38 protein-coding genes (1 of these 38 running past the window's edge) are annotated in these 57,671 nt (G+C 60.0%); 9 read left to right on the top strand and 29 right to left on the bottom strand.

The features are described from left to right. From O1W68_RS20365 to O1W68_RS20335, 6 genes are all read right to left on the bottom strand, one after another. On the bottom strand, positions 1-2,533 hold the 5' portion of the coding sequence (locus O1W68_RS20365; RefSeq protein ID WP_269306679.1) for a PD-(D/E)XK nuclease family protein. The gene continues 281 nt to the left of window position 1, outside the view; 2,533 of the gene's 2,814 nt are visible here — the first part of the coding sequence; the start codon lies at positions 2,531-2,533; its stop codon lies off the left edge, out of view. Positions 2,534-3,095: 562 nt separating this feature from the next. Then, positions 3,096-3,734 carry a hypothetical protein gene (locus O1W68_RS20355; protein ID WP_269306677.1) on the bottom strand — a complete coding sequence of 213 codons (639 nt, stop codon included), beginning with the start codon at positions 3,732-3,734 and terminating at the stop codon, positions 3,096-3,098. Between the two features lie 392 nt (positions 3,735-4,126). Next, complete coding sequence (locus O1W68_RS20350) at positions 4,127-7,261, bottom strand: restriction endonuclease (RefSeq protein ID WP_269306676.1); 3,135 nt, start codon at positions 7,259-7,261, stop codon at positions 4,127-4,129. Position 7,262: 1 nt separating this feature from the next. Continuing rightward, positions 7,263-9,248, bottom strand: coding sequence for a site-specific DNA-methyltransferase (locus O1W68_RS20345; RefSeq protein WP_269306674.1), 1,986 nt, complete (start codon positions 9,246-9,248; stop codon positions 7,263-7,265). A gap of 38 nt (positions 9,249-9,286) precedes the next feature. After that, positions 9,287-10,048 carry a DUF4391 domain-containing protein gene (locus O1W68_RS20340; protein WP_269306672.1) on the bottom strand — a complete coding sequence of 254 codons (762 nt, stop codon included), beginning with the start codon at positions 10,046-10,048 and terminating at the stop codon, positions 9,287-9,289. Continuing rightward, positions 10,045-13,224: a helicase-related protein gene (locus O1W68_RS20335; protein ID WP_269306671.1), complete on the bottom strand. Its 3,180-nt coding sequence runs from the start codon at positions 13,222-13,224 to the stop codon at positions 10,045-10,047. Before O1W68_RS20335 ends, O1W68_RS20340 begins: the two co-directional genes overlap by 4 nt. 413 nt (positions 13,225-13,637) lie before the next feature. Between O1W68_RS20335 and O1W68_RS20330 the strand changes: the two genes are divergently transcribed. The 3 genes from O1W68_RS20330 to O1W68_RS20320 are packed head-to-tail and all read left to right on the top strand — an operon-like array spanning position 13,638 to position 19,751. After that, entirely contained in the window at positions 13,638-14,852 is a 1,215-nt protein-coding gene (locus O1W68_RS20330) for a DUF6361 family protein (RefSeq protein WP_269306669.1), read from the top strand. Continuing rightward, positions 14,839-16,623, top strand: a complete 1,785-nt coding sequence (locus O1W68_RS20325; RefSeq protein ID WP_269306667.1) for a phospholipase D family protein — start codon at positions 14,839-14,841, stop codon at positions 16,621-16,623. Before O1W68_RS20330 ends, O1W68_RS20325 begins: the two co-directional genes overlap by 14 nt. Further along, the gene (locus O1W68_RS20320) at positions 16,620-19,751 is read left to right on the top strand and encodes a DEAD/DEAH box helicase (RefSeq protein WP_269306666.1); all 3,132 of its coding nucleotides are present in this window, start codon (positions 16,620-16,622) and stop codon (positions 19,749-19,751) included. The genes O1W68_RS20325 and O1W68_RS20320 overlap by 4 nt, the downstream gene beginning before the upstream one ends. 210 nt (positions 19,752-19,961) lie before the next feature. Here the strand turns inward: O1W68_RS20320 and O1W68_RS20315 are convergent, their stop codons facing one another. From O1W68_RS20315 to O1W68_RS20305, 3 genes are all read right to left on the bottom strand, one after another. Next, positions 19,962-21,704, bottom strand: coding sequence for an AIPR family protein (locus O1W68_RS20315; RefSeq protein WP_269306664.1), 1,743 nt, complete (start codon positions 21,702-21,704; stop codon positions 19,962-19,964). A gap of 202 nt (positions 21,705-21,906) precedes the next feature. Next, the gene (locus tag O1W68_RS20310) at positions 21,907-23,595 is read right to left on the bottom strand and encodes a DEAD/DEAH box helicase family protein (protein ID WP_269306662.1); all 1,689 of its coding nucleotides are present in this window, start codon (positions 23,593-23,595) and stop codon (positions 21,907-21,909) included. Further along, on the bottom strand, positions 23,592-28,520 hold the full coding sequence (locus O1W68_RS20305) for an AAA domain-containing protein (protein ID WP_269306660.1): 4,929 nt from the start codon (positions 28,518-28,520) through the stop codon (positions 23,592-23,594). The genes O1W68_RS20310 and O1W68_RS20305 overlap by 4 nt, the downstream gene beginning before the upstream one ends. A gap of 726 nt (positions 28,521-29,246) precedes the next feature. On the opposite strand from O1W68_RS20305, the gene O1W68_RS20300 reads away from it, so the two are divergent. Then, positions 29,247-29,846 carry an HNH endonuclease signature motif containing protein gene (locus O1W68_RS20300; protein ID WP_269306658.1) on the top strand — a complete coding sequence of 200 codons (600 nt, stop codon included), beginning with the start codon at positions 29,247-29,249 and terminating at the stop codon, positions 29,844-29,846. A 221-nt stretch (positions 29,847-30,067) separates the two neighbouring features. Beyond that, the gene (locus O1W68_RS20295) at positions 30,068-30,520 is read left to right on the top strand and encodes an SHOCT domain-containing protein (RefSeq protein ID WP_269306657.1); all 453 of its coding nucleotides are present in this window, start codon (positions 30,068-30,070) and stop codon (positions 30,518-30,520) included. 275 nt (positions 30,521-30,795) lie between these two features. Here O1W68_RS20295 and O1W68_RS20290 read toward each other — a convergent pair whose 3' ends face one another. The 6 genes from O1W68_RS20290 to O1W68_RS20265 all read right to left on the bottom strand — a co-directional run bounded on the left by O1W68_RS20290 (position 30,796) and on the right by O1W68_RS20265 (position 40,644). After that, positions 30,796-31,287 carry a hypothetical protein gene (locus tag O1W68_RS20290; protein WP_088943617.1) on the bottom strand — a complete coding sequence of 164 codons (492 nt, stop codon included), beginning with the start codon at positions 31,285-31,287 and terminating at the stop codon, positions 30,796-30,798. Then, on the bottom strand, positions 31,284-32,138 hold the full coding sequence (locus O1W68_RS20285) for a ParA family protein (RefSeq protein ID WP_088943758.1): 855 nt from the start codon (positions 32,136-32,138) through the stop codon (positions 31,284-31,286). Before O1W68_RS20285 ends, O1W68_RS20290 begins: the two co-directional genes overlap by 4 nt. A 33-nt stretch (positions 32,139-32,171) precedes the next feature. After that, entirely contained in the window at positions 32,172-35,090 is a 2,919-nt protein-coding gene (locus O1W68_RS20280; RefSeq protein WP_269306653.1) for a Z1 domain-containing protein, read from the bottom strand. Further along, entirely contained in the window at positions 35,087-36,580 is a 1,494-nt protein-coding gene (locus tag O1W68_RS20275; RefSeq protein WP_088943616.1) for an ATP-binding protein, read from the bottom strand. Before O1W68_RS20275 ends, O1W68_RS20280 begins: the two co-directional genes overlap by 4 nt. Next, positions 36,577-38,634: a sigma factor-like helix-turn-helix DNA-binding protein gene (locus tag O1W68_RS20270; protein ID WP_269306652.1), complete on the bottom strand. Its 2,058-nt coding sequence runs from the start codon at positions 38,632-38,634 to the stop codon at positions 36,577-36,579. The genes O1W68_RS20275 and O1W68_RS20270 overlap by 4 nt, the downstream gene beginning before the upstream one ends. A 705-nt stretch (positions 38,635-39,339) precedes the next feature. Beyond that, positions 39,340-40,644: a hypothetical protein gene (locus O1W68_RS20265; RefSeq protein WP_269306650.1), complete on the bottom strand. Its 1,305-nt coding sequence runs from the start codon at positions 40,642-40,644 to the stop codon at positions 39,340-39,342. A gap of 469 nt (positions 40,645-41,113) precedes the next feature. Between O1W68_RS20265 and O1W68_RS20260 the strand changes: the two genes are divergently transcribed. After that, positions 41,114-41,896: a colicin immunity domain-containing protein gene (locus O1W68_RS20260; protein WP_176224787.1), complete on the top strand. Its 783-nt coding sequence runs from the start codon at positions 41,114-41,116 to the stop codon at positions 41,894-41,896. A gap of 62 nt (positions 41,897-41,958) precedes the next feature. Here O1W68_RS20260 and O1W68_RS20255 read toward each other — a convergent pair whose 3' ends face one another. The 14 genes from O1W68_RS20255 to O1W68_RS20195 all read right to left on the bottom strand — a co-directional run bounded on the left by O1W68_RS20255 (position 41,959) and on the right by O1W68_RS20195 (position 55,768). Further along, positions 41,959-42,780, bottom strand: a complete 822-nt coding sequence (locus O1W68_RS20255) for a hypothetical protein (protein ID WP_269306647.1) — start codon at positions 42,778-42,780, stop codon at positions 41,959-41,961. Between the two features lie 250 nt (positions 42,781-43,030). Continuing rightward, the gene (locus O1W68_RS20250; RefSeq protein WP_269306646.1) at positions 43,031-43,855 is read right to left on the bottom strand and encodes a hypothetical protein; all 825 of its coding nucleotides are present in this window, start codon (positions 43,853-43,855) and stop codon (positions 43,031-43,033) included. A 379-nt stretch (positions 43,856-44,234) separates the two neighbouring features. Next, a complete protein-coding gene (locus tag O1W68_RS20245; RefSeq protein WP_269306644.1) occupies positions 44,235-44,615 on the bottom strand; it encodes a hypothetical protein in 381 nt (126 codons plus the stop codon). A 42-nt stretch (positions 44,616-44,657) separates the two neighbouring features. After that, positions 44,658-45,059 (bottom strand): hypothetical protein, encoded by a 402-nt coding sequence (locus O1W68_RS20240; RefSeq protein ID WP_269306642.1) that lies wholly within the window; start codon positions 45,057-45,059, stop codon positions 44,658-44,660. A gap of 317 nt (positions 45,060-45,376) precedes the next feature. Next, positions 45,377-46,800 (bottom strand): IS3 family transposase gene (locus O1W68_RS20235; RefSeq protein ID WP_442972423.1). Its coding sequence is split into 2 segments (ribosomal slippage): positions 45,377-46,434 and positions 46,434-46,800, totalling 1,425 coding nucleotides; the frame shifts between segments, so codons are not numbered across the junction. 191 nt (positions 46,801-46,991) lie between these two features. Continuing rightward, positions 46,992-47,807, bottom strand: coding sequence for a hypothetical protein (locus O1W68_RS20230; RefSeq protein WP_269306641.1), 816 nt, complete (start codon positions 47,805-47,807; stop codon positions 46,992-46,994). A gap of 461 nt (positions 47,808-48,268) precedes the next feature. Further along, positions 48,269-49,093, bottom strand: a complete 825-nt coding sequence (locus O1W68_RS20225; RefSeq protein ID WP_269306639.1) for a hypothetical protein — start codon at positions 49,091-49,093, stop codon at positions 48,269-48,271. After that, a complete protein-coding gene (locus tag O1W68_RS20220; RefSeq protein ID WP_269306637.1) occupies positions 49,090-49,335 on the bottom strand; it encodes a hypothetical protein in 246 nt (81 codons plus the stop codon). Before O1W68_RS20220 ends, O1W68_RS20225 begins: the two co-directional genes overlap by 4 nt. A 900-nt stretch (positions 49,336-50,235) precedes the next feature. After that, entirely contained in the window at positions 50,236-51,054 is an 819-nt protein-coding gene (locus tag O1W68_RS20215; protein ID WP_269306635.1) for a hypothetical protein, read from the bottom strand. Beyond that, entirely contained in the window at positions 51,051-51,611 is a 561-nt protein-coding gene (locus O1W68_RS20210; RefSeq protein WP_269306633.1) for a hypothetical protein, read from the bottom strand. Before O1W68_RS20210 ends, O1W68_RS20215 begins: the two co-directional genes overlap by 4 nt. Further along, a complete protein-coding gene (locus tag O1W68_RS21645) occupies positions 51,559-52,038 on the bottom strand; it encodes a YbaB/EbfC family nucleoid-associated protein (protein ID WP_442972421.1) in 480 nt (159 codons plus the stop codon). Before O1W68_RS21645 ends, O1W68_RS20210 begins: the two co-directional genes overlap by 53 nt. A 42-nt stretch (positions 52,039-52,080) precedes the next feature. Continuing rightward, the gene (locus O1W68_RS20205; protein WP_269306632.1) at positions 52,081-52,905 is read right to left on the bottom strand and encodes a hypothetical protein; all 825 of its coding nucleotides are present in this window, start codon (positions 52,903-52,905) and stop codon (positions 52,081-52,083) included. Next, positions 52,902-55,460, bottom strand: coding sequence for a TPR repeat region-containing protein (locus O1W68_RS20200; RefSeq protein WP_269306630.1), 2,559 nt, complete (start codon positions 55,458-55,460; stop codon positions 52,902-52,904). Before O1W68_RS20200 ends, O1W68_RS20205 begins: the two co-directional genes overlap by 4 nt. Next, positions 55,457-55,768: a hypothetical protein gene (locus O1W68_RS20195; RefSeq protein WP_269306628.1), complete on the bottom strand. Its 312-nt coding sequence runs from the start codon at positions 55,766-55,768 to the stop codon at positions 55,457-55,459. Before O1W68_RS20195 ends, O1W68_RS20200 begins: the two co-directional genes overlap by 4 nt. A gap of 787 nt (positions 55,769-56,555) precedes the next feature. Here O1W68_RS20195 and O1W68_RS20190 point away from each other — a divergent pair. From O1W68_RS20190 to O1W68_RS20180, 3 genes are read left to right on the top strand one after another with little or no spacing between them, the layout of a single operon-like run. Next, on the top strand, positions 56,556-56,867 hold the full coding sequence (locus O1W68_RS20190) for a WXG100 family type VII secretion target (RefSeq protein ID WP_269306625.1): 312 nt from the start codon (positions 56,556-56,558) through the stop codon (positions 56,865-56,867). Then, positions 56,864-57,166, top strand: coding sequence for a WXG100 family type VII secretion target (locus O1W68_RS20185; protein WP_269306623.1), 303 nt, complete (start codon positions 56,864-56,866; stop codon positions 57,164-57,166). Before O1W68_RS20190 ends, O1W68_RS20185 begins: the two co-directional genes overlap by 4 nt. Further along, a complete protein-coding gene (locus tag O1W68_RS20180) occupies positions 57,163-57,606 on the top strand; it encodes a hypothetical protein (RefSeq protein WP_269306621.1) in 444 nt (147 codons plus the stop codon). Before O1W68_RS20185 ends, O1W68_RS20180 begins: the two co-directional genes overlap by 4 nt. The last annotated feature ends 65 nt before the right edge of the window (positions 57,607-57,671 follow it).

The raw sequence follows: 57,671 nt of genomic DNA, 5'->3' as shown, positions 1-57,671 counted from the left end.
TCGTCAGGGCCAGCAGCCCGTACACGGGGAGCTGGAACTTCGTTCCGCCGTCGGTCGGTTCGGATTCCGAGAGCTTTTTGTACGACGTCGCCTGGCCGGACTTGTAGTCGGTAACCCGAATTCGTCCATCGGTGTGCCGATCGATGCGGTCGATCTTGCCTGCGAACGCAACTTGCTCGCCCATCACATCGAGCAAAACCACGTCAGGCTCGACACCGAAATCCCGTTCGACGTGCACCGGTGTCCACCCGTCGGCACGATCGGCCCGGTCGAGTTCGAACCACTCCACGAGTTCGCGACGAATGATGCTGCTGTCCTTCTCCCACAGTTGCGGCAGCCATCCCGGCGCGTCGATGCGGGCGTCGGCAAGCACTTCTTCGGAAATCACGATGAGGCGATCGAGTGTGGCATCGACGCCGTCGATCGTTCCCTGCACGTAACGTTCGAGGGAAAGGTGAATCAGATTTCCACGGGTCAGCGGATCGAGCTGCGCAGCGTCGTCAGGGTCATCGAGCGTGTCGACACCAAGAACGGTCTTGACGAAGAAGCGGTAAGGACTGGCCACCCACTCTTCGAGCCTGCTCGTCGACACCGGAGCATCGAAGAACTTCACAGCGTTCTCGATGTGAGAGACGTTGCCGTTGAAGCGAGTGAATCGGCCGTGCAGTCTGTCGCTGCGAAGTTCCATTCCTGCAGCGACAATGGGGTCTTCGAGTGCGCCCCGCCGATGACATGCTGAAACCTCGGCCAATGCACGAAGTCGCCATTCAGTTTCCGTTGCGGCACTGACGCCGATGCGACGATCGACAGTCTGCGTCGAGACATCGAACGATTCGACCGTGACGATGGCCTCGACGTCTGCGGTCTGCTTCTGCCAGTCGACGACGCCGATCTTGCTTCCGGACAAGGCATCGAGTGTCGGCATGAGCCAGCGCGATGGCACCTTCTCCGCTCCCCCACGCATACTCCCGCGTGGGAAGGACACGATGCGGTGCTGCTGCCCTGACGCCAGCGTGGCCAGGAATTGCGCCTTCTGGTGCTGGATCTCTTCTGCGAGCGTGCGACCCACCAGTTCACTCGGCAGCAGCGGATCTTCGCGTCGCGTGGCCGGGAGAATGCCCTCGGCCGCTCCGACGACGACGCAGACGTCGAAGTCGCGTCCCGCTCCGGCTGCGAGAAGGCCTACGGTGACGGCCGCCGTCATGGTTCCGACAGTCTCTGGCAAGGCATCGACCCGTACCGAGATCGCATTGACGATTCCCGACGCGGTCGGCGTCGGTGCGATGCAATCCATTGCACCGATTTCGCGACAAATCATGGTCAGGGTGTTGATGTCTGCGGACGTGGGATCGTCGCTACGAGTCGATGTTGCAGTGAAGTAGCGCTCGAGCAGTGCGATCAGGTTGTCGGATGCTGCAGACCACGAGTCGGATTCGGCGATCGCGGTGAGGTCGGCGCGTAGATCAGTCACCAGTGCGTACAGCGATCCTGCTACTTCCGCGTCGCGGTGCTCCGGCTCGATGGCGGCGAGCCGTTCCCAGTCGAGGCCGCCGACGATCTTGATGCTGGACCGTGTCAGGCGTTCCGCGCGCCGCAACGACAAGGGTAATCCTGCGTTGTCGAACCAACGTACGGCACGTTCGGACAGGATCGACAGAAGCTCACGTCGGGGCAGCGTGTCGGTGTCGATGCTGAGAAGTCGGCGTAGCGATCGCGCGGCCGGACGATGCTTGAGGGTGTGGCACTGTTCGCTGGCGAACTCGATTCGGCTGCCGGTGAAATGCTCGTGGATCAAGCGCAGGTAGGGGTCGCCGTTGGCGTAGAAGACACCGATGCGATGGCCGGGCGTTCCGCTGGCTAGGTGCTTTCGTACGAGTCTGGCGACCGATCGGATCTCGTCGTCGGCGTCGGACGCGTGGAGAACCGTGGTGCCGAGCGGTTGCGCCTCGGTCTCGATCACCTGACTGCGGTTCGCGAGAGCGTCGAGAAACTGCGATGCGCCCGCGTCCGCAGCCGTTGGGAGAAACATCACCACCTCACCCAACTTATCTATGCGAGATGTGGCGGCGGCGTAGGCCTCGTGCGGAAGATAGTGCGTGTCGGTGTGCCCGGCGGAAGCGGCAGTGTGTACGCGCAGCATGTCGCGCACCAGAGGAGTCGCGTCCGTGGGTGATGGGTCCGCCACCGCACCGAGCGTGCGTGAGGCAGCGGCCAACGCTTCGGCAGTGATGGGTTGATCTACGACGTCGGCAAAAACGCCGGGCTCGTCGGCGAGCACCTTCTGCACGGACGCGTCGAGATACGGGAACGGCAAAGGCACGCGGGGTGCCAGTGCCGGGGCAGCCAGTGTGGCGACGGCCAGATCGAGCGTCAGGATTTGGGTGTTGGCGACCCCGCCGTGCCGGGCGAGGTACTGCAGAACGTCTCGGATAGCACCTCTGCTGGGCACGATCACCGTGACGAGCCGAAGTGCTCGGTCCCCTTTCGCACGAGTGACGGCGTCGACGAGGCGTTGATACAGGTCATTTCCCACGCTTACATCATGGCCGACAGTCACCTTCCGCGACGGCAGCTTGGCCGACGCAGGCTGCGAGCAGTAACTATTCGCGCCAGATCCGCTGCTCGGAAACACCTCCCATGATCGAGGGTGTGCATTGACGGGCTCGCAAACTTGGTGTTGGCCTGCCCATCGTGCAAAACGAGCAAGTCTCAGCTGCTGCCCGCGCGGTCAAACGTCGTACGAGCCCTAGACCGCGGCCGTGAATCCATCACCGACTTGGCGACATGGATCGACTGGCCGGCGCAGTTCGATCGAGTGGTCACGTCAGCCCGGGGACTGTATGCCAGCCAGCCTGTGGGCTCCCCAATTATGGTTGGGCCGAAACGAAATCACAGCTTTACAAGTCGATTTCGCTTGGCTGCAAGGGTACCGCATCGACCTGTCAGACATGGCCGAGCACCTGTCGTCGACGAACACGACAAGTTGATTCTGAAGTCGTGCGCGGCACTTCATTCGACTATGTCCATTCTCGACCGCTACCGGCACTCGATGCGCCGACGACCATGCGAGCGAACTGCTAGTTACGCCACAATTCTCACAAGGCGGACGTCAACAGTTGAATCGTTCCTTCGAACTGGCTACCAGGCTGTGCGTCGGCCGGAGCGTAGTTGTACCGATACCGCGCGGGCTCTGCAAGACGATCCTGCGCTGCCCGCGCCGTCAAAGGTCCAATCGGAAAGGCTGTCACGATCTGGATGTCGTCACCCGAAAACGAGCCATACAGTAGCGCAGTCGAATTGGTCATGGGGTCGCGTATGCACACAGTGCGCATTCGCCGTCGACGATCGATAACTTCGTCGAAAGCCAGAATCGTCCGACTGTCTGCTGCCGGATCGGTCAATGTCGGTAACGCAACTGACGCAACACGTTCCATCAGTGGCACCGTCGAAGCAGTCGGAAAGAAGAACGACGACTCGAGCCGGAACGCTTTCGCCAAATCATTGGTCAACCACCTCTGCCGCTTGAGGCCGTACGGAGTTGCGACCGCGGACAGCAAGTAGCCGTAAACGTGTATTAGCCCCGCATGCCCGATGGGAGAATCGAATGCACCTGGCACGCCGCGATGAAGCCACGAGAACATGGGCTCGTCGAACATTGGCGCTTGCGCGTTGTCATCGATAACGGTGGAAGAGCGCCACTTCGCCATCTCGGCCAGATCAATCCGCGACGCCACGATTTGTTCGCCAAACCACCGTGCGGTTAAGTCGGCGGGGTCGGGACCGCCATCGATTGAACTGCTGACGGCACGCTCGATGCCCGACAACACGGACGAAATGTCCTTCACGGGTCACTCCCATCCCAAGGTCCGATGCCAAATAGCGCAAGCGCCGACGCAGTATCGCGACATGATCAAACCGAACTTCGATGAGGGTTCCATGAACCGAGAGCGACCGACCACCTTCACGTGTTTGACCGCTCACATATTCGTGGTTGGCATTTAGTATCAACTCAGGACCGTTTTCAATTCAGTCCCCGCGGAGCTCGTCAACCACGCGCGCTATGCCATTCTGGGCATAGCGCGTAGGCATAGGCCCCCGGAGGCCCCTCAGACGGATCGCCAGCGGCTTACTGACCGTGCGCGGAGTCCTTGGTGGAGACATCATCGAAAACAGCGTCTGCGGCCTCCATCGTATTTACCACGGCGAACTTCAGATCGGCGAAACCCACATCGGCTCTTACCCGATCGAAATGACGAATGGCTGCAAGAATCTTGCCGCGCTCCACTGGGCGGAGGAGCTCAAGGTCTGTTGTGCTCTTGGTTTCGAAGACGATGTACTGGCTCCCGTTAGGGCGCTCCGCCATCACCGCCCAGTCCGGGTTGTAGTCGCCGAGCGGCGTGGGAATGACGAATGCGTCGGGCAGCTTGACGAAGATCTTGACGTCCTCGCGCTGCTGAAGCCGCAGAGCGAACTCCCGCTCCACGCCGGAGTCGACCACCAAGAATTTGTATGGTGACTTCGCGCCGAAGGAGATGGGCTCGTTGGTGGCATCAGCGACAACATTTCCACCGCTTCCGGTGTAGCCGGAGAGATCGGCTTCTGCGAGCAACGATAATGGATAGCGCTGCTCACGGTCCGGTCGGCTCTCATCCACGAGCTCGTATCTGAGACCGCTGATCAGGAACCGGGACTTGGTCGAGTTCAGCACCGCTGTTACCTGATCCACGTAGACCTGCGGGTTCAGCCTGAACTGGGGAAGGGTTCCCGAATCCGTCAGCACGTGAGCAATGGTTGCCCGGGTGAGCTGAGTGCGATCAGCTAGCACAGAGAGGATGTCGGGAAGATTCTGACTGTCCTCGTAGTTGACATCGGCGCGACGCACGTTGCTGGTCTCTGCACTCAACCCACTCTGGTCGATGCGATCGACAACGTGAGTTAGCCACTCCCCCTTCCGCTTCGGCACTGGCGCCATCTCGCGCAAAGCCTTCACAATCTCGTCGCGCAGGGCGGCCTCGTCGACTACGACTCGGAACTCGGTGCGGTGTTGGATCCGATTCCAGAGAGCGCGGAACTCGGGGCTATCCAGTCGCTCCTGTACCACTGGCACGGAGATTCTTGAACCGGCCTTCTTGACGTCGATGGGCTTGGCGATCCTCTTGATCAGCCGACGAATTTCGGCCCGACCACGCTCGTCCGCAATGGCACCCTCGACCAGCTGACGCAGTTCCTCGGTGTCTTGTTGAATGGCTTCGCGGAGCCTGTCCTGAACTTTCCCGCGCGAGTCGATGTATCCGGCCTCCAAGAGGGCAGCGAAGAGCTCGCGGCCAGTCTCGTTCCCGATGGGCTTGGACTCAGAAGCGCCGAACGGCTTGTACGTGAGCCGGGCAAAACCGTCGATCGTGACGACGCCGAACTCTATACCGAGGTCCTCAGCCAGCTCACGCTGCAGTTGTTCGGCAAACTCTTCGTACGACTCATTTGCTATGACAGTCAGGCGGTTGACGTCGAAACCGCGAACCCGGTTGCCGTCGCCGTCGACGCACAGCCGCAGACCTCGCCCGATGCTCTGCCGCCGCCAACGCTCGGAGCCCATGTTTCGCAGCACGCAGATCTGGAAGACATTGGGGTTGTCCCACCCTTCCTGAAGCGCGGAGTGGCTGAAGATGAATCGGATCGGGCTGCCCGGCGTCGTCAGACCGATTTTGTCCGTCATGATCTGCTCATAGGCAAGCCCCGCTTGCTGGCGGCCCTTATCGGTCGTCTCTTTGGTGTCGACGAGGCGCTCAACGCTTCCGCGACCCCGGTCGACCGAGAAGTAGCCCTGGTGGGCTTCGGCCGCGACGGCGTCGGCGGGCCTGTTACCCAGGAGCTTGTTGAACTCCGGTTCGGACGCGATCTTGGCGTACTCCTCCTCAAAGATCGATGCATACTCTCCTGGCTGGGCTTCGCCGTTCTCGTCGTAGACGCGGTATTTCGCCACCGTGTCGACGAATAACAGACTGAGGACTTTGATCTCGAGGCCGTGGAGCGCGAACTCATCTTCTTTGCGCAGATGCTGTCGGATGGTCTGCGCGATCATCTGTCGGGCGCGTTCGCCCAGGCCTATCTCGGCGCCGATCGCTTCGCCAATTTTCACTTCACTGTAGTCGGTGAACCGAACGTGCTCCTCTCCTGGAACCACGCTGATGCTGTTGACCTCCAGTTCACGGTAGAGGTCGCGACCCGTGTAATCACCCAAGTTATCCCCGACGCTGACGGTGAACGCCTTCCGCTTGGTGCCCGTCGCGGTCTCAGCGTCAAGCTCCACACGTGCTCTGAACTTCGTGCCGGTGCGCTTGGTGCTCAGCAGGCGCACATACTTCGCGGCGCCGCTGCCTTCGGTGACGAGGTCGTCGACCTCGATCTGCTTCACCAGCTGCTTCTCGTAAGCGCTGATTGCGTCGAGGCGGTAGATCAGGTTGCCCTTGTCGAACTTCGGGTGCGTGGCCGAGTATCGGATCGTCGCAGCCGGGTTCATACCTTCCACGGCAAGCCGACCAGCGCCCTTCTTCTTTCGCGGATTGCCGTCGTCGCCGTACACGCTCTGCGGCTCATCGACGATGACGATGGGATTCGTTGCGCGCACGAGGTCCATCGGCACCTCGAAATCGAGAACCTCCGACGGCTTGTTGATCTTGGTGGTCGCTTTGTTCATCGCCGCGACCGTGATGATCATGACCTCGATCCCCGACGACGTCGCGAACGACCGTAGACGGGAGACGTTGTCGCCGGAATACTTGAACCACAGCATCGGCGGGTTCCCGTACAGGGCACCGAAGTGCTCTCGAAGCATTTCTATCGACGTCGCGACACCCTCGTTAATCGCGACGGATGGTACGACGATGACGAACTTCGTAAAGCCGTACAGAGAGTTCAGCTCATAGATTGAGCGAAGGTAGACGTAGGTCTTTCCCGTTCCGGTCTCCATCTCGACGGTGAAGTTCATCGAGTCGAGCTTGGGCTCAGGAGCTAGACCGATACGATCCTGCGCCGCACGTAGATTTTGTAGGACGGTCTCTGGCACCAGGCGGAGTCGGTTGCCGTATCCCTGGGTCGAAATCCCCAGCTCGTCGCCCGACGCCTCGTAGAGCCCCTCGCTTAGAGCGGCATGGGCTTGAACCGTGAAGTACGACGTCAGCGACTCCTGCCCCTTGAAGAGTCCTGTGAGGGCATCGATCGCATCGCGCTGGTAGTCGAGGTCCGCCTCGAAGGTGAACTTCACGTCAGATGCTCCGCATCGTCTTGATGCCCGCTTGCTGGAGCGCAGCCGCAAGATTTAGCTTAGCGGAGGAGTCCCTGAATCCAGTGTCTCGAACCACAACCGTAATGTCAGAATCAACTGGCTCTTCGTCCCTCCAATCAACGATCGCCTTGGCGATCTCGTCTGCCATGTCAATTGTCACATCCATCCCGAAGAAGGCGTACAGAGTCCCCGCCAGGCTGTAGAGCGTGTTGTTCGCCACTTCGCGGGCCGATACGGGCGTGACAAGGTCAATCCCCAGTCGCAGCATTACCTCTACAAGCAGGTCTTCGCTCGTTCGCCCAGCGGCGAGGTTATCCACGTCCCCAATGAGGTCGAGTTCACCCGTGCCGTCCCACGGCTTAACGTTGCTCTCCGCAAGACGATACGACCGGAACCCAGTATCGATTACTGGCTGATCCGGATCGCGACGCCCAATGGTCTGCTTGCCAGCGCGACGGAGACGCTCTCGCGTGATGTCCGCGATCGTTACGTAATCTGAATGTTCGACGGCCTCATCGAGTTGAACAAGGATGTACCGCCTAGAACCATCGTCCGAAGAATTCAGGTTCATCAACGCGTTGCCCGTTGTACCTGAGCCAGCAAAAAAATCGAGGACAAGAGAGTCGGGGGTGGCCCGCGTGGCAAGATTGATCCACCGAGCGAGCACATCGACGTCTTTCGGGTACGGGAAGACGTCACTGTCGAGCAGGTTCGCGAGACTCTTCGACGCACTCGTTCGCTTACGCTCAAAGACTGACGTGGGAACGACGCCCTCGTCGGAGTCAAGAAAAGTTTTACGGTTAATAAACTCAGTGTGGTCCTTACCCCAAACAATAAGTCCAGCATCGATGTCGTGCTGCATGCGTTCCTGCTTCGAATAGATCCATCCTCTACTGGGTACCTTCACTGGCAGCTTCGTCACTGGATGCGGTACGTCGTAACGCGGTCCGCCGCCCCCTGGCCACGAGACATCCCGCTTTCGATAGACCCTTCCGTCAGGCTCAAACTCATAAAAACGGTTGTTGTCCTTCGCCGGATGTCCTTCCGGCAAGGACGCGATCCACTTCTTCATCGAGACTGTCGCGCGCGCTGGATCCTGCCCTGAGTCATCCCACGCCCTCTGAGCTGCCTCGCGGGTGGTCTCGTCCGCGGCCCGAGGCTCACGCCAGCGAACTTCTTGACGTCGCATCGTGGCTTCATTCTTTGCGTACACGAGCATATAGTCGTGGCCGACCGATACGTAGCGAGAGTCATTCTTCCGACCGCCTTGCCAGATGAGATTGGCAACGAAGTTTTCTGCGCCAAAAATCCGGTCGACGAGCAACTTTAACCGTGCGTGCTCAGTGTCGTCGATGGCGACAATGATGACGCCGGTCTCTTTGAGCAGGTGGTGTGCGACCAAAAGACGCGGATACATCATTGAAAGCCACTTCGAATGAAGCGAAGCCCCGGTCTTTCGTTCCTCGGCGCGGTCTGAGCCGCTACCAGCCTGCAGCGCACCATCTTCGTCGCGCAGCCCCACCTCAGCCTCGTGCTCGGCATGGGTAGCGACACGCTTGTCGTCATACACAAAATCGTTCCCAGTGTTATACGGCGGATCAATGTAGATCACGTCGACCGAGTTCGTGTACGCGCGACGAAGAAGCCGTAGCACTTCGAGGTTGTCCCCCTCGATAACGATGTTCCGCGTGCCCTCCCAGTCGACCGACTCGTCAGGCTTGGGAAGCAGAGTCATGGTCGCCGGAAGCGTCGACAACCGACGGGCTGCGGCCATACCGGGCCAGCGCAGACCGAAACCCTCGGTGGCCGTTGAGGCTGCATCCTCGCCTAGTAGGTCTCGCAGCACTTCCAGGTCGACTGTTCCATCAACGACAGCATCGGGGAACAACCGTGCCAGCTCGGCGACGTTACGATTTGCCTCGCCCGGTCCGTCGAGTTCGTTGAGCGGGGCAAAGTCGTCAGTCACAGGATCTGCTTTCTAATGATTGTCGGTCAGGGCAGTGATCATTGGGGCGAAGCCGGACTATAAAGAGAGCCTGCGACAGTTTCAATTTTCTGCCTCAGCTCTCTTGCCTCGGTGTTGAGCCGGATCCGACCGGCGTGGCTCTTCTCTTTCTTGGCGTCGCGGGCAACGACCGTCAACTCAGCGTTGAGGACAGTGAGTCGCCCGCGCAAATCGAGCGCCTCGTCGGTGCTGAGTGACGGGGATGCGGGGTGGCCATTGGCAGCAGCGACGCGGACCAGATCGCGATAAAGGGACCACAGATCAGTGCGATTCAGGTTGTCGATTCTCAACCCGCCCGGCGCGATGCTCGTCAGCGGAACGACGACACTCTGGTCGATCACCGACGTAGCGCGTTCGGGATCGCCGAGATTAGTGTGTGTCAGTGCGAGCGAGACCGATTCGCCGTCGCGAGGCGAACTGAGGAAGAGAATCAATGGGCGGGGCATGCTGCGGTGGAGCAGCTCTAAAAGCCTGGTCGTGTCTGCCGATGAGGCTGAGTCTGAGAGCTCCACATGAAACACAGCAATGTCGTCGATGCGTCGTTGCTCGTCAACATACGCAGGAATTTTCAAGTTGTCAGCGCGCAAAACTGCCTGGACCGTCGCACGGGCGACGGCTCGGGTAATCAACGCTGCATCGACTGGCTGCGAGGCAGCCTGCTCCACCAACATCTTCTTGGGGACTCGTCCTGGCTGGTGCACCGACGGCGAGAGGCCCAGGACGATCTGCGGCGCGAAAGCGGTTACTTCGCCGGCGTTCATGGTACGAGTGCCATCCACGCGACAAGATCGACCGTGGCCAATCCACTTGTCTGTGCCTCATCGCCGTATGTCGATGCGCCGGCGGAGAACAGGGACGTAACGGCACTTTCCTTGGCCTTACCGTTGACCGCTCGCACGGCAACGTCGAGCAGCTCGCGGTAATGACTCAAGTCCAGGCCTTCACGAGTCGCCGTGTTGAAGTCGGCAAGCGCGTCAGCATCCGGATCGGTTTGGGCGAGCGAGTGGCGGCGCAGGACATCAAGTGCGAGCTTCGGCTGTTCGATGGAATGTGCAATGACTCCGTCGTCGGTGATATAGGCGAGCAAGTTGGGCGCGAGCGGGTAGTCCGCAGGCACGCCAGATGACTCCTCGCGGGCCCTGAGAAGGAAGATCGCGCCAGGCGCGAGTCCGTCGTTGGCCAATGCGCTGTCGAACCGGCTGACTGCGAACAGGGCAAGCGGCCAGCGCTCGACCTCCGCCAACTCGGTTGCGGGCCTTGCGGCAGCGTCCATGCGGAAGTCGGACAGGGTGAGGTCGGTGATGCTCAACCCGCCCGCGAGATCTTCCATAGTGGGTGCGGCGACGCGCATCTGCTCGAGCTGCCGGCGTCGGTAATCGAGATCGTTCATCGCGCCGGTGTCACCCGAGTCCAGCACGTTCTCCTCCCCAGTCGCGGACACGTCGAGCAATGACATACGGCTGGAGACTCGCTTCTCCAGGTTGATGTACGACTCAAGGTCGATGTTCGGCCAGAAATTCACCAGATGAACAGTGGCGTTCGTCGTTCCCAGTCGATCGACACGTCCGAACCGTTGCACTATTCGAACCGGGTTCCAATGGATGTCGTAGTTGACGACTGTGTCGCAATCTTGAAGGTTCTGCCCCTCTGAGATGGTGTCGGTCGCGATTACAACGTCGATCCGGGGACCGTCGAGATCTCCATTCTTCGCACGGGGGGCGAAGGCCGCCAGCACCTCGTGCATACCGTTTCGGGCTAGCGGCGCTGTGGTCCTGGTCGAGCCACCCGTAATCAGGGCTACATGAAGCCCCAGATCAGCAACCGACCACTCGGCAACATTGGCGTACAAGTACTCAGCCGTGTCTGAGTATGCGGTAAAAATCAGTGACTTGCGGTTGTCGCCGTTCGTCGGGTTCTTGGCCTTTTCAAGCAGAAGCCCTTTGAGCTCGGCGAGCTTCGCATCGCGGCTCACATCTACCGCCGAGACCTCGTCGAGAACCTCACGAAGGGTGTCTCGGTCCTCCGCAAGGTCCTGCCGCCACCTGACCTGGTCGACGTCAGCAAGGAACACCCGGACTTTCCCTCCTACAACGTCTTCCAGCTCCTGGTCGTCCATATCGACCTCCGACAGTTCACTGAAGCTGTTGATCGAAAGACCCGCTTCGCCGCGAGCGTCGAACTCATCGATGCGCGCGATCGCCGCCTCTACCTTGCCGAGGATCTTCGCTACCGTCATCGACAGCGAATGGACGGATGATTCCAATCGCTTCAGCAGTCCTATCCGCATCAGGTGAACGATGTTGTCCTCGCGGTCGGTCTGCCGCCAGACCCGTGAACCACCACCGCGCAAATTCTGGTCGTACAAGTCGGCGTACTTCTTCTTCGCCTTCTCGAGTACGTACGAGGTTGGTTTGTAAGCGCTGAGATTGAGCATCAGGATAGCTGCGTTGAGGTCGGCCAGTGGCATCAGCCGACCGGTAGAGTCGATCGGAGGTGACAGATTGATTGGTGCCATGCGTTCGGGGAAGCGGCCAACATCAGCGGTGCCGTAGTACTTTTCGATGTGCTTTCGAGACCGAGCAATCGTGATGAGGTCGAGAAGTCGGATGTAATCCATGCCGAGCGCACCGAGCAGCCCATCGGTCGTGCGCTGCTCCACGGGCTGGTTTTGCCACATGGTGAATCGGCCTTGAGCTTTACGGAGCGTGCTATCGATGCTTTTAATCCCACTACCCGCCAGGGCGCTGTCGTCGCCCTCGGTTGCGAAGAGCACCTGGTTCTTCAGGTCAGCAAGGCGCGTATTGACGGGCGTCGCGCTCAACATAAGGACCTTTGTCTTTACCCCCGCCACGAACACTGCGCTCATGAGGCGCTCGTACCTGGTGGTGCGGTCCTTCACCTGGGGGTTGTTTCGGAAGTTGTGGGATTCGTCGATCACGACGAGGTCGTAGTTGCCCCAGTTGACATGGGCCAGATCGATATCCCCTGAGGTGCCGGTCTCACGGCTGAGGTCTGTGTGGTTCAGGACGTCGTAGTTCAGCCGATCTGCAACAAGCGGGTTGCGAGCACTGTTCGCGCGGTACAGCGTCCAGTTCTCCCTAAGCCTCTTCGGTGCAAGAACGAGGACCCGGTCGTTGCGCAGTTCGTAGTACTTGATGACTGCGAGCGCTTCGAACGTCTTGCCGAGACCGACGCTGTCGGCAATGATGCAGCCGTTGTGACGGTCCAGCTTGTCGATCGCACCTAAAACCCCATCACGCTGAAACTTGTACAGCTTCGACCACACCGCTGTGTCGAAGAAGCCTGTTCGGCCTCGATCCTCAGCGGTCTTTCCTGCTTCATCGACAAAATCCGAGAACAGCGACGTCAGGATCCGCAGATAAACAGACTCAGGCGCATTGTCGCGCGCGAGTACGCGCGCGGCATCCAGGAAGTCTTCCTGCGAGGGCCTTGAGGCGGCAGGGTCGTTCCAGACCCGTTCGAAGTTGACAGCCAGCTCTGAAGTTTGGTCGGCATCGTGGACCTCGCGAGGGAAGAGGAGCGATGAGGACGCAACAAGACCGAGACTTTCCGCTTCAAATCCTGCGCCATGGACGGCGTAAGTTTCCGGCCCGTCCACCAATGTCCAAGAGTCCCGGCTACGGCGTTTGAGTGACCGGACCTGAAGCTTGTCTTCGGCCCAGGTCAAGAACTCGCGGGCGATACGTTGTTGCTCCAAGCGGGCGCGGAGCACGTGCTCCTCCTCCAACCCATTGAGCGCGAACTCGTCGAGCGACCCGCTGCGGAGAAGCAGCCGTGTCGGTACGTCCTCCATCTCTTTCCGGAGCGCGTCGAAGACAAAGATGGAGAACGAGTCCGAAAGCACGTCAAGAGACTTGGCGTCGACCAGGTGCTCTTTGAAGCGTTCAAGAATTGAGCGGGAATCACCTGAAGACATTCGACTCAAGCCCCTCCGGATTGGGCAACGTCCGACAACTCGGCATGCCCAGACTCAACTTGTGCCTCCAGGCTCCGTGCAGAACCGATAGTGCCATCTCGGCAGGTGCCGGGGTGAGGTTCTGACCATGGTGCGCGGTTTGTACTCGATCAGTTTGACTGGTCCGGTCTCGACTCCGATCGCCGAAATTCGAGCGGGCCGATACACGAAAACAGTTCGCTCCGCGCAGCGTACAGTTCCTCCGCCCACGCAGCGTTTTGGCGTACGTCCTTGGCGCTACCACGACTCCCATTCTCGCTATACCGAACGCAACCACCAATTTCGGGGCGACCTCTGACCGGGTGGGTACGAGATTATTCGAGTCCGATAGCACGACCTTTACTCTAGTGTTCCTATCGTTAGGGGGAGCAACCATGCCATCAACCCTGTCCTGGCTCGACACGTCTGCCGAGGAGCAGCGGCGCGTCCGTGAGCTCATCGCGCTATACACCCAGTCGGAGAGCCGCGACGAGCTCGGCATCGGCCAAATCCGCGATGCTTTCGCCGACGGGCTCTTCCCCGGCACCTCGACCATTCACACCCGGGCGCGTTACTTCCTTTTCATCCCCTGGCTCTTCACCCAGGGCGCCAAGACCCGCGGCGGCACCAAACTCACCACCTGGACCGACACCAAGGAGCGCAAGCTCATCGGCGCGCTCAAGGACGAGGGCATCGGCGCCGGACAGGGCCTGATCGGGCGCGTCGCTGGCCCCAGCGTGAAGACGTTGCCGTCCGCAATCTACTGGTCCGCGCTAGGCCGCTATGGCATCCTCAACCGCGACATCTCGCCGGATATGATGGGGGCCCTCAGGCTCGCCAACAGTGATGACGACGAGCTGGCCGTCCGCAACATCCAGGATTGGCACCCCACGTTGCCCGCCCCACCGGCGGGCTTTCCCGCGAAGGTCGAAGGCGGCATGGCGCTGCTGCCCGCGGAGGCGGGGTGGCTGCAGGAGCGCATCCTCGAGGCCGTCCCGGGCACCATGCTGGCTCACCTGCTCACCGATGACACCCCGTCTGCCGACGACATCATGCCGCCGTGGTTCGATCCGGCCTGCCTCTCGGCCGACGGCCCGCCGGCTACGCTCCTGAGGCACGGCCGCCTCTTCAGCCTGGTGATGCAGGGTTCTGCGCTTCTCTATAATCTGCTCGTCGCCGAGCGATACGAGGCTGCCGGCTTGACTACCCACCCACAGCCCGTCGACGGCTACCGGGAAGCCATACGCACCTGGGCCGAGAGCGTCCAGGACGACGGCGAGCTACTTCGCGCGTGGGACCGCCACGAGATGTGGGACCTGTTGCGCATCACCAACCCCCGCATCGGGCCGCAGACTCGTGCGTTCGTCGACGAGTGGATCGATGCAGTCCTTGCCGGGCGGGGAACCACCGTCGCCGACGACAAGGACGTCCGCTCGCTGGTCGACCTACGGGAGCGTCGACAGAAGGGTGCTCAGTCTCGGTTGGTCAATGATCGGTTGCTGCGCACCTGGTCTGGGGCGTCGGGCACGTCAATGCTGGTCTACCGCTGGCCACAGGTCCGCCGCATCGTTGCCGACATCAGAGAGGGGATCGCCGATGCTGGCGCCTGACAGCCGCAGAACCCTGATCGACCAGCTTCGCCCGCCCGTGGGCTATCGCCTGGATGCGGCAGTGGGCACCACCTTCACCCTCGACCTGACCGCCGCGCTGGTGCCTCCACTGGCGTTCGCGAGCTTCGCGGTCCGCAGCACGACGGACCCAGTGAGCGTGCTGGAGGCGGTCCGCTCATGCGCAGATCGGGTGGATGTCTTTGCCCAGGAGGGATACGTGCGGGCTCCATCGCGCTACACCGCGCTGACGGCGTTCCTGGAGCCGATGCTTCACGAGGTGCAGGCTCCTCCCGGCGGCCTTTTCCACCCCAAACTGTGGCTCATGCGGTTCACCGCTGATGACGAGGCGGATGCGTACCGCCTGGTCGTTCTCAGCCGCAACCTCACCGAGGACCACGCCTGGGACGTCTCGCTAACCCTCGACGGGTTGCGGGGAACGCGGCCGACGGTGGCCAACCGACCGTTGAGCGCCCTCGTCAGGTCGTTGCCCGGCAGGACCCGGCAGCCGGTGCCCGTAGACAGACGAGGCCGCATCGACAAGCTGGCCGAGGATGTCCGTTACATGGAATGGGAGCGACCTGAAGGCGTAACCGAGCTTGCCTTCCACGTGTTCGGTGTCGCCAATGAGAGGGCCGCCCCGGACTTCACCGGGTATGGCCACCTCGTGGTCTCACCATTCCTCAACGACGCTGGCCTCGCTCAGCTGACGGCGGGCACGAAGAGCGCGACCGTGGTCTCGCGCGCAGCCTCGCTGGACAGCTTGGCGCCAGAGACCGTGCAGGGCCTGGACGCTACCTACGTAGTGAGCACCGTCGCCGGTCTGGACGACGGGGACGCCACCGAGGACGACAAGCCTGCTGGGCTTCTCAACGATCTGCACGCCAAACTCGTCGTCGTCGAGCGCGGCCAACAGGCCCACCTGTTCCTCGGCTCGGCCAACGCGACCGATGCCGCGCTTAACCGCAACATCGAGATTCTCGTTCAGCTCTCCGGGGGCAAGAAGAACCTCGGGGTTGGGACAATGCTCGATCCGGGCTCGCCGTTCCTCGGGATGCTCGAGCAGTACGACACCGTGGGCGGTGCCCTTCCGGATCCCGACGCCGAGGCCCAGTGGCAGCTGGAGAACGCACTGCGCGTGCTGGCGTCCCGGAGATGGGTCGTCTCGGTCGGCCGGTCCGATGGTGCCTACTCGCTTCGCTTCGAGACGCGTGACGGCGCGACGGTGCCCGCGGGAATGACTGCTCGCGTGGAGCCGCTGGCACACCCCGGTGTGGCCTGCACCGTCGACGACGGCCGTACCAGCCATGGCACCGTCGAGGGTGTCCCGCTGATCGAGGTCAGCCCGTTCCTGCGGCTGAGCCTCACCGATGGCGCAGGCCGTGAGGCCGCGTGTGTGGTGCGGGCCGAGCTACGGGGCGACCCGGAAGGCAGACTCGACGAGGTCCTCGCCTCGCAGATCAACACGCCGGAGAAGTTCCTGCGCTTCCTGGCTCTGTTGCTCGGGCTCGGGCAGGCACACCCGTTGGCAATGGTGGGCCTCGGCGGGGCGAGCGCCGGGACAAGCGGTGAACTTGCGCCGGCACCTCAGGTCTTCGAGATCGTCATCCGCGCCCTCGCCCGCTCGCCTGAGTCGATTGGCGACCTCAACCGTCTCGTGCAACGAATGCTGGCCACCGAAAACGGGGTGGCTAATCTTCCGGAGGGCTTTGCCTCGTTCTGGGATGTCGTCACTGCCAGCCGAATCAAACTCAATCCGGAGGCCACTCGATGACCACTTTCGACGCTGCCCCGGTTATTGCACGGCTCAAGGGGTTTCAGCAGCGCACCGTCGAACACGTAATGGCGCAGCTCGACCGACCGGCCTCGCGCCGGCGGTTCCTCGTCTCCGACGAGACCGGGTTGGGCAAGAGCCTCGTAGCCCGTGGCGTGATCGCCCGAACCATCGAGAAGCTCCAGGACGAGCCAGATCGCGGACAGATCAACGTGGTCTACGTCTGCTCCAACAGCGACCTCGCCGCGCAGAACCTTTCCCGCCTTGACGTCACCGGTGGCCGTCACCAGGGCATACCCAGCCGGCTAAGCCTCCTGGCCAAATACACCCGGGAGCTGCAGCCTGACCTCGACGCCAACGGCGTGAAGGTCAACCTGGTGTCGTTCACCCCGGGGACGTCGTTCCGAACCGGCCACCAATCCGGCCAGGTGGAGGAAAGGGCACTGCTCTTCCTGCTGCTCCGCACCGTCGCCAACCTCACCGGTTGGAACCGCCACGCTGCGCTGGTTCTGCTGCAGGGTGGAATTGCGTCCCGCGAGCGCTTTGAGTATCACGTCGATGAGTTGGAGTCCTCCCTCGACGGCCCGCCCGACCCGGTCATCTCGGACCGGTTCCTTGCCGCATGTCAGAACAATGGCCTCACAGCGACCTTCACCGACCAGCTCGAGCGTCTCGGCCACAAGCGCGATGTTCCCAGCGAGATGGCCTACGAAGTACGTCAACTCATCAGCGATATGCGCGGTGAGCTCGCTCGCGCCGGGCTCAGCGTGCTGAACCCAGACCTCGTCATCCTCGACGAGTTCCAGCGCTTCCCCGAGCTGCTCGATGCCAGCACCCCAGAAGGAGAGCTGGCCGACCAGCTGTTCTCCTACCCCAACACGCGAGTGCTGTTGCTCTCCGCGACGCCGTATAAGCCTTTCACTTACGCCGAGGAGTCGGGCGACGACCACCACCGCGACTTCCTCCGCACCATCGCCTTTCTAGACACCGACATCGCCGACCATGTCGCAAAAGACCTCGCTGAGTACCGTACCGCGGTGACCCAGGGACGCCCCGTCGCCGAGCTCTCCACCCGGCTGCGGGCGACGCTGCTGCAGGTGATGAGCCGCAGCGAGCGGCCGATCGGCGTCGCCGGCGGGATGCTGTCTGAGCATGTCGACATCGTGGATGACCTGTCGGCTACTGACCTTCTCGACTACGTTGCCCTGCACCGTATCTCAGGCCTCATTGACGGCGATGTAAGCCTGGAGTACTGGAAGTCGACACCGTACTTCGCGAACTTCTGCGACGGGTACAAGCTCTCCGAACAGCTTAAGAAGCGGCTCAAGGGTGACGACGCAGAGACTCTAGGTCCCGCTGTCCATGCCCTCGCCCGGCTCGACCCCGCCGCGGCCTCGGGTACCGGCGAGGTCGACCTGGGCAACGGCAAGCTACGCGCTCTTGCTCGGCAAACTGTCGATGCCGGTTGGTGGCAACTACTGTGGATGCCGCCGTCGCTGCGCTACCTCGAGCCGAGCGGACCGTACGCCGAAGCGTGGGCGCAAGGGATCACAAAGCGGCTGGTGTTCTCGTCGTGGTCGGCGACACCAACGGCGATCGCAAGCCTGCTAAGCCAGCGCGCTGGCCGGGCCGCGTGGTTGGGATCCCAGCGCGAGGATAAGGGCCCAGCCGGGCGCCGCGGCACACGCAGCCTCTTGAACTACAGCGTCGCGGGCGGGCGGGCGGAATCCATGACCACCCTGGCGATGTTCTGGCCGATGCCGGGACTTGCGAAACGTGCCGACCCGCTGGCCGCAGCGCAGCGCGACCGGGTACCACTGTCGCGCGCGGTATTCGAGGCAGACCTCACCCGCGGGTTGCGCTCGGGGACGTCGAAATACAGCGTATCCGCGGTGGCGGAGGCGGCGCGCGCAGCAATCGCGTTCGAAGACTCACTCCCACAGGCTCTGCTTGACGATGACGGGCTCAACAGTCGCAAGCTCATTATCGAAGCCCTCGGTACAGGCTCGGTCGGTGATGCTGACGACCCAGCTGGCCAGCACGGCCTAGCCACACACGTCGACGAGGCCCTCGAACTCATTCGCGGCGGTTCCGACGTCGAGATGGCGTCCGTAGCGCCGACCGTCGCCATGCTGGCGGCCCACAGTCCGGGCAACATCGCTTGGAGGGCGCTGCACCGGATTGCGGCCAATCACCCCGCCGTGACGGACGTCGGGCTCTGGCGCGCCGCGGCCACCATGGCCGCTGGTTTCCGAACACTGTTCAACCGGCCTGACACCATCGTGCTGCTGGAGCAACTCGACCAAAACGGCGCCTACTGGCAGAAAGTGCTCCGCTACTGCGCGGCAGGCAACCTGCAGGCTGTCATGGATGAGTATCTCCACCACATTGCCAACGAGAACCAAGACGAGATCGACAACGACTCTTTGATGAAGGCTGCAAAAACCGTCTCTTCCGCGCTGACATTATTGCCGTCGACCTACCGGGCATTCGACCCGGGTAATCCGGACGACGCCATTCGCATGACGAGCCGCTTCGCGCTGCGCTACGGGGGCGGCAACACCGACGAGAATGTCCGCCAGCCCGATATACGTAGGTCGTTCAACAGCCCGTTCTGGCCGTTCGTGCTGGCAAGTACAAGCGTCGGGCAGGAAGGGATTGATTTTCACTGGTGGTGCTCGGCTATCACCCACTGGAACACCCCCGCAAATCCCGTCGACTTCGAGCAGCGCGAAGGGCGCATCGACCGCTTCGGTGGGCACGCCGTCCGCCGCAACCTCGCCCACCGCCACGGAGCCGCCATGCTGGCGACGAACAACCCCTGGCGTGCGGCCTACACGCTGGGCACAGACGAACAAGCCGATCTTGGGGATTTTGCGCCACATTGGGTGTACCCGGGACCGGCGAAAATCGAGCGACACCTCTCGCCGTACCCGCTCAGCGTCGACATCGCCCGGCTCGAGAGGATGAAGAGCGACCTGGCGCTGTACCGATTGACGTTCGGCCAGCCGCGCCAGGAAGACATGCTGGCGCTGCTGCGCAAGCGGGGTCTCGAAGCTCAGCCGGAAGTGCTGGCCGAGATGCGTATCGACCTCTCGCCACCGTCTACGAACAGAGCCACACGATGATGGACCTCAGCACTTTCTCCGTAACCACCGGCCTCCCGCGATACGCCGACCCCGCCGACCCCGCCGACCCCGCCGATCGTGCGCTCGACGTCTTGCGCCAAACCCTTTGGCGTCGCTCCGACGCGGCCGCGAAGTCGCTGGGTTCCAGACACTACGGTCGCCGGCGTCAGGAATCGGTATACACCGACACGCACGGACCTCCAAGGTAAATCACTTCTGTTTAGCCAGGACTGGATCCTCCATACGTATCCTCCGGCTCGCGGCGATCGAATACTTCGTCGCAGATTCTTGGGTCCGACAAAAGTCACGATCGAACAAAGCCGTAGCGGAATGGCGCACCGCTACATCTGCGCATATGGAAATTGCTTTTATGAGCCGCTCATCACTCGCAAGTAATGAACGTAAATCAGCAATATATTTCTCGACGGCTACACTATTCTTAGAGTGCGGCACATTACCCTTTAAAGTTGATCTTGAAATTGCGGACATCATGTGAAATTTTACGGGCTTTAGCTTTGCGTCGATCTTGTCGTTCCGAAACAAAAATTCAATTCTGCAAAACAACAAAGCTGACACCCAGAAAAGCGCCGGCGCATTACCAGCGATGAAAATTCGACTACCCGCTTGGTCACGCAAATCATTGTAGTACCGCGTCGCTGTGTGGGGTTGATTTAGATACACCGAGCCAAAAGAACGAATCATTTGCCGAATTGTCACAAGCCTCCAAGCTCCGACAACAACAGAACTTCCAGCCCACTGTTTTAAGCGCCGCTCGTAATATAGCTTGTAATCGTCCGTGTCATCAATGACAGTGAAATATTCTTCGATTCTTTTCTGCACTTCCGAATTTGCCAGGAGGCTTTCGGCAGTGACTTGCGTTTGCTGATTTGTGGCCTGCGCAATACTTCGTGCAACCTCCACATCGCTGGTCGCGATCATTTTCACAGGGACAAAAACATCGGTTAGCGAATCAATGCCGCCAAGCTCCATCGCAGCTTCATGTAGAACATGAACAGTTTGACAACCATTCACAACTTGATAATCCAGCAACCTAAAGGTATCGCCTGTATTATTGATCTCCTGTGCAACGATCGTTACACCATTATTGAAAACTGCAAACCGCGCTCGATCGACACCAGTTAACGTTTCGCTAATCTTGGAGTTTACGTCTACATTTCCTTGAAAATCACGGACGTTGTCGTAAAATACAGATTTCAAGATTCGTGTCGGCGATCCTTCTACTGTAACCAATTTCAGCAGCTCTTCAGCTGGAAGCATACCTATATAAGCTTGAACAACTCCGTCAATTTGAGGCATCGATGCCTTCTTCTCAAATCGAATAGTCCTCGTCGTACCTTGATCAAGCTGCCGCCATCGCGCCTGCAGAGCTGGCGCACCAAAAAATCGAATATCAACTGCCGAGGTCAAAGAAAGTTGCGCGATGTCAGACTTCGAGCTATCTGCTTTTCGCCTTACAGGCAATTCCGGGCCAACACCGCTAGTCGTTACATAAAATAGAGAAAGTTTAGGATTGAACTTAAACATCTCAGCCTTGTCGTATACAGCCGATACAAGCTCGATGGAGGGAAACTCACGACGATCCAACACACTCGAATCTTTTATTATCATTTTGCAAGTGTCGACGAAATTTGAAAAGTCACTAGTTTTGAACGACGGAGAAGTTTTAAACTGAGCAAAAACAAACTCCACGCGCAGAGTTCGAGCGCGTACACATATCTCTTGCAACGCAATTACGTCGGTCACTAATTCGTCGTTTATTACAGTAGCAAACAAGTCGTAGCCCTGAATTCCATCGCCCGCTAAGAAATCGTCAATTGACGTCTCCGGATCATGGCCGACTTCCGCCCGCAGCAAGACAGAGCCTGCAAAAGCTTCGAATTGCTGATGCTCTGGGCGCTCACTAATGCCCGCTTCCTTCGCATAGCGCTTCATTATAGATTCAGTAATGCGATCCATCAATCCCCCTGATTGCTTGGAACAATTTATTTGAAGTACAGTTTACGCAGAAGCTCGAGTTTTAATCAACCCGCTAACAATTATAAATCCCGACTTGACCCCAGACGATGCAAACATAGTCGAGCTTGATCGCCCCGAACTTTGTATATCTTACGTTTTGGCAAACCCAGCACATTCATTATAAGCGTGTCACTATATTCAGTAGCCTTCCCGCCTCCCTCTCCAGCGACTTCAACCCCCGCTTTTCGAGGCTCTCGATGACCATCCGCTTGAGATTCATCTCCGCCGCCACCTGTGACAACGTCCGAGGCTTCGCACCGTCGATGCCGTAGCGCCGGATCAACACCGCCGCCTCCCGCACATCGATGGCAGCCATACACCGTAAGATCCCGTCGAGCTGATCCGGCGTCCCGTACTGAGCCTCCGACAGAATCTCCTTCACCGTCCGAGTCCGCGCCACAGACACCGCCGTCGGCATCATCTTCGACTGTGGAATCACAATCGGCTCGATTGGCTGCTCACTGAACACCGGCTTCGGCATGATCGGGGCCGACTGGTCCAACCAACTCGCCAACACCGCACCCGCAGCAGCGAGATCGACGTCCACGACCTCCTCGGCCACACCTGTCAACTCATCGAGAAACGCCTCATGCGCACCCAACGAAGGATCCTCATTCGTCCCCGCCACATACATGATCACGAACGCCGCTGGCCGACCATCAGGCTTCAGACGCAGAATCCGACCCATCCGCTGAATCATCTGCCGCTTCGACGAACTACTCGCAATGATCACCCCGACATCCACCGCCGGCACATCGATGCCCTCGTCAAGCACCCGCGGCGCCACCAAACTCCTCAACTCACCACTCCGGAACTGCTTCAGAATCCGCGTACGTCCCACGCGATCAAGCTGACTCGAATACTGATGCGCCGCAATACCAGCCGCCTGGAGCACATCCGCACCCCTGGTCGCGGACTCCTTCGTCTCCGAAAACACGATCGAGCGCTCGGACTTCGCCAACCCCGGCGTGATCGCCTCGAGCGCCTGCAACTTGCCCTCACAGTCGGCCAACAACGCGCGCCGCTTGCTGAACGCCGACAGGTACCTACTCGCAACCTTGCTCGCCGGTAGATACCTTTCCTTACTCAGGTCCACCGCATTCTTCATGAACTCACCGAACGGCTCAGCAGCACAGCCGTAGTCGAAGATCAGGGTGTTGCGGAGCGACTTCGCCTTCTCGTCCAGGTCCGCGAACTTCGCCGCCTCCTCCGCCGAGAACGGCACCGCCACCGTCATGACCCGAACCGGCGCCAGGATCCCGTCGCGTCTCCCCCGCGCCGCATCGCAACCCTTCACCAGGTTCTCGAAATACGGCATCAGATGCGTATCGACACCGTCATCCTGACGCTCCAATGTCGCCGTCAACCCGAGCCGTTCCTCGAATCGGTTGACCAGCACCTTCGCGAACGAACCTGCGCCGTAACGATGAACCTCGTCGGCGACGAGCAACGCGCCGGTCCGCGGCATCGGCGCACCCGGCCGGATAGCCGATTGAATCGTCGTGATCAGCACGTCGTACTGCCGGAACGTATCGTTGTGCCCGTTCCCGCGACGCCCGATCCGCACACTCGGCAACGCCTTCACCATCGCCGTGTACCACTGCTCGAGTAGATCGATACTCGGTACCACCACCAGGACCTGACGGCCACGGCTGACCGAATCCAGCGTCGCCGCCAACCCGACATGCGTCTTCCCGGTCCCGGTCACCGCCTCTACAATCGCGCGATAGCCGGACGCCACCCACTTCTCGAATGCTTCCTTCTGCCAGTCCCGCAACCCCTCGGACCGGTTCACTACTTGCGTCATAGCGTCAACCCCTGTGGCCGAACCCATTCCTCGACACCCTCACGTTTACGTGTGACCAACTTCTTCAACAACACCAGATCCGACAACAACAGATCCGCCTTCGTCCGCGACAACCCTGTCACCCGTTGGCAACGCTCCAACGTCAGCGGCGCATTCGGCCTCGCCGCGGCGACCGCAATCTCACGCGCCCCCGCCCACGACGCCACCGGCAGAGCATCCAATTCGGCTTGCAAAGAACGGCTTCCGGACACCGCAACGGGATCGCTCGCGACTTCAGAGGGACGTTGCCGTCGTGGCATCGCATCCGGGGTCGGAGGAGGCGGTCTCCTCTTCGACGCTTTCAGCGCGTCGTCCCGGGACTTGATCTCCTTCACCGCGTGCTGAACCGCCTCGGGCGTGACCTCGCAATCCTGCACGGTCTGCGCGATCGAAAACTTGTTGCGCCGCAGCGAATACCGAATGGCCGCAATGAGATCCTCGAGCGGCATCGTCCGAACCGGCTTCGGTACCGGATCAACAGCGTCGATGTCCTCGAACTCGACCTCGGAGTCTTCGTGGTCACCGGCCTCGTGCGGATCCTCGGATTCGTCGACCGTCTCGATGACCTCCGGCAAGGGCGCGAGATCGACATCGACGGTGCGAGACGGCGCCGGCGCCTCGTCGGTGACGAGTTCGACTGCTTCCTCGTCGGCTTCTGCGTCATCGGGGTCACGTTCCAGCGCGATCGGCATCCAGGTGGAGCTGCCCGATCCCTCGATGACTACGGCAACCTCGTCGGGGAGGATGCCGACCGAATCGAGTAGTTCGGTGATGGTGTCGAGGGCTCGTTCACGATCAAGGACGAAGTCCGACGCCCGAATCCGCTGGAACAGCCAGCCACAGCGCCGCAGTTCGAACTCGCGCTCCATACGGTTCAACAGCTCGTAGGCGTCGACTTCAGTGTCGTCGTCGCATTCGATCGCCACCCGCACAGCCGCACCCGTGACCACCAGATCGATCGTCATCTCGTTGACGTCGACCCGCGGGTTGACGTGATAGCCGCGCTCCCGCAGCGCCAGAAACACCTGCTGCTCGAACAGTGATCCGAAGTCAGGGTGCGGGTTAATCGGCGACACTGCGTCGGGCATGGCAGGAACGGGAACTGTCGGCGCAGCCTCGACATAGGACAGCAGTGACCGTCGTAGATCAATGGCCGACAGGCTGTCAGCTGTCACGGAATGGAACAGCCACAACTGATCTCGCGCACGCGTGGCAGCGACGTTGAAGCGGCGTTTGAACATGTCGTTCGTCAATGCCTTCGACGACGAGCCGGGTGCGATGACCATCGACAGGAACATCACGTCACGCTCGTCGCCCTGGAAGTCCGGTGGCGTGCCGACACGGATGCGTCGTTCATCGATTTGCTCCGACGCCACCCGCTCGAAGATCAGCGACCTGATCAGATCCGCCTGGGCTGCGCCCTGAAGGACAACGACACCGAAGGTTTTGTCTTCGTAGTCTGGCTCGGCAAGGCAGAGGGCGAGCTGGTCGACGAGTGCGTTCGCTTCGGCAGCATTGGACAGGCGTGTACTCGAACCGGACGTGAGTGCATCCTCGACGAACGTACTGCGCAGCGGTGCAAGCCGATCCGCCCCGAACTGACGCACCGGCACCAACGGCTGATCGCCATAGAATTGAGTCGAGGACCATTGAATGATCTCCGGCATCGATCGGTAGTGCTCACGCAACCTCACCGAATCACCGAACCGGGTGCGCAGCATCGAAAACAAGCTCGACCGCGGCGTCAGCGTCAAGCGTGTGCTGACCGGAACCTCCGGAAGGTAGTGATCGAGACGATTCATGACGGACTCGACGGTGTAATTCTGAATCGAGGCCGGCGCGCACTGCCTGTCGTCACCAACCACGATGACACGCGGCGCCAACCACATCAGGAACATGCTGGTGATCTCGGCCTGACTGGCCTCGTCGACAATGACGACGTCGAAAGCGTTCTGCTGCGGCGGAATCGACGACAACACCTGCGCAATCGGCATGACCCACGCCGGCACGACCGTCTGCGCATCCTGCATCGCCGCACGGGCCGCGACACGGTAGCGCTGCGCGAGACTGCTGGTGCCGAGACCGGCGTTGGACATGTTCTCCTGGTATGCCCGCAGCGCCGTGACCTCGCGACTGGTCATGCGCTGCAAGCATTCTTGCCACGCCTGCTCCGCCGCGAGTTGCGCAGTCAAGGACGATATCTCCTCATCGAGGGCGTCGAGTTCCGCGTCGAGATTGTCGTTCTGGTCGGGCTGCTGCATGGCCACGATCGACTGCATGGTCCAGCGCCACGCCCAAGCACGAGTGAACGTGCCGGCGTGAGCAGCCCAATCGGTACCCTCGGACAGGCTGCGGGCCAGGGTGGGCGCGTGCTCGGCCAAGGCGTCGAGCGCGGTGGTATCGGTGCTGCCCGGCTGAACGTACGAGGCGAGCCGCTCGTAGCTCTCGACATCGCCGGTTCTGACTGCGTCCGCGAGCCCATCGGGCAGCGTCGGATCGGACAACAATCGCTCGGCCACTCGCTCGAGCTCGTCACGTGCGGTGGACGCGTCGGAGCGGTCGGTGAGGGCGGAGACCTCGCCTGCGAGGGCCACTGCCTCGGCAAGCGTCGTCACCGACGGCACGGATGGAACGACTGCACCCAGAGCGCCGACGAGTTCGTCGCGAGCAGTCGCGATGCTGCCCGTCGCCAGCACCTGGTTCCACACGAGGTGGAGGGTGTTGACCTGCTGCTCCCGACTGTCCGACGGTTCGATCGGCAGTTCGATTCCGATACCGCGCAACAGGTGTGCGGCATCGTCGACGGCAATGAGGGCCCGGATGTGATTGGTGACGAGCCGCAGTTCGGTGGCCTGCGTCGCGGCTGTACCGTCGACGGTGGCGTGTGCATCGAGCTTGTCGACGACGCCGTGTTCGTGGGGCGTGCGGAGCCAGCGCATCGTGTCGAACGGGCCACTCTCGTAGAGCTTGGCGAGGGCATCGAACGCGTTGAGTGCCTGCCTCGTGGCAACCTGCGTCGTCACCTGATGTGAGCCAACTGCGGTATCGGCGCTCACGGCGACCGACAGCATCGCCGTGACCGTCTGAGCACGCGACCACAACGTACCGAGCGCACCGGACAGGATCCCGTCGGCCAGAACCGCATAGGCCGGGCCGAAGGAGTCGATGGCCCGTGCGCGGTCGATCAGGGCCTGCGCAGACGGCAGGATGTACTGCAGTTGAACCGGATCGATGTCATCGAAAATCGAGTCGGACGCGTTCCCGGAGGCTCGGGCACACAAGCTACGGACCTCGTCGGCCGTCGGGAGGCTGACCTCGTCGGACTGCTCCGTGAACAGCGAAGCGAAGGCTGCGTCGTCGAACGGCACGGTCTCGGTGTGGAGCGGACCTGGTATCCACCCGAGGTCGCTCTCCTGCGCGTTGAGCTTGGTGACGATCGAGGCAAGAGTTCCCGAATACTGCGGTGAGAAGGTGTGGATCTCTGCTTCGGAGGAGCGCGCAAGGCCGATCTGCTTGGTGAGTTTGTAGCGGCGCTCTTTGGTGCCCATCCGCTTGGCAGCGAGGGAACGGATCTTGCGCGCGGACTCGGTCGCGTCGAACGCGGCTTTACGAGCGGCGATGGTCGAGACGCTCTCGTCGAGTTCGGCCGATCCCCCGCGTGCCATGTCGGTGACGGAGACGCACAGATCTTGCAGTTCGGCAGGAAGCTTGTCCTTGAGGACGCGCAGCGCCTGAGCTTTCTCGCTGGTGACGAGGATGCGCTGGCCCTGAGCCATCAACGCGGACATCAAATTTGCGATCGTGTGGGTCTTGCCGGTGCCGGGAGGGCCTTCGACGACGACGCCGGTGTCGTTCATGACGCGGTTGTAGATACCGGCCTGGGCGCGGTTGGCCGGCAGTGGGAAGAGCGGCTCGGCGCTGGGGGTGTCACTGACGTGAGAGTCGAGCCAGTCACGACGGGTGTTGTCGTCGTACGTCTCCACGAGCTGCGAAAGCCCCACCGGAACGGGTGCGCCGTCATCGAGCGCAGCGAGCATTGCTTCGTAGTACGACGCGAGGGCATAGGCGCCACGTGTGCGTAGAACCAGCGCCGGTGACATCCGCAGAGTGTCCGCGGTGGAATCGACGGGCTTGTCGTGATCGGCGATGACGGTCAGCGGTTGCGCCAGGGCCGACGTGGCCCACTGGCCGAGCAACCGAGGGATATCCGCGGACAGCGACGACGACACCAGTTCGGACAAGCTGCGGTGCAGCACCTTCGAGCCGGCGCGGTCGAAACCCTGCAAGTCGAGCAGGACTTGGACGTCTTCCAGCCGCGGGGAGCTGGCGGGCGCAACGGTGACGAGCAAGTCGCCGGTGGAGTCCTCGCGACTGATACTGGCCTGCTGAGTGATCAGATGTGTCGAGATCCGCTGGTCCCCGACAGTGGCGTCGAGATACCCAGAGGCGATGACAAGTTCGAGCGACTCGGGCTGAGTGCCGAGGTCGTGGAGCATGAGGTCGACCGAACGGAACAGCTCGGCGAACGGCCTACGTTCACGGTCATCCAGAGACCACGAGGTCCAGTCTTGAAGCCACTCATGGGCCTCGGTCGGTGCGTCGGCTCTGACGGTCGGCGGCGTGGTGGTGTCGTCGACCCACTGCTCGAGCTCCGCAGGGAGACCGGGAGGCTGCTCGATGCTGGTGCGCGGGATACGAACCGCCACGTCACCGGGCGCGACGTCGGTATTGACGTCGAGAGGTCGGGAATCGTCGAACAACCACTCGACACGGGCATCAACGCCGTACCGGCGAATCGGCTTCGACTGAGCACCCACAGTCTCGCGAAGAAACTCGAGCAGACGACGAACCCGCCCCCGGAGCTCGGGGTCATCAGTAACCGACATCGGATCCTCACATTTCGGCCAAACTTGAACAGGACCCAACCTATAGGGGGTGGGTGACAAAGTTGGACGATGCTCAGTGGTCGGATTGACCAGCCACCACCCTAGAAGAGCTCGAAAATAGCCCTATCTGCGGCGTTTCGAGACATCGGCAATTTTGAACTCTGCGAACGAATCCGGTCCGGGATCGAAATTCATTCAGATGAATGAACCGGGTCAACCGCGAAGTGGCAGATACCCCGCTGCAGTAGCGGGGCAGCCATCAACGAGTAGAAGCTGAAGCGTCGCTGGCTTGCGCAGGCCACGCTACAACCGATACAAATGGCCAATGAATTTCGTGCTGCGTACGAACCGCTTCAGCTAGTGGATATCGTCTGGCCGTCCGCCACCGGGGCAATTTCTCGAGCCTGGTTGGTACTGGCGAAGAGCGATCAGAGTGGCGGTCGCGGCGGTCACGCCTACGACGACGACCCTTCGTCGCAGTACGTCAGTGACAGTCAAGTTCCCAACAGTCGGAACATCGGTGTCGGTGACGCGCTTGTCGTGTGGGACCAGAAGCGACTGCTAGGGGCGTCCGTCGTCGAACGTGTAGAAACAGGTTTCGCGAGGAAAGAACTAAAGAAGTGCCCATACTGCGGTCCCGGGCGCTCTCTCGACGAACGAATAAAATTGAAGCCACGATATAAGTGTGGCCAGTGCAAAAACGAATTCGAAGAACCTGCCACAGAAATGATCGACGTAAAGACCTATCGAACACATCACGGTGAAGCGTGGATCGATCTGGCAGGTGAGCTCAGTGGCGAGATGCTTCGATCGGTTTGTAGAAGTCCTAAGTCTCAGCTGAGCATTCGCGAGTTGGATTGGCCGGCGTTCAACGCTGCATTGACCACAGACCTGGGACAGCGGGGTATGCGCGTGCTCCGATCGGTATCGGTTCAGTTGAGCGGGGGTTTCACCGAGCGCATCACCCGAGTTCGGCTCGGACAACCCGCTTTTCGTGCGCATCTGATGGACCGGTATGCGTCGAACTGCGCGTTCTCCGGAGACATGCCACACGAGGTACTCGAAGCCGCCCACCTCTACAGCTACGCGAAGGTCGGAGATCACCACGACGAGGGCGGTATCCTGCTACGTCGCGATCTCCATCGATTGTTCGACCTGGGAAAGATCGCCGTGCTGGATAATTCGCGGATCTCTGTGCACAACTCGCTTCGCCCCTATCCCCTCTACAACGAACTCGATGGACAGCGGTTGAAAATCGAATCCACCGTCAAGCAGCGCAGCTGGTTTGGTGCGCATCGAGATATGTGGCACGTCGACGTCGCTTAGCCGTATTGGGCGCGGAACTGCACGGTGCCCACCCTGCAGCCACTGATCGCACCGTGGAAATCTGATGGAGAAACCGCCTTCTCAGCAACGATCTTCGTTCCAGGGTCCGCAGCGAGCTGAGTCGACCTGAAATCACTGATGCAGTAACGAGCTACATCCCCTGACCGATCAATGATCGACCGAACGCACTGAGTGTACGAGCATCCATCATAGGAGAAACAATGCCCACCAAGCATGCATTGGGATTCGGCAACGGAAAAATTATCGAGCATGAGGACGGCACTGCTGCCTACGTCAAGAGCGCAGAGTTCACTCAGGCTTTCCGCGTTCATATCGCCGATGTGCGTGGATTTTCCGTGACGAAAAGCGGCAAGATGTTGACAAGGAACTTCCATGTGCTTGGCAACGGTACAACTTTGGCGTCAGTAGAGGTCAACCATGGAACATCGGAGCTGATCGAGGCCTGGTTTCGCAAGCACCCGCTGTTCGGCTCGCGGTACAGTGTCGCGGCCCCGGTTCTTTCGCCAGCTTTGACTCCGGCTGCGGTCATGGATGCCGCCATGCCGGCATCCATGATCGCCGACGAACTCAGGAAACTCGCAGAACTTCGCAACGAAGGTATCCTTACGCCCGCAGAGTTCGATGCGCAGAAAGCGCGCCTGCTGCAGCGTTGAGCAACGAGCAGGGAGCAGCTGCGCGCCGCGGTTCGACGCAGCCCGGCAGGTGTCCACTCAACCATTACATTTCGTCACTGTGAATGCGTGAGCCGAAAACGTCCATCGCCGATTCACGCCTCGCCGAGAGTGGTGGTTTCGGCAAGTACCCGCAGCTCTCGACACGTCCGGCTGCGAACCTCGGGGTCGACCTGCCAACGTCAACCCTGTAACCAGGCGCGACTCTTACGCGGGTCCAGCGGACGCGCACCGAAGTGTTGCTCAGATTCACTCCGCTATCTGAACGCACTTCCCTTCGAGGCAAGGGCTTTCACCCGGTCGAAAGTCCATGCCACGAGCACCTCCGCTTTGCGCTTGCGGCCGCTCTCCTTGTGCGTGTCGATCTCTTGCTCTGCAATGATGTCCCGCAGCTGATCGATCGTGAGTGTCGAAAGCTTCTCCGTCAACGCTTGCTCGCCGGAGTGGCGCAACACATCGAACGGGTCGAAGACCCCGGGCTGACGGGCAACTTTCGCCTTCGACGGCAACCTTCGGGCCGGTTTGGGCGGCGCAGGTACTGCAGCCGAATCGGGAGTCTCCGACGTAACTACCAGCGCCGCCGACAAGGCCTTCGCGAATCGGGGTGTTCGCGCCGCCTCGTCTGCAAGAACTCTGAACAGGCTGCTAAGCACCTGGCTGGCAACAGGATCCACCGCAGCAACTTTCAGAAGTGCACCGCCCAGTTCATCATTACGGACTCGCTGAAGGGTCTCGGACGAGTTGGTCATAGCTTTGCCTGCGCTTCCGTGAGGATTGTCCTGGTAAGTTCTTTGAACTTGTCGTACTGGCCCTGGTTTCCGTACTTGACCCGAAGCGTGCCGAATGGCTTGAAGTCCGCAGCCATCGCGATCGAGTTGGCCTCTGGCAAGTACGGGGGAAGTACGTGCTGAATATCTTGGTTGCGTCGCAAATTTCGAAGAACGGTGGTGTGAACCGATGAATTGGATTTGTACTTCGTTATCACCAGCCCAAGTTCGATGATGCTGCGTCCCAGCTGATCGGCGAACTTCTCGATATATGTCTGAATTTGCGGGATGCCATAGGTCGACAAGAAGTCAGGGATGGTCGGAATTATGTAACCGTCCGCCATCGCCAGTCCATTCAACGTCACCGGACCGACGTTGGGCGGGCAATCCACGAGTATGAAGTCGTAGAAGTCTTTCACTGGTTCGAGGGCCGCGCCGAGTAGCCCGACGCCTGCTACGGGAGAGCCGTCGCGGACCCGCAGCGCACTCAACTCTTCCTGCAACCCGATCAGGTCGAGAGAGGACGGCAGCAAGTCCACATTGCTGATCTTCTTCACAGTCGACGCACCCTTTTGAATCGTCGAATGCAGATCGAAGTCCGAGGTCCCATTCACAGCGTCAGCAAACAGCGTTGCAATCGTCAGCTTCCTCGCATTGAGGTCGATCCACCGTTCTTCACCGATCAGCATCGTCGTCAGGTTGATCTGCGAATCCAGGTCCACGAGGAGGACTCGCTTGCCGAACTCCGACGCCATGAACTCCGCGAGAGCCGCTGTGACAGTCGTCTTTCCGACTCCACCCTTCAAGCTGATAGTGGTAATTACTTTTGCCATTGCAGTATCCACCTCATATAGGTACTCGGCCGTTCAGCGTGCATCGACGATCGCGCCTGCCCCGGACTTCTTCACCCGGAAGCCGATCTTCGGCGTGGGCTCCGCCGCGTACGGCAGCGCGTAGGAAAACAGAGTTGCGAAGTCTACGGGACTGACAGGTCCCGTCTGCGCTCGATTGAATTGCCGCGATCCGTCCTTGGGATCGTTGGCAAACAGCAAGATCAGACCGCCTCGGGTCTTCCGGTACAGGGACTCGGCAACTGGGCCGCCATTCTTCCCCGGGCTTCCCGCGATGTGTTCGATCGCTTGGCGCTCGCGTACAGCGGTACCACTGAAACCGCTGCGGTACTCGCGGTCGCGCCGACGACGGTTGACGATCGGCAACTTTTCGTGCCACCCCACGATCTCGAGCTGGGGCCGATTCTTGGGCTGAGGCAGGAGAATTGCGAAATCTTCCAACAGTCCATTCTCTATTGCGGTTCGCATCGCAGCGAGATGTGGCTCAAAGTCCCAATTCTCGTCCCAAACGAATTTCTCGACTGCAGCGAGCACTGTGCTCGCCGATATGATGCCGTGGCGAGCTTCGAACTGCTGCTCGATGCCAAGACTGTTGGTCAGACGAAACGAATCCTTCGCGCCGAGGTTTCGTAGCAGCGGCTTGACAGCGTCGAAATGCGTTCCGTTGTGAACTCCATCCTTGCCACGCGGCCTCTGCATGGTGAAGCTGAACGCTTGCCCACCGACTCCCCGGTAGGCCTGCTCGGCGTTGTACATTTTGTTCGCAGCAGTCGGTTTGAGCCAGGGTTGAGACTGAAACACCATCGGCGGGACATCGCGTGGCGTCACCATGGGCTCGCCTAGCGTATTCACGGACGCGAATCGCTCCAGCTCGCTACGGAACTCCTCCTCATCCTGCACAATGGACTCGAAAGCCTTGTACATATCGAAGTCCTTGCCTGCCGGGCCAGGAACATTTCGCCCGATAAACAGACGTACCAGATCCTTGTAGCCTGGACGAAAGCCAAACCAACGGCCCATCTGCATCAGAGTGTCTGCCTGTGGCGTCCTACGGGTGTAATACGTAGTGGTGAGTCCTTCGACGGTGAACCCCCGGCTGAGTTTCGCACCACCGACAAGGATCTTCCATACCGGGCGCTCCTGGAAGTCCAGTGCATCCTGCGCATAGTCCTTCTCCGCCGCACCGTTGACTATGATGACAGGCGAGACGCCTTCGGAGATCTTGCGATGGGCTACGCCGACGAACGGATACAGCTCATCGAAAGATTCAGGGACTTCCACACCTTCGGCCCTAACCGCGCTGACCGGGCCGAAATCGGTATTCCATAAGTTCTCGAGCCGTGGACGTGCCGACGGCTGCGAGTAACCTGACGACTTCCACAACCGTTTGAACTCATCTGCCAACGCTGCATGCTCAGCCTGTTTCACCGACTGGTGGACAAGCATAGTGTGGTGTCGAAATTTTCTGTCGCTCTTGGACTCTCGATACAATTTCATCGCACCGGCAAGGACGAAAGAGTCCAGAGCCTGTTGCTGCTCGGCGAACCTGGAATCGTCGTCCCAGTCTGCGCGCAGGTCCCGCACGTACGCCTTCTGATTGGAGTTGCGCGGGGTCTTCGCAGACTCGTCGAGATCGTCGTCGAAATCGTGAAAGTCTCTCCCCCCCATGTACGGCGTCGGACGCTCCAAGCTGAGGATGAAGTCCTTGGGGAAGATGTTCTCGCTGTCTACAGGGTCGACGAAGACGTTCGCGAACGGCGTTGCCGTATAGCCGACGTACTGTGAGCGTTTGAGCAGTGCTAGCAAGTCCGAGATTCGCTCGTTGATTGCGGTGCGCTCCACCTTCTCCGTGACGAATTTGGCTGGGTTGACCGTGTTGACCGACGCCTGATCGGCCTCGTCGTCGATGATCAAGGCCGGAATCTGGGCAAGATCGGTTGGAATCTTCCGGAGATCGTCGACGAGCTTCTTGAGCACGGTCGAGTTCTTCTTTACAATCGCAATACGAATGTTGGTGGGATACAAATTTTTTGGATGATTGAGAGGCAGAGAATGATCGACGAACTCGTAGTGAAGCGCGCCCAAACCCTTCCCCAGAGCCTTGAAGTCGAAATCAGCACCCGTCAGACGACGAATTGCCGGAACAGTATTGGAAGTGTTCGGATCCACCTCGTGCTCTAAGAATTGATGCGCTATCCAGTCCTCGTCGTTCTCGTAGTCACTGTCCGCACCGATGTTCTGACGACCGATCAACTCCTTGTCGAGACGTCGTTGAGTTTGACTACGTAGCAGTTCTATAGTTCCGGTCAACACGATGATCAGCCGGTACCCCGCATCCATGGACTTTGCCAGCACGCCACTGAAATTGGCTGTTTTGCCGCTTTGGACGTATCCGACAACCAGCCCCTTGGACTGATAGGGCTCGTCTCTCGTCGGATCTGCCAGTCGCGAAACAACATTGGTCGTCGCGACATCCAGCTTCCCGACCGCTGAGTCGTCATTCCATTGCGCGGCGAGAACGCGCTTGTACGCACGCCAATAAAAGTCGTGTGCTGTGCGTCGCTCGACGGTGTACCAGGGAGTCCATACGTCAGGATCAGCGATCAACACAGGTACGCCCTCACGTGGGAACTGCGTATCCAGCACTTCGTAACCTTCAGATGGGACACCGAGTCGCGAGTAGATCAGTTCTCGTCGCTCGACGCTGCCTGCGGCGGTCTTTTCGGCCCACGACTCGACGATCTCGGCATCCCACCCTCTAAAGCTGGTAGCTGCCGCAGACCGCGCGGCAACAGCGCTTTCGTCGACCAAGACCGCCACGATATCCTCGATCGTGACCTCGCGCCCGAGACGGACGCTGACTTGCCGAGCGACATCATCGGGTTTGAACGGTGTGAACTCGCGCGCAGTGGCTTCGACCAGATCTGTACTCACAATTTATCTTTCTCTTGGAGGCGCCTAGCCGATAATGCGGCAATCAGCACGTCTTGCCACACTTGCATTTGTTCAGCCTGTTTACTGCTGTGACTGTCACGCGCACCTTGAAACATTTGATGCACAAGCAAATACAGAAGCGTCTTCAACACTGGGGCATCGGTACTGTTGTAGCTGCGGTGTCCGAGGAGCTCCCGCCGAAACCGTGCATTGATCCACAGCGTGCGACACTTCAAGTCGACTTCGAAAAACTTGTCTCGAGAGAGTGCCCGCCATCCGATGTCCACTTGATCCTGAAACTCGCTGAACTCAAACGAATCAGCGAAGGCGTCGAGTAAATCCTCCGGCAAGCCCTTGTTCGGTTCAACTATCTCGACGGGCCGTGATTGTCGACTCCGTGCAGAACGAACCGCGACCTCAGCAGCTGATAGCAACCCTCCGGAAGCTAGAGCGGACTCCAACGCTGCAGTGAGAGTGGCATCGACGGTGACACCAGCCTTCTCCGGGTTTATCGCAAGATGTTGGGAGACAGCCGGATCCAGATCGACGATCACCCGTGCAAGTCCATAGTCCGGCCGAGGAAGCACGATACCGTTCCATCCGCCGGTCTGTAGTAGCCGGTCGCTGCGGTAGAAATACAGGCCCTGATGGTCACGTCCCGGAGCCCCGTACAGCCGAAACTGCGGCAGCGAGCTGCGCGCCGGCCAGATGTGTGCCGTGACTGCGAGCGTCACCCCGTCGAGCTCAACGGGCAGCGTTCTCGGGTATCCCGCGGCTCCGGTCCGCGGTGTCGCGAATGGGTCGATCGGATCGATCGGTGTGCGGAATCCTGCCCCCAGCCCCTCCACGTCGAAAGTGTCGAGCGATATGGACATCTCACCACGCGAGAGTAAGCGGTGGAACACAATCCCGATATGGTCGGCGATCTCCTGCTTTGTCTGCTCGAGCCAACTCGTCTGCTCGTCGGCGTCTGAGGAGCGCAGGAACGTGGTTATCCCCTGCCACTCGACGATGGTCCCCGTGTCGAACGGAAATCGCGGGTACGCTCGGGCCAGTTCGAGTTCCGCTTGCTCGGTGCTGATGGTCGAGACTCGATGCGGCGCATCACGATCGATACGACGACCCTGTGCACTACTCGACTCGGCACGCGACCACACAACCAGCGTCGACGCTTGGCTCAACGAAGCCGCTTTCATCCCGACACCGAAGTATCCCAGCGCGCGCGGCTCGTACTCGCGACGGCGTCCAAAGGTCATTGCACCGTCGATCGTTTCGGAGTCCATACCCACCCCGTCGTCGATCACACGCACCCCAGTGACCGATGTGCCGCGCTGAAGGAAACGCACGAGGATGTGACGCGCGCGTGCGTCGATGCTGTTGTCGATCAAGTCTGCAAGAGCGGTAGCAAGCGTGTGATGGAGCCCGATCGAACTCGCCAGCGACGGGTCGGGTGGCGCCTCGACGGTGCCTACGATCTCGAGTTCCCTCACGTTTTGACCTCATCTGTCGAGCTGGCGTGCATCCATGCCGTCTCCAGCAGTTCCACGACCGCCTCTTCACTTGCAGCTTCGTATGCTCCGAGCAATCGCCGAGGGCGCGTTTCACCTGCCATTCCGATCGCGTCGGCCAGTACTCGGATTAGGTGGCGTTCGGCGATCGACATGGGTGCGGAGTGCCCAATCAAAGACAACGCACGACGCAACGGGTCTGCGTCTTCAGGTACTGCGGCAGCGGCCGCGACGTCGAATTCTCGCGAGGCAGCGAAGTCGAGGAAGACGGAGTCGCCCACCTTGACGGGCAGTTCGGCGAGGAACCTCCGAATGGATCCGATCGTGGGTTGTGCTCCCGTCCATCTGATGGCCTGTTCTCCCAGGCGACTGGCTAATTCAACGGTCTCGCCGCGCTCACACCCAACAGCTGTCGCTACACCGGCAGGCAAGCTGAAGCCGGACCCCCGAAGGTGATCGCCAGTCACCACTACGCGATACCGCCAGCCGATGCCGATTCGATACAGCCTTCGAGTGCTGTCAGGAGTTTTGGCGCGCCCCTGCGTTCGCCTGCGAACAGCTCCACTCTCGTCTTTTCGGAACGTCGCTTCGGGCACCGTGCCTTCGATCACGGCGACTGCTGCCGCCCATTCCACAAGGTGCCATTGCCCGTCGGTGTCGCGCCGCGCTCGAGCGTCGGAACTAAGACACCTTTCGACTCCTTCGACGGTTCTACCAGGATCTACCAGTTCGCGTAGCTCGCTCGCCGAACGCGGTCCGCCAAGCGCTTCCAGAGCACCGACCGCGTGGTCTGCGATTCGCTTGGTTCGTAGCAAGGCGTGGCCGCCGATGACAGGCACACTGCACCACTGCAGCCACGACTCGAACTCACCGTGGTCCATCGATAGAGCAACCGTTGCCTCGTCGAGGTCGACGACCCCATTGTCCGACTCGAGGTCTTCGAGCAACGAAAGAGTACGACGCTTCGCGGCCCCAACGTCAGGTGCGGCCGCCCAGCCATCTTTGACATCGAAGTAGTCGTCCAAACGGTCCAGTACCAGCCACAGCGGGACCCCCAGAGAAGGAACCGTCGATGAAATAGTCGGATGCAGTTCCAGGAGTCGATCGAGCGAAGCAACCGGTTGAATCTCCACACGCATGCTGGCCAGCAGATTCCCAACTGCTGTCCCGTAGCCACAGAACGAATTGAAGCGAGCTTTCATGGCAGACTCGAGTTGACTGACCCGTCCGGCCGATAAGTTGAGTTTGACGGCCAGCGCGCCGAGCGTTTGTTTCTCCGCAGCCATGAGCCGTTCACGCAGAATGAGACTTTCGCGATCATCCAACTGCTCGGCCAGATTTTCGATTTCGTCGACTGCATCATTTGGGCGCGGTGCCGGCAGGTCGAGGGGCGTCAAAGCCGCAATTCGAGCCGCCACCTCTTGCACCTGCTCGGGAGCCTCATCATCAATGGACACCGTCAGGAGGGGCCGATCGCTCATCCCCCGCACCGTGCGCCAATAGGCGAACGCGGCCAGATCATCGACCAACTGGATGACAGCGGGCTGCGTCGTGACCCGTACGTCGGCCGCGGCCCCAGCCGAGGGCTCGACCAATACAGCGCATCCGAGTAACCCGTCGACCAACTCGCGTACGGTGCCCTCCGAAGTGCCTTTGATCTTGAAAGCGTCGTGAACTGACAGGCTCAGAAGGTCGCGCACCGTCGCGCCGCTTGTGAGTCGACCGACCAATGTGGCGGCGCGAGCACCCAGGACCAAAGCGCTGACGGGAAGGTCCGGATCGAGAGATGGGAAAGCGAGAGCCAACGCCAACGATTTGTGTCCAGCAACGAACAGTTCCGATAGCTCTTTCAGCAGCTTCTCGAGACTCGTACCCTCAGCAGTTGTACGAGGGGAATCCTCGAGCCACCACTCGTCGGTGCCGAGACGCTCGAGCAGCGATGCGCGTTCGGAGACGTAATCGTCGAGCCACGGAAACAGCTCTACCCAACCACAGTCTTTGACTTCCTCAGCTGCCAGCGAGCTCAAATCCAACATTCGTGCACGACGCCCTTCTCCCTTACATACTGCCTGGTATACATTAGGCCACCGCCAATCCAGTATCGCGACGATCGCCACAAGCCCGGCGGGGCCAGTCAGGACCCACGGTCAGCGGAGTTACGGTAGTGACATTGGGATTCATCCTCTGAGGTTCACCCCGGATGATGGACGCCGAGATAGCGGGACCACAGGTTCTGCTGGAATTGGCAAGGGCGATATGCATCTCTGTGCGGTCGAGGGCGAGCAATCGAAGAAGACACCCGGCTGGTCCGCGACTATCGGATGCGCACCGATCTGACCCTCGAAGCCTTGGACATGGCTGTCACCGAACACGGCGGCGATGTCGCGGGTGCAATCATGCCCTCGGAGGGGGGGGAACTCGATACACCGCTGAGGTCATAAAGCAGGCGAGCGAACTGCACGGGCTGCGGCGCTCGATGCGCCGAGAGTCTGTGTTCGACGTTCAATGACGAGCACTACTACCGCCACGTATTTATTACGCCACTCAATTAGTTGTTGCAGTTGATAGCTGCCCCCCCCATCGGGATGCTTAGCCCCACCAACTATGAACGGTCACGTGACCGCGCCCGTCATCGCCGCGCATCCACTGTCCACCTGGGGGCAAACCTCAAAGCGGGACCTTACGTTGCAGGACCGACAACCATCGATGATGTAATACGGGCTGAACTGCACCACTACGTGCTATCGCTCGTCGATTGAAGCCTTTGCCTCGGAGTCGTTCGCCTTGCCGCGACTCGCTGCGACATTCTGCAGACTGCGACCAACCCATCCAAGCCCGCTGGCCCCGATGTCCGCAGCCTTGCTCCCGATAGCGACAGCTGCGCCGCCCACGGCCTTCGCGCGGTTGCCCACCTCAGCGAGAGCGTCTCCCACAGAGGGATCTTCATGTTCGATCCACCCCGCGACCTGGCTTCCGCGAGCGCTGGCGAAACCGTCCAGGTCCTGACGCAGCGAAGTCATATCGCGCTTGAGGTCATTCGTCGACATCCAGCGAATGATTTCCAGCGGTTTGATGGCGGCATAGCTGGCCAACTCGCCACGGGCATGAAGCAGCAGGTCTCCATCACGCTCGAAGTGTTCCAAAAGGAGGCCACGAGCTGACTGGACGACAGTTTGCAGGTACTCAGGTTCCGTCACCCTTACCCGTTCGATACGCATCTTCTGCCACAGATATAGCGACTGCTCCGCGATCACGAGAAGTTGCAGCGTCTCTCCCAGCCGCTTGTCGCCCACCGCATTCTTGAGATAGCTCGCACGGTCCTGCACCGGCTTCAATGCATCGAATCCCGCCACTGTCCGCTTGGCATGCTCACGCAGCCGCTCAATTCCCACCTCCAGGGCAGGACCGAGCGGTGCAATGGATTCCCAGTCGGCGGTGGGCAAGGCGCCAGTTTCCCCGTGCACCTTCGCTATGCGGGAAAGTGCAGCATGGTTACCCACCACATCACCGACTCTCGACGCCTCTGCCAGTACTAAAATTTTGTCGACTGTCCCCTGGACCCGCTCGACAGCGTCGGCGACGGATTGGACCGCGGTCTGCAGGGCAATCTGTACGGCGAGGAGCTGCAGGCTCAAGGCGCGGGTAGGAGTCATCGACACGTTTTGCCATTGCATCTGGCCTCGGAACTTGTGCGAGGAATCGACGACCATCATCCGGTTCCAGCCGGGCGCACCGGGCAGCACCCGGTAAGACTTGAGCATGCTGAGACTATCCGGGGAAAGCCGTACGAATTGGCCATACTGCGCTGTACTCGAAGCGACGCCACCTGCGACAGCGGCAGCAGCCGCCAGGGAAACCTTGTCGATCCCTGAAACCTGGACAGCGCCACCGGCCAAGTCCTTGATGCGAGCGAGGTAGCCCTCCACGGCGTCAACGTTGCCGGACACCAATACACCCTCGGGCTCGACGGAAACCGCAATCCCGCTGCTGGCTAAAAAGTCCTGGTCGTCGGCCGAGAACGGCTCTGGCAGAGCATTGTCAGTCATGGGGTCCGTTCTGGGGTGGTTTTCTGAACTGTCTGCACGAATATAGGCGGCAGCCTTTATCCGTTACACGCCGGTCGGTATGTAATGTCCCTGCGCATTGCTAATAGAGCTAGTAAAACCGACCCGTGAGCGCCCGGGACCGCGTTGGGTTCTGCAGCCCAGCTAGCCGGTGAGCCTGTCATCGTTACGAGCCGTAGCTCGGCGGCACACACGACGAGCGCATGTACCTGTCCATGAACTCGGCCGTCCGTGATGCCCGGTCCCCAGCCGATTCTGCTGGCTGGGGGGCCAGCGCGCCTTCCTCTCTTACGGAAGGCCATGAACGGATGCGGTCATCACTCTTATGGGTTCACTGTCGACCGGAACCGAAATCTCGAAACCTCAGTGGAACCAACCGACGCCCGTCTGCGTCCAAGGAGATAGGAATCCTGGACGCCTGTGCGCCAGCACTCGACTATCCGGGAGTGACGTGACAGACGACGTTGTTCGTGCCCTGATCGTGGCGTCGCGTTCCGCCGCCTTCGATGCGCGCGACGAAGCGGCCATGAGAATGGCAAACCATCTGGACGACTCAGGAGTCCGCCGACGACTTGTCGAGATGTTGGACGATCCCGACATCGCCGTGCAGGTTTCCGCGGTCGAAAGCCTCGCCACACGAGGCGGACGATCGGGAATCGAAGCGATATTGCACAACCTGGGTGTTCGGATCGACGATCCGGACGCCGACAGCATGGTCGGCAAACTCCAGGAATTGCAGGGCTGGGAGCGGGCACCAATTCTGCAGACGGCGCGCGTGTTGATCTCCGAAGGAACGACACCGGCTACGGAACGTGCGATCGAGGAACTGGAACGGTTGTTCGGCCACTACGTCGAACAGAAAGGTCTACGGCGCAACTACGCCAGAGATCTCCAAAAGTGGCTGCGGCGTATAACCGCTCGACGTCGACCCAACCTTCCGCAAAGGACCGGTTCGATATACGTACAGTGCGCTGTCTTCATTCCTACGATCCAAAATTTCGTCAATCACGAACTGTCAGTGGAAGACTTCGAAGCCCAGTACCTACGCTTGGTGAACGACTGGCCGGCAAGCCTGGATCCGGCTGTATCAGGGACCGTCAATCAATTGTTTATCGACATCGACGCGTTCGTATCGGACGAGGCCCTGCGCGGCTGTGGCGATCTCGACGAACAGCAACTTCGACTGTGTGCACAAGACGCACTTTCCGAACTGATCGAACTGCAGCGCCGATAAATAACTGGTTATCCGTGGGCGCTTCCCAATTCATGTCAGTCATAATTCCGAATTCCCCGTCATTAGTGGCCATCTGGCCATCCGGGGTACGCAGTCTGCACCGGTGGCGGAGTGCCCCTGGCGTAGGCATTGCGAGTGATGATTCGTGGTGCGTCTGGGTAGAGCGATTGCGCCCATGGGGCGCAACGACCTTTGCCAGACGTGACCGGATCGATATCTATGAAGCCGTCGATTTCCCAACCGCCGAATTGGTTGCCTGCGGGCGTTTGCCAGTGCAGGGCATCGCCTACCGGTGAAGACGATGGTTGGGCCGCAGGTGACGTTAGGGGGTCGCCGGTGCGAATAATATTCGAGCGAAGCTCTTGTCCGTCACCATTTGTGAGCCGCGATGGCGAATACTTTCCGTCTGCATTTACGTCGAGGCCGACGGCGACTAGACATGACAGTACGTCGAAGCCAGCGTCCGTCGGGATGACCTGTTGGATGTGACCGTGGACTGTACCGACAAACGGACCCTGTCCTGTGTCGGCCTGAAAAAGCGAGTACAGCGGGCCGCCTGCCTCGCTGTTCGAACTGGCCGCAAACCCTACATACGTATAGTCAAGGCCAACCATCAGCCCAATGACGAGCGACTCTCCGGCGGCGCGGATGATGGTTCCCTCAGCCGAGAACAGGTCGATACCAGGTTCTGCGGACCACACCATCGTGGCGTCGCGCACGCGATCAGGAACCTCGTAAACATCAATCGCTGGCCAAGGCGACATCGACGTTGTCTCTGGAGCGGCGCCGCCGTCGTCGTCGACGGAATCGCACGCTGCAACCGCGGTCAGCATCGTCAGCAGGACTGCGGTTCTCATCCTCGCCCGCCGGCTACGCTGTTTCATCCGTAGATCTCCGCTCGCCAAGTATTTTTCGAGTCACGAGATGATTCACCGCTTGCCGGCCAGTCCACAATTACTCCACTATTCGGGTTGTTTCCTTCGAGTCGAATCGCCGCGGCCAACTGATACCGCTGCTCACCCCCTGTAGCATTGCGTGCGCACTCGTCCAGTTTAAGTCGTCGAACTTTCATATCGAGTTCTTTATGAGTCAAAGCCATTACTCCTACCGAGCACCGTGTTGTTCTGAGCCAATTCAGTGGCTGCTGTCGGGCCAACCGGGGTATGCCGGTTGCACCGGGGGTGGATTGTCTCTGGCGTAAGCGTCACGGGCGATCGCGGGAGTCGTGTGCGGGTATAGCGATCGCGCCCACCGGGCGCATCGACCGTTCCCCGAAGTGGTCGGATCCCTGTCGGTGAAACCGTCGATTTCCCAGCCGATGAACTGATTGCCCGTGGGCGCCTGCCAGTGGCGACTATCCGGACCTGTTGAAGACGATGGTTGTGTCACCACTGGTGATTTCGCTGGCTCACCGGTGCGGATGAACCGTGAACGTAGCTCACCTCCCTCACCGCCCGCGAGCCCCGACGGGCTGTATTTGCCGTCGACTTTCACATCGAGGCCGACGGAAAGCACGCACGAGATGACATCAAAGCCGGCCTCAGTGGGAACGATCTGCTGGAGGTGACCGTGAAGTGTCCCCGCGAACGGACCTTGTCCGGTGTCGGCTCGGAACAGTGAATACAGCGGGCCGCCGGCCACGCTGTTCGAACTGTCTGCAAAACCCAAATACGTGTAGTCGAGCCCAGCCAAAGACCCGATAGCGAAGGACTCTAGAGCAGCGCGAATCAGTGTTCCCTCGGTTGCAAGGAGATCGATACCCGGTTCAGCAGACCAGACCATCGTTGCGTCACGGATCTGGTCAGGAACTTCATAGACATCTGTGGCCTGCCGATGTGAGGCTGACGTCGTCGCTGGCGCCCCATCGTGCTCGGTGGTTGAATCGCACGCTGCGACACCACCCAGCATTGCCAACAGAACAGCGGCGGCCAAACGCATGATTCGCCCTCCTTCGCTCATCCGTGAATCCTCACTCTGCTTCTCGGGTCATGTCACGATTCATCGGTTGCTAGCCAAGCCAGGATCTCGCCACTGGTTGGGCTCTTCCCTTCGGGCCGACTCACCATTGCCAGCTGATCCCACTGCTCGTCCCCCGTCGCGTTGCGTGTGTACTCGTCGAGCTTCGGAATTCCGCGTTCCCTGCATCGAATCCGAATGTCGATGTGTCAAGCGTGATCTCGCGGCTCATAGGCGCTTCGCGATCATCCACCGACAGTACGTAGGGCTTCATGAACTCAGAACCAGCTGGGACGGCGATTCCTCCCCGGCGCCATTCCCCCAGCGACCTGATCTCACCGAGATCAGCTCCCAACATGCATGAATCCTGTTTTGAGCGTGGTTAACTGGCACTATCCGGCCATCCCGGGTAGGCCGGCTGAACGGGGGGCGGGTTGTCTCGGGCGTATGCCTCACGAGAGACGATGGGCTCCGCGTCCGGATACAGTGATCTCGCCCATGGAACGCAACGACCACTTTCCGCCGTGCCAGGTTCAACATCAGCAAATCCGTCGATTTCCCACCCGGCAAACCTGTTATCGGTAGGTGCCTGCCAATGCAAATTCTCGGACTCCTGGATGGACGACGGCATGGATTCACGTGCTGTCGTTGTCTTGTCGCCGGTGCGGATGAAGCGTATGCGCAGTTCTTCTCCCGCTATATCAGTCAGGAGCGACGGCGAGTACTTGCCGTTCTCGAGGACGTCGAGCCCGATCGACAGCACGCACGTGAACGCCTCGAATCCGTTATCACTTGGATTGACTTTTTAAATACGACTATGAATCGTTCCTGCGAACGGACCGTCGCCGGTAGCGGATTCGAAGATTGAGTATATCGAATCCCCGCCTTTGTAGTTGCCGCTGGCCGCGAAGCCTCGATATGTGTAGTCCAAGCCAACCGTAGCTCCAATAGCTATCGATTCCTGGGCGGCGCGGATCAAAGTACCCTCGGCAGAAAAGAGGTCGACCTCCGGCTCTGCGGACCACACCATAGTGGCATCACGCAGTTCATCTGGAACTTCATAGACGTCGGAGCCGGACGAACGCGACGTCGACGACGTCTGTTGGATAGAAATGTCCTCGATAGGAGACCCGCACGCTGCCCCCGCAGTCAGAATCGTCAGCAGGACGGCGATTACCGTCCGAATGCGTCGACTTCGCTGTTTCATCTGTAAATCCTTAAGGGCCACTGGTTGTTTGACAGGCTCTGAGACGATTCCAATTACGACTTACGCCCGAAGTCGCCATCAACATTGTCCCGCTCATCATTCATGCGGTGGCCGGAAGAGTGCCCTGAGGCACTCTGATATTCCAGGCTGGCCATGTCGGACTGACACAGCTCTCCAGATAGCGATTCACGCGCCACATGCGCAGGTCTTTGACCAGCGCGGGTTTCAGCCGCCGGGCTGGTGCCGATAGTCGCGTCTGCGAAACGAGCCACGATCGGGTCGTCGGAATTTGTCAAGGTGGATGAGTCCAGTGGGTGTTACGCCGCTATCGAATCGTGCTCTTGATCGGTGTCAGTTGTTTCTGCTGGTTTGTTGATCCACGCGGTGTCGGGGAGGTCGAGGATTTTCGGAGTGGCATTGGTGCCGAAGCGATGCGGATGTGCAGCGCGTGCAGCATCGAGGACGAGACGGCGTTCGGCTGCTTTGCGTGCAGCCAAGCCGTAGTGAACATCGGCGGGAGTGTGCAGTCCGATACCGGTGTGGCGATGTTCGTGGTTGTACCAATCGGTGAAGATATCCATGAATTCCCTTGCCTCGCTCAGTGATCGGAACCGATCCGGGAAGCCGGGGCCGTACTTCAAAGTTTTGAACAACGACTCCGAGTAAGGGTTGTCGTTCGACACCCTTGGCCGGGAATGGCTTCGGGTGACCTCGAGATCCGCGAGCAGTGTCGCGACGGTTTTACTGGTCATCGAGGTTCCGCGGTCGGCGTGTACGACGTGCGGGACGCCATGAATCGAGAAGATCTGTTCCATCAGTTCTTTTGCCAGCACACCGGATTCATGATTATGAACATGCACACCGACGATATAGCGGGAGTAGATGTCGATCATCACGTACGCATCGAAGTACTGCCCCTTCACCGGGCCGGCGAGTTTGGTGATGTCCCAGGAGTACACCTGCCGCGGCGCGGTCGCGACCAGCTCCGGGCATGCCCTGGCCGGGTGCCGCGCGAGTCGCCGTCGATCGCTGACCTGTCTGTTCTCGCGCAACACTCGATACATCGTCGACACCGAACACAGGTAGATGCCCTCGTCGAGGAGTTGGGCGTAGATCTGTAGCGGTGCGAGGTCGACGAACCGTTCGCAGTTGAGGACCTCGAGGATGCGTCGCCGTTCGCTGGTGGTGACTTTGTTGACCGGCTCCGCCGCTGGTTCCTGCGGCACCGGCGGTGTCGGTGCTGTAGCTGCGACACTTCGACGTGTCGCCGTCGATCGGTGCAAACCGGTGAGAACGCTGCCCTCGCGGGAGCTAATTCCGATGCCGGTCAGTGTGGTGTAGGCAGTGGTCATCGCTTGTTGTTCTTCTCGTCGAAATCCGCGCTCTCGGAGAGAGATTCCAAGAGCGCGTGTGCTTTTCCCATGATATCCAGTGCAGCTTCGGTGGTGTTCAGGCGCTTGTTCGCGCGGTTCAACTCACGGGTGAGGCGGGCGATCTCGGCTTGCTCGGCGGTGAGCTTGCCGACCTTCTCGCCGGGCTTTTTGCAGACGAGAACACCGGCGTCGCGGTGTTTGCGCCATTCGCTGATCAACGACGAATACAGTCCCTCGCGGCGTAGGTATGCCCCGCCGTCGCCGCTCTCGCAGGCTTGCTCGTAAGCACGCACGTGTTCGATTTTCTCCGCCGCGGTGAACGCGCGTCGCCGTCGTGGTCCGTCTGCTCTCGGATGCGCTGAATCCATGCGTTCATTGTCGCCGCTGACCGGCGTCTTGGTGGTGATGGCCATGGTGTGTGTCGATCCGTATCTCGCCCTGCATCAGGCCGGGTTGCTATGAACCAGTGGACTCACCTCACCCTGGCACGCAGGGCGTCGCGGAACTCAAGGGTCATAGCGATTACCTCCTATGAAACACGTAAGTCGTTTAGGGCTGGTCAGTTGCTACCGTCGGGCCATCCCGGGTAGGCCGGCTGCACCGGGGGTGGAGTGACCCTGGCGTACGCATCGCGAGGGATAACGGCTGGCGCATCTGGATATAGCGATCGTGCCCATGCGACGCATCGACCAGTTCCCGAAGTGACTGGGTCGATATCGACGAAACCGTCTATTTCCCAACCCTTGAATTCGTTGCCGGTCGGTGCCTGCCAGTTCGAACGATCGGACGCTGGTACCGACGGTGAAGACGCGGGTTCCGCTTTGAGGTCACCGGTACGGATGAACCTCGATCGTTGCTCTCCTCCATCACCCTCCGTAATGCGCGACGGAACGAACCGGCCATCCACGAGTTTGTCCAGGCTGACGGCGAGCACGCAAGACAATACGTCGAAACCGACTTCAGTCGGGATAATTTGCTGAATATGACCGTGAATCGTCCCGGAGAATGGGCCTTCCCCTGTGTCATCCTCGAACCCCCCGAACAACCCGCCGCCGCCCCGACTGTTCGAGTTGTCCGCGAAACCGAGATAGGTGTAATCGAGACCGATCATCAGCCCGATAGCAAACGACTCTTCAGATGCGCGAACCAAGGTCCCCTCGATAGACAAGAGGTCGATTCCGGGTTCAGCAGACCAGACCATCGTGGCGTCACGCAGTTGATCTGGCACTTCGTAGAAATCGGTGGCGGGCCAACGCGGTACCGAAGTTGTTTCTAGGGCCAGGCGGTCATCAACGGCAGAATCGCACGCTGTGACAACGGTGAGCGTCATCGCCAGAACGGCGACGAACATCCGGGGCCATTCAAGTACCCTCATCCATAAATCCTCGTTGGCCATTTGTTGTTCAAGCTTCTGGATGCTTCATCGCTTGCCAACCAATCCAATATTTCTGCGCTGGTCGGACTATTTCCCACGGGTCGAATCGCTGTCGCGAGAGGGTGTCGCTGTCGATCACCTGTAGGAGTGCTGCCGTATTCTTCAAGATGCTTGATTCCGGCACCGCTGATCAATTTCGTACTGACCTCGTCTCCTGAACTCTGCTCTGCTCCAAACACATACCGAGTACGATTCGCCGCTTGAATCGATCTCGAACCCATTCCACCGGCAACGATTCGCCCCTCGGTCCACGCCGCGGTGAACTTCAAGTTCCGCGCGTCGGCCGCTTCCTGGTGGTCGAGTCCAGTGGTATCCAGATTCGAGGATTTCCGGTCCTGCTTTGACGGTGAGAATTGCGTGCGCGCTTCCAAATTCATATCAGGCATAGTTCTAAATTCCCATCATTCGCCGTCGTCTGGCCATCCCGGATAGGCAGGCTGCACTGGGGGTGCGTTGTCGTTCGCATAAGCATCACGAGCGATGACTGGAGTCGTGTCCGGGTATAGCGATCGCGCCCAAGGAACGCATCGCCCGCTTCCCGAAGTGCTGGGATCTCTGTCGGTGAAACCATCGATTCCCCAATCAACGAATTGATTTCCCGTGGGTGCCTGCCAGTGTCTTTCGCCGGATTCTGGTGTGGCTGTTCGCGAGGGCGCGGGAGCTTCCGATGTCTCTGCGACGGTGCGGAAAAATCGCGAGCGCAACTCTGCCCCCTCACCATTGGAGATCCGCGATGGGGAATACTTCCCGTCGGCGAGTACGTCGAGACCAACGGAGAGCAAGCACGAAATCACATCGAAGCCTGTGTCGGTCGGAATGATGCGCTGAATATGACCGTGAATTGTCCCGACGAACGGACCCCGTCCGGTGTCATCATCGAATCCCCCGTACAACCGACCGCCGCCCGGAATTTTCGAACTCGCCGCAAAGCCCAAATAAGTGTAATCGAGGCCGACCATCATACCAATAGCGAATGACTCCAAAGCCGCACGAGTCACAGTGCCCTCATCGGAGTAGAGATCAATACCTGGTTCTGTGGACCACACCATCGTGGCATCCCTGATTCGATTGGGCACCACATAGACAGCATCGGCGGACAAACGCGATGTCGACGACGGCTCCTGGAGGGACCTGTCCTCGACAGGAGACCCGCACGCTGGCAACGCAGTCAGGATCGTCAGCAGGACGGCTTCTACCATCCGCATGCGTCGACTTCGCTGTTTCATACGGAAATCTCCAAGGGCCACTGGTTGTTCGAACCACGGGATGCTTCACCACTTGCCAGCCAGGTCAGAATCTCTCTGCCTGTCGGAGTATTTCCCATGGGTCGGATCGCCGCGGCTAGGATTTCCCGTTGCCCATCACCTGTCGCACTACGCGCGTACTCGTTGCTGCGGTGGTTGCCCACAGAGGTCTCCAGCGTCGCCGCTATCCGCCCCAGACGATCGTCGACACCCGCATCGGGCATCACCACCGCTCCAACGCTCGCCTTGACACTCAACTGTGTCCCCAACGACCTGATCTCAACGAGATCCGCTCCCTGAAATTCCCCCAACAGATTCTCTCCCCCAAGAGTTACCTCACAATGCGGCCACCGCATTTGCCAGCGTTCGACAAAAACACTCAGGCGATGGCTTTACCAAGGCAGTAGTCTGCCACAACTACGGGACGGTGAGCAGTTCAGTTCCCGCCACCGCCGAGGAGACACTCATCGTTTGTGCACCTCGATGAGGATACGAGTCGGATGCGCGCACTGGAGACTGTGCGTCTCCAACCTGGGCCGTGTATTGAAATGTGCATGTTCCTCCGGGCGTCCATAGGCCTGGGGCGATCAGTGCCCATTGCCCGGCCACGGAGTCTTAGGTGTTCCATCGTTGCAATGTTGCACATCATCTCGCCATTCCCGTACCGCGAAGAGTCAGGTACACGATCCGAAGAACGAGAGAAACGAACGCTAGAAACGACATCCAGTCGTTCGACATCTCGAACAGGACACGTCGAGATGTCGGTCTTCAACTCTGCGTCGAACTTAACGGTCCCGACGGTTTCGATTCCGCCAGTGAGGGAGGTTTCTTCGCTGGTAGCGTTGAGACTATTCCAACCACGACTTACGCCCGAAGTAACCGTCAACATCGTCCCGTTCATCAGTCATGCGCTGGCCGTAGAGTGCCCTAGGAAACTCTGACTCTCTAGGCTGGCCAGATCTGGCTGACCCAGCTCTCCAGATAGCGATTCAAGCGTCACCTGCGCGGGTCTTTGATCAGCGAGGGTTTCAGCCGCTGGGCTGTTGCCGACGGACTTTCGCGCCTCGTTTCTCTCGAATCAGAGCGGTAACCCTTACCTCACACGAATCTTGTTCTGAGCGTGCTTAATTGCCATCGTCAGGCCATCCTGGGTACGCAGGCTGCACCGGAGGTGGGTTGTCGTGGGCGTACGCATCAGGCGGAATCTTCACTGCCACATCCGGGTACAGTGATCGAGCCCATGGCGCACAACGACCGTTCCTCGATGTGGCTGGGTCTTGATCGATGAAACCATCGATTTCCCACCCCACGAATTCGTTGCCTGACGGCGCCTGCCAATGCAACAAGTCGGGAGACGACGCCGAAGGCAGCGGTGTAGGCGAAGTTACTGTTGAGGACTCGCCAGTGCGGACGAAGCGAGAGCGCTGCTCACTGCCCTCCCCGCCGGTAAGTCGGGACGGGGCGTACTTTCCGTCGTGCTGTCTGTCGAGGCCGACCGCTAGAACGCAGGACAGGACGTCGAAACCACCGTCGATTGGGATGATCTGTTGGACACGTCCGTGGATCGTTCCTGCGAATGGGCCTTGCCCGGTGTCGTCCCGGAACCCACCCAAGATGCCGCCACCGCCCAGACTGCCCGAGCTCTTCGCGAACCCCAAATAGGCGTAATCGAGACCGAGCATCAATCCGATGACGAACGACTCTTCCGATGCACGGATCAACATCCCTTCCGAAGAGAGGAGGTCTACGCCCGGTTCCGCTGACCACACCATTGTCGCGTCGCGCAGGCGATCGGAAACCTCGTAGCCGTCGGACGACGGTCGAGGCGACACCGACGTTGTCACTGACACTGGACTGTCGTCTGCGACAGAACCGCACGCTGCGACCACAATCAACGTCGTCAGTACGGCGCAAAGTAGGGGAATGAGTCGAGTCGTTTTCATCCGAGGACCTTCCAGGGCCACTTGCTCTTCGGATCACTGGACGAATCGTCGCCAGCCGACCACTGCAGAATTTCTGCGCTGCCCGGGTTATTTCCGAGGGGCCGGATTGTCAACTCGAGAGAGTGTTGTTGGCCGTCATCTGTCGCATTGCGCGTCTTCTCATCGAGATCGGAGACCCCGCCACCGGCGATCAATCGCATGGCGCTTTGATTGGCGAGAAATCCGTCCGTACCCGCTGATTTCGAGAATCCGCGTGCCACATCGGAGTAAGAAAGCAACGATTTTCCGTTCTCGCTCTTGTACACGTCAGGAACGTCGTTGATATCGATCGCGCCGCTATGAACAAGGGCGTCGAGAATGTTGAACCTTCTGTAATCTGCACTACCCCAGTCGCTGGCCACGTACTTACCAACCTCGCCGTTGAAGCTGAATTGCGATAAATTAGCGCAAGTAGGTAGATGGCGCGATTCGACGAATTTAGAGACACGAACGATGGCACTGCGACTATTCCAACCACGACTTAGGCCCGAAGTACCCGTCGACATCGTTCCGCTCATCAGTCATGCGGTGGCCGGAAGAATGCGCTGAGAAACTCTGATATTCCAGGTTGGGCTGACACAGCTCTCCAGATAGCGATTCCCGCATCACAGGCTCGGGTCTTGGAGCGGCGTGGGCTTCAGTCGCTGGGCTGTTGCCGATAGTCGCGTCTGCGATTCGAGCCACGATTGGGTCGTCGCGGAGTTCGGCCATGATCGCGGTCGATCGTATCTGGACTTCCTGCGAGGTAATTTGATATGCGCGCGCGATCAGGTCGGCCAGCGCTTCGGGTCCGCGTGACCACGCGTCGTGAGTGATTGAGAGTTCGGTGAGTCGGCCATTTGCGTCTGTCCGAATGGTGACACCGCCGAGGTGTGTGTTTCCCTGAACTTCGGCCACAGCCTGTTGAAGTCGTCGAACTTTGGCACCAAGTTCTTCGCGGGTCATAGCGATTGTCTCCTAGGGACACGTAAGTCGTTTGGGGCGTGGTCAGTTGCTACCGTTGGGCCATCCTGGATAGGCCGGCTGCACTGGGGGTGGAGTGTCCCTAGCGTAGGCATCGCGCGTGATGATTCGTGGTGCGTCCGGGTAGAGCGATTGCGCCCACGGGGCGCAACGACCCTTCCCAGACGTGACCGGATCGATATCTATGAAGCCGTCGACTTCCCAACCGCCGAATTGGTTGCCTGCGGGCGCTTGCCAGTGCAGGGCATCGCCTACCGGTGAAGACGTTGGTTGGGGCGCAGCAGGTGACGTCAAGGGGTTGCCGGTGCGAATAAAGCGCGAGCGAAGCTCTTGTCCGTCACCGTCGGTGAGCCGCGAGGGCGAATACTTTCCGTCTACGAGTACGTCGAGGCCGACGGAAAGCGCACATGACAGTACGTCGAATCCAGCGTCCGTCGGGACGACCTGTTGAATAAGGCTGTGGACTGTACCGACGAACGGACCCTGCCCTGTGTCGGCCTGAAAAAGCGAGTACATCGGGCCGCCGGCCACGCTGTTCGAACTGGCCGCAAAGCCTACATACGTATAGTCAAGGCCAACCATCAGCCCAATGACGAGTGACTCTCCGGCGGCGCGAATAACGGTTCCCTCAGCCGAGAACAGGTCGATACCAGGTTCTGCGGACCACACCATCGTAGCGTCACGCACGCGATCAGGAACCTCGTAGACATTGATCGCCGGCCAACGCGACGTCGACGTTGTCCCTGGCGCGAACCCGTCCTCGACAGCAGAATCGCACGCTGTAATCGCAGCCAACATCATCAACAGGACGACGCTGACCACTCGTACGCGTCGAAGTCTCGCACTCATCCGTGAATCTCCAAAGGCCATTGATTGCTCGAGTTACGAGAAGATCCGTTGCTCGCCAACCATTTCAGAATTTCTGCACTGGTTGGGTTATTGCCTTCGGGTCGAATCGCCGTCGCTAGGAGCTCCCGCTGCCCATCCCCTGTCGCATTGTCCGAGTACTCCTCAAGATTTAGAATTCCCGCATTTTTTATCAAATTTTCAGTGGTTGCCTTGGCAGTCGAACGCACAGAGTTTCCTTCCTCGGCCATGTACTTCTGTTCGGCATCAGAGTATTGAAGCAGCGTTGCGCCGTCGTCGGTCTTGTAGACATCGGGGACGTCGTTGATATCGATATATCCATTGCTGACGAGAGCTTCGAGAACATTGTGCCTTCTGAAATCGGCACTGCCCCAGTCGCTTGCCACATACTGACCGCTCCCCCTGTCGAAACCGAATGCCGAGGTGTCCAAAGTGATCTCGCGAGAGACCGGCGCATCGAGGTCGTCCACAGATAACACGTATGGCTTCAGGAACTCGGAACCAGCTGCGACGGCAATCCCTCCCGGACCCATTCCACCGGCAACGATTTGCCCCGCGGTCCACGCCGCGGTGAACTTCGAGTTCCGTGCTTCGGCTGCTTCCTGCTTGTCGAGACCCTCTTGCACGCGTTGGTCCATTTCGGTACTGAGACCGTGATCGACGAGCCACTGCAACCGATATGCCTGATCTCCGAGATCGCTGTATCCGGTTGTCGCAAATAGTCGATCCATCCGTTGGCTCTCGGCCAGCGCAGTACCGTTGATGATCTGACTGGCCTGATCATCGGTGTCGAGGATGCTGAAAATACGAAGAGGCTCGACGGGTCCGCCGATGTAATCCTTGCTGCCACCGAACTCACCGAATCCGTTGGTTTGGGTGACATCGCTGGTCATACCGGTCATGTCACCGACGAAGGGGGCAAGGGCTTCGGCGACCTGCCCTGCAGTCCCCTCCCCGATCTTTCCCTCACCGGACAGAAGAGTCGTGTAATTGTTCGTTCCATCGGATGATTCGGTGCTGGCCAGAATCTCAGCCAAGCCTCGGGCGGCGGACCCTGCGCGCACCGAATTCTCGTATTCCGGTGTCCCTTCGGGCGCGGTCGAGTGAGCCTCGCGCGGAATCCAATCCGTGAGAGATGCCATGGCCGTTCCGTCGTCGCGTTGAAGCAACGGCATCACTGCAGTATCAGCGTGGTATTCAGATCCGAGGATGTCTGGTCCTCCTTCGCCGGTGAGAATCGCGCGCACGCCGTCCGTATTACGGGAACCAAGCTCGATCGCCTTCTCGAGGGTTTCCGCATGACCAGGATTGTCCACGGGCTCGTTGCTGAAGGGCAGGGCTCCGCCATGGGCATCGATCGCCGCAGTGTGCATACCCTGCCGAATCAGTTCGGTCGACATCTTCGTCCCGGGCTCATTGCCCGCTTCTGCCAGCGCCATGGCGTCGAACAGTTTCGTCTGGCCCTCGACGAAGTTCTTCTGGTCGTCCACGATCGGACCGTCACCGGGATACGTCATCGCGTTGCTGTCCAGTCCGTCGATACCGCGACTTGGACGAGTCGAAATGAGGTCGCGCATGTCCTGCGGCAAGTTTTCGTAACTACCTGCACCCGTCAGATTGCCGTCGGCATCGCGGCCGGTGCCGACCTTCTCGTTGGACAACACCAGGACGCCATTGGCCAGCGAGGCCGCCGCTTGTTGGCCCGCCGGGCCTTGCGATTGCAGCTGCTGGCTTGCGGCCGTGAAGCCATCGACGCCGGCGGTGTTGTAGAACTCTTTCAAATATTGCTGGGTGCTCGCCGGGATCGTCGCCGTATCACCGTTGAGGTATGCCTGAAGCTGCGCCGGCTCCACACCTGTGGCACGCAGGTCTTCGATGAGTTCCGCGAGGACGTCCGCGGTTATCGGCTCACCGTCGTCCACGGCGTTTCGAATCTGGGTGCCGATCTCCTTGCCGTCTTCACCCGACAGCACCACCGAACCGAGGCTGGTACCGCCGGGCCCACCGTGTTGTTCGAGGTCGGCCAGACCGCCGTCCACCACCGATTTCAGTGCCGTCAGAGCAGATGCACAGTAAGCCAAATTCTCTTTCAGGCTGACCTGGAAGTCTGCTGCTTGCCGGTCGAGTCGGCCCTGCAGCACTAGGCGGAGGACGTCACCGTCGGTACCGGGAACGGTTGGGCTGGAGACAGTTCCATCAGGTCCCACAGACATGCCGTGGCGATCGACAGCGGCGTCCCGGGTGTTGACAATCACCGAACGGGACGCGTCGATCGTCTGCCCCTGGCTGATCAGAGCGTCCCCGACGATGTCCGTGGCGCGTTTCGACGCCGACGCAGTGAGAACTTCGGATACCGCACGCATCGACGCGGCCGTGCTGGCATCCCCTCGCCAAGTACTCGCACTCTTGTCGACTGCGAGGTCCACTTCCGCCAGGCAATCGGTGAGAGCGATCCCCGCCGACTTCATCGCCTCTCCCGCCGTGACCAACGTCAGCGGTTTCCACGATTCGACCTGGGGGATCGTCGGCGTCGTCACCGCCCGAGTCCTTCGATCAACGAGCCGAGCTGTCTACTGAACGCTTCTTCGACCGCTTCGTAAGTGGCCGCGGACGAGGTTGCCCCATCGGCCAGGACCTGCACAGCGCTGCGGTGTTTGGCCATAGCGGTCTCCAACGTCGTCATTATCCGACCCAGCAGAGCATCGATACCCGCATCGGGCATCATCACAGCTCCAACGCTCACCTTGGCAGGCCCCGCGATGTCCGCGACCGTGTTCGCCTTGACACTCAGCTGTGCCCCCAGCGACCTGATCTCATCGAGATCCGCTCCCAGCAATTCCCCCAACAGATTCTCTCCCCCAAGAGTTACTTCACAGTGTGGCCGCCACATTCGCCAGAGTTCGACGAAAGCGCCCCGGCCATGGGCTTTGCCAAGGCAGCAGTCTGCCACAATTACAAGCCGGTGAGCAGTCTTCAGTTTCCTCCTCCGAGGTGCCACTCATCGTTGGTGCACCTCGACGAGCAATCGAGTCGAATGCGCGCATCTTCCGACAGTCGGGCTGCTTCTCGGGAACAGCTCGGTGTTCATCCCCTTGATCCAAGACTTCGTAGAGGGACGAATCCCCGCACAGCCGGTCCGCGATTTGTTGCGGGCTCCACGCGCTCGTCTAACGGCGGTCCGCTTGCGTGGCTTGTTGCGGTCTTTCCACGAGGCCGATTGCCCACACGATTGCCGTTCTCGTCGCGGAGCAAACCCGCCAACTTCTTGCACGAATTCCCGAAGGTGTTCGTATTGCACTAGTTTCGTATCCTCTTGTCGCCTCGATCCGAGATCGTCCTTCCATTAAGCCACCGACGTACGGTCCTCGAGGTTCACACTGCGCATAGTGCACCCCTAAGTCACGAGACAGGCAGCGGTCGGACAAATTGTCGTCAGCGAGGCTGTCCGCCGACATCGGCAAGGCCGATGACATCGCGCTCGACCCATCGTGCGAGGTCGAACTCGTGGGACTCAAGGGCAGGTATCAGCTATTCCTGATCGACCTACTCGATCAGGATAAACACGGATAATTGAATTGACGACCATCAGCCGCGCATGCGGCCGATGGCGCTTTGCTGTAGTTTCACCTCGCATGGGCGACGGGGGAACCCCGGACGGGGTGTTGTCAGCAGATCCGGAACAAATCGCCGCGGTGGGGGCCGCGGCGCAGCAACTCGAGCAAACTTTGCGAAACGCGCTCGACGCCGTCAGCCGCGACGTCGATGCGGTCCGGTGGGACGGTCAAGCGGCACTCGCTTTCCGCGACACGTGGAAGCTGTTCCACGAGGATGGGTTTCGCATTGTCGATGCACTGAACTCACTGTCCGTCTCACTGAGTCAGTCAGCATCCGGTTATGACGTTACCGAGGATTGTTCCGCAACAAACATTGCGGGACACGTATGAGTACGCCGTTCCGCGTCGAACTCGACGACCTCGACGGTCTGATTGCGAGAATCAACGGTTTGGCAGGTTTTATTCGCGACGAACTAGATGAACTGGATCGCCGGGCAGCCGCGCTGATCGGTCCGGGCTGGGAAGGCCCGGCAGCCCGTGCATACGCCGACTCCCACAACCAATGGGCATACGCCGCATCTGCATTCGTCGAACACGTTCATCACATGGAGGCGCTCACGAGAAAGGCTCATGACGGATACTTATCGGCCACCGATATGAATACGCACATGCTCAGGACGCAACCGTGAATGTTGATCCGCAGGCATACTACGACACCGCAGCCGTGTGCGCTCGGGCATCCGAGTCGGTGCGTTCACGCGTCGAGGCATTGCGCGGTTCACTTAGCAAATGCACGGCTATGGTTGGCGACTACGACAGCGTCAAACAGTGGGGAACGGCTTACGACCAAAGCACGTATGACTTCTTTCACGCAGCAGAGGTGTGGGTCGACGCTTCGAGCAAGCTGGCAGAGGTCACGAGTGCTGCTGGGTACAACTGGGCTGTCGCCGAACACACTGCGCACCCGTCACCCGGTCCCGGACTGGGGCCTCCCGCACCACCGCAGACGTCGTCGTACCTGCAGTGCATGGCGCCTCCCCCGACGTCCCTCGGCCACAACGGGGATGCGGAATTTGTCAAGGTGGATGAGTCCAGTGGGTGTTACGCCGCTATCGAATCGTGCTCTTGATCGGTGTCAGTTGTTTCTGCTGGTTTGTTGATCCACGCGGTGTCGGGGAGGTCGAGGATTTTCGG

Source organism: Rhodococcus sp. H36-A4 (assembly GCF_027158005.1).
In the GTDB taxonomy this organism is placed as follows: Bacteria; Actinomycetota; Actinomycetes; order Mycobacteriales; family Mycobacteriaceae; genus Rhodococcoides.
The sequence above is the reverse complement of the archived record's forward strand: the minus strand, read 5'-3'. Positions and strand labels throughout refer to the sequence as shown.

Excerpts from the sequence above, each read along its gene's own strand:
- O1W68_RS20340 (WP_269306672.1), bottom strand. The coding sequence starts at position 10,048 with ATGAACGCCGGCGAAGTAACCGCTTTCGCGCCGCAGATCGTCCTGGGC.
- O1W68_RS20335 (WP_269306671.1), bottom strand. The coding sequence starts at position 13,224 with ATGTCTTCAGGTGATTCCCGCTCAATTCTTGAACGCTTCAAAGAGCAC.
- O1W68_RS20330 (WP_269306669.1), top strand. The coding sequence starts at position 13,638 with ATGCCATCAACCCTGTCCTGGCTCGACACGTCTGCCGAGGAGCAGCGG.
- O1W68_RS20325 (WP_269306667.1), top strand. The coding sequence starts at position 14,839 with ATGCTGGCGCCTGACAGCCGCAGAACCCTGATCGACCAGCTTCGCCCG.
- O1W68_RS20320 (WP_269306666.1), top strand. The coding sequence starts at position 16,620 with ATGACCACTTTCGACGCTGCCCCGGTTATTGCACGGCTCAAGGGGTTT.
- O1W68_RS20315 (WP_269306664.1), bottom strand. The coding sequence starts at position 21,704 with ATGAAGCGCTATGCGAAGGAAGCGGGCATTAGTGAGCGCCCAGAGCAT.
- O1W68_RS20310 (WP_269306662.1), bottom strand. The coding sequence starts at position 23,595 with ATGACGCAAGTAGTGAACCGGTCCGAGGGGTTGCGGGACTGGCAGAAG.
- O1W68_RS20305 (WP_269306660.1), bottom strand. The coding sequence starts at position 28,520 with ATGTCGGTTACTGATGACCCCGAGCTCCGGGGGCGGGTTCGTCGTCTG.
- O1W68_RS20300 (WP_269306658.1), top strand. The coding sequence starts at position 29,247 with ATGATCGACGTAAAGACCTATCGAACACATCACGGTGAAGCGTGGATC.
- O1W68_RS20295 (WP_269306657.1), top strand. The coding sequence starts at position 30,068 with ATGCCCACCAAGCATGCATTGGGATTCGGCAACGGAAAAATTATCGAG.
- O1W68_RS20290 (WP_088943617.1), bottom strand. The coding sequence starts at position 31,287 with ATGACCAACTCGTCCGAGACCCTTCAGCGAGTCCGTAATGATGAACTG.
- O1W68_RS20285 (WP_088943758.1), bottom strand. The coding sequence starts at position 32,138 with ATGGCAAAAGTAATTACCACTATCAGCTTGAAGGGTGGAGTCGGAAAG.
- O1W68_RS20270 (WP_269306652.1), bottom strand. The coding sequence starts at position 38,634 with ATGTTGGATTTGAGCTCGCTGGCAGCTGAGGAAGTCAAAGACTGTGGT.
- O1W68_RS20265 (WP_269306650.1), bottom strand. The coding sequence starts at position 40,644 with ATGACTGACAATGCTCTGCCAGAGCCGTTCTCGGCCGACGACCAGGAC.
- O1W68_RS20255 (WP_269306647.1), bottom strand. The coding sequence starts at position 42,780 with ATGAAACAGCGTAGCCGGCGGGCGAGGATGAGAACCGCAGTCCTGCTG.
- O1W68_RS20250 (WP_269306646.1), bottom strand. The coding sequence starts at position 43,855 with ATGAGCGAAGGAGGGCGAATCATGCGTTTGGCCGCCGCTGTTCTGTTG.
- O1W68_RS20240 (WP_269306642.1), bottom strand. The coding sequence starts at position 45,059 with ATGAAACAGCGAAGTCGACGCATTCGGACGGTAATCGCCGTCCTGCTG.
- O1W68_RS20230 (WP_269306641.1), bottom strand. The coding sequence starts at position 47,807 with ATGAGGGTACTTGAATGGCCCCGGATGTTCGTCGCCGTTCTGGCGATG.
- O1W68_RS20225 (WP_269306639.1), bottom strand. The coding sequence starts at position 49,093 with ATGAAACAGCGAAGTCGACGCATGCGGATGGTAGAAGCCGTCCTGCTG.
- O1W68_RS20220 (WP_269306637.1), bottom strand. The coding sequence starts at position 49,335 with ATGCCCGATGCGGGTGTCGACGATCGTCTGGGGCGGATAGCGGCGACG.
- O1W68_RS20215 (WP_269306635.1), bottom strand. The coding sequence starts at position 51,054 with ATGAAAACGACTCGACTCATTCCCCTACTTTGCGCCGTACTGACGACG.
- O1W68_RS20210 (WP_269306633.1), bottom strand. The coding sequence starts at position 51,611 with ATGAGCGGAACGATGTCGACGGGTACTTCGGGCCTAAGTCGTGGTTGG.
- O1W68_RS21645 (WP_442972421.1), bottom strand. The coding sequence starts at position 52,038 with ATGACCCGCGAAGAACTTGGTGCCAAAGTTCGACGACTTCAACAGGCT.
- O1W68_RS20205 (WP_269306632.1), bottom strand. The coding sequence starts at position 52,905 with ATGAGTGCGAGACTTCGACGCGTACGAGTGGTCAGCGTCGTCCTGTTG.
- O1W68_RS20190 (WP_269306625.1), top strand. The coding sequence starts at position 56,556 with ATGGGCGACGGGGGAACCCCGGACGGGGTGTTGTCAGCAGATCCGGAA.
- O1W68_RS20185 (WP_269306623.1), top strand. The coding sequence starts at position 56,864 with ATGAGTACGCCGTTCCGCGTCGAACTCGACGACCTCGACGGTCTGATT.